This window comes from Pseudomonas sp. ITEM 17296 (genome assembly GCF_028895205.1).
GTDB lineage: Bacteria > Pseudomonadota > Gammaproteobacteria > Pseudomonadales > Pseudomonadaceae > Aquipseudomonas > Aquipseudomonas kermanshahensis.
Window position 1 is genome coordinate 225,867 of the sequence record NZ_WJRS01000004.1, and the last position, 55,503, is coordinate 281,369.

At 63.5% G+C, this 55,503-nt stretch carries 52 protein-coding genes and 1 pseudogene (2 of these 53 running past the window's edge); 24 read left to right on the top strand and 29 right to left on the bottom strand.

Going from position 1 to position 55,503, the window contains the following annotated elements; translation table 11 throughout:
• The 4 genes from GIB19_RS07055 to GIB19_RS07070 all read left to right on the top strand — a co-directional run.
• On the top strand, window positions 1–92 hold the 3' portion of the coding sequence (locus GIB19_RS07055) for a rubredoxin (RefSeq protein ID WP_027592137.1). It extends 76 nt beyond the left edge of the window; the window shows 92 of its 168 coding nt (coding positions 77–168); its start codon lies off the left edge, out of view; its stop codon occupies window positions 90–92.
• 34 nt (window positions 93–126) lie between these two features.
• The gene (locus tag GIB19_RS07060; RefSeq protein WP_186679399.1) at window positions 127–1,275 is read left to right on the top strand and encodes an NAD(P)/FAD-dependent oxidoreductase; all 1,149 of its coding nucleotides are present in this window, start codon (window positions 127–129) and stop codon (window positions 1,273–1,275) included.
• Between the two features lie 188 nt (window positions 1,276–1,463).
• The gene (locus tag GIB19_RS07065) at window positions 1,464–1,763 is read left to right on the top strand and encodes an HU family DNA-binding protein (protein WP_027592139.1); all 300 of its coding nucleotides are present in this window, start codon (window positions 1,464–1,466) and stop codon (window positions 1,761–1,763) included.
• 147 nt (window positions 1,764–1,910) lie between these two features.
• Entirely contained in the window at window positions 1,911–2,285 is a 375-nt protein-coding gene (locus tag GIB19_RS07070) for a helicase (RefSeq protein ID WP_027592140.1), read from the top strand.
• 131 nt (window positions 2,286–2,416) lie between these two features.
• On the opposite strand, the gene GIB19_RS07075 is transcribed toward GIB19_RS07070, so the two are convergent.
• From GIB19_RS07075 to exbB, 6 genes are all read right to left on the bottom strand, one after another.
• A complete protein-coding gene (locus GIB19_RS07075) occupies window positions 2,417–3,820 on the bottom strand; it encodes an aminoacyl-tRNA deacylase and HDOD domain-containing protein (protein WP_274884827.1) in 1,404 nt (467 codons plus the stop codon).
• 78 nt (window positions 3,821–3,898) lie between these two features.
• Complete coding sequence (gene recG, locus GIB19_RS07080; protein WP_027592142.1) at window positions 3,899–5,977, bottom strand: ATP-dependent DNA helicase RecG; 2,079 nt, start codon at window positions 5,975–5,977, stop codon at window positions 3,899–3,901.
• Between the two features lie 3 nt (window positions 5,978–5,980).
• The gene (locus GIB19_RS07085) at window positions 5,981–6,907 is read right to left on the bottom strand and encodes a hydrogen peroxide-inducible genes activator (protein WP_027592143.1); all 927 of its coding nucleotides are present in this window, start codon (window positions 6,905–6,907) and stop codon (window positions 5,981–5,983) included.
• Window positions 6,908–7,001: 94 nt separating this feature from the next.
• Complete coding sequence (locus GIB19_RS07090) at window positions 7,002–7,733, bottom strand: energy transducer TonB (RefSeq protein ID WP_027592144.1); 732 nt, start codon at window positions 7,731–7,733, stop codon at window positions 7,002–7,004.
• The gene (gene exbD, locus GIB19_RS07095; protein WP_027592145.1) at window positions 7,730–8,158 is read right to left on the bottom strand and encodes a TonB system transport protein ExbD; all 429 of its coding nucleotides are present in this window, start codon (window positions 8,156–8,158) and stop codon (window positions 7,730–7,732) included. Before exbD ends, GIB19_RS07090 begins: the two co-directional genes overlap by 4 nt.
• A 3-nt stretch (window positions 8,159–8,161) precedes the next feature.
• Entirely contained in the window at window positions 8,162–9,133 is a 972-nt protein-coding gene (gene exbB, locus GIB19_RS07100; protein WP_099430805.1) for a tonB-system energizer ExbB, read from the bottom strand.
• Between the two features lie 192 nt (window positions 9,134–9,325).
• Between exbB and GIB19_RS07105 the strand changes: the two genes are divergently transcribed.
• Window positions 9,326–10,183: an SDR family oxidoreductase gene (locus GIB19_RS07105; protein ID WP_099430804.1), complete on the top strand. Its 858-nt coding sequence runs from the start codon at window positions 9,326–9,328 to the stop codon at window positions 10,181–10,183.
• Window positions 10,184–10,313: 130 nt separating this feature from the next.
• Here GIB19_RS07105 and GIB19_RS07110 read toward each other — a convergent pair whose 3' ends face one another.
• The 5 genes from GIB19_RS07110 to GIB19_RS07130 form a co-directional block, all read right to left on the bottom strand.
• A complete protein-coding gene (locus GIB19_RS07110) occupies window positions 10,314–11,039 on the bottom strand; it encodes a hypothetical protein (RefSeq protein ID WP_099430803.1) in 726 nt (241 codons plus the stop codon).
• Between the two features lie 55 nt (window positions 11,040–11,094).
• A complete protein-coding gene (locus tag GIB19_RS07115) occupies window positions 11,095–11,475 on the bottom strand; it encodes a RidA family protein (RefSeq protein WP_027592149.1) in 381 nt (126 codons plus the stop codon).
• A gap of 23 nt (window positions 11,476–11,498) precedes the next feature.
• A complete protein-coding gene (gene spoT / locus GIB19_RS07120; RefSeq protein ID WP_027592150.1) occupies window positions 11,499–13,607 on the bottom strand; it encodes a bifunctional GTP diphosphokinase/guanosine-3',5'-bis pyrophosphate 3'-pyrophosphohydrolase in 2,109 nt (702 codons plus the stop codon).
• A 59-nt stretch (window positions 13,608–13,666) separates the two neighbouring features.
• Window positions 13,667–13,930 (bottom strand): DNA-directed RNA polymerase subunit omega, encoded by a 264-nt coding sequence (gene rpoZ, locus GIB19_RS07125; protein WP_012312123.1) that lies wholly within the window; start codon window positions 13,928–13,930, stop codon window positions 13,667–13,669.
• Between the two features lie 179 nt (window positions 13,931–14,109).
• Window positions 14,110–14,982: a LysR family transcriptional regulator gene (locus tag GIB19_RS07130; protein ID WP_027592151.1), complete on the bottom strand. Its 873-nt coding sequence runs from the start codon at window positions 14,980–14,982 to the stop codon at window positions 14,110–14,112.
• 244 nt (window positions 14,983–15,226) lie between these two features.
• Between GIB19_RS07130 and GIB19_RS07135 the strand changes: the two genes are divergently transcribed.
• The 3 genes from GIB19_RS07135 to GIB19_RS07145 all read left to right on the top strand — a co-directional run bounded on the left by GIB19_RS07135 (window position 15,227) and on the right by GIB19_RS07145 (window position 19,003).
• Window positions 15,227–16,570 carry a glutamine synthetase family protein gene (locus GIB19_RS07135; RefSeq protein WP_371097094.1) on the top strand — a complete coding sequence of 448 codons (1,344 nt, stop codon included), beginning with the start codon at window positions 15,227–15,229 and terminating at the stop codon, window positions 16,568–16,570.
• Between the two features lie 4 nt (window positions 16,571–16,574).
• On the top strand, window positions 16,575–17,348 hold the full coding sequence (locus tag GIB19_RS07140) for a gamma-glutamyl-gamma-aminobutyrate hydrolase family protein (RefSeq protein WP_099430802.1): 774 nt from the start codon (window positions 16,575–16,577) through the stop codon (window positions 17,346–17,348).
• Between the two features lie 113 nt (window positions 17,349–17,461).
• Window positions 17,462–19,003, top strand: coding sequence for an APC family permease (locus GIB19_RS07145; protein WP_027592154.1), 1,542 nt, complete (start codon window positions 17,462–17,464; stop codon window positions 19,001–19,003).
• Window positions 19,004–19,116: 113 nt separating this feature from the next.
• On the opposite strand, the gene gmk is transcribed toward GIB19_RS07145, so the two are convergent.
• A complete protein-coding gene (gene gmk, locus GIB19_RS07150; RefSeq protein WP_027592155.1) occupies window positions 19,117–19,737 on the bottom strand; it encodes a guanylate kinase in 621 nt (206 codons plus the stop codon).
• Between the two features lie 13 nt (window positions 19,738–19,750).
• Window positions 19,751–20,614 carry a YicC/YloC family endoribonuclease gene (locus GIB19_RS07155; protein ID WP_085272162.1) on the bottom strand — a complete coding sequence of 288 codons (864 nt, stop codon included), beginning with the start codon at window positions 20,612–20,614 and terminating at the stop codon, window positions 19,751–19,753.
• A 225-nt stretch (window positions 20,615–20,839) separates the two neighbouring features.
• Here GIB19_RS07155 and rph point away from each other — a divergent pair, with 225 nt between their 5' ends.
• Window positions 20,840–21,562 carry a ribonuclease PH gene (rph, locus tag GIB19_RS07160; RefSeq protein ID WP_274884828.1) on the top strand — a complete coding sequence of 241 codons (723 nt, stop codon included), beginning with the start codon at window positions 20,840–20,842 and terminating at the stop codon, window positions 21,560–21,562.
• A 139-nt stretch (window positions 21,563–21,701) separates the two neighbouring features.
• Here rph and GIB19_RS07165 read toward each other — a convergent pair whose 3' ends face one another.
• Window positions 21,702–22,481, bottom strand: coding sequence for an exodeoxyribonuclease III (locus GIB19_RS07165; protein WP_003253401.1), 780 nt, complete (start codon window positions 22,479–22,481; stop codon window positions 21,702–21,704).
• 80 nt (window positions 22,482–22,561) lie between these two features.
• Between GIB19_RS07165 and pyrE the strand changes: the two genes are divergently transcribed.
• Window positions 22,562–23,203 carry an orotate phosphoribosyltransferase gene (gene pyrE, locus GIB19_RS07170; protein WP_008091580.1) on the top strand — a complete coding sequence of 214 codons (642 nt, stop codon included), beginning with the start codon at window positions 22,562–22,564 and terminating at the stop codon, window positions 23,201–23,203.
• Window positions 23,204–23,382: 179 nt separating this feature from the next.
• Here the strand turns inward: pyrE and argB are convergent, their stop codons facing one another.
• From argB to coaBC, 4 genes and pseudogenes are all read right to left on the bottom strand, one after another.
• Window positions 23,383–24,288 (bottom strand): acetylglutamate kinase, encoded by a 906-nt coding sequence (gene argB, locus GIB19_RS07175; protein WP_027592158.1) that lies wholly within the window; start codon window positions 24,286–24,288, stop codon window positions 23,383–23,385.
• Between the two features lie 30 nt (window positions 24,289–24,318).
• Window positions 24,319–25,692: pseudogene (locus GIB19_RS07180) on the bottom strand (phosphomannomutase/phosphoglucomutase); the annotation flags it as partial.
• 135 nt (window positions 25,693–25,827) lie between these two features.
• Complete coding sequence (dut, locus tag GIB19_RS07185) at window positions 25,828–26,283, bottom strand: dUTP diphosphatase (protein ID WP_027592160.1); 456 nt, start codon at window positions 26,281–26,283, stop codon at window positions 25,828–25,830.
• A gap of 5 nt (window positions 26,284–26,288) precedes the next feature.
• Complete coding sequence (coaBC, locus tag GIB19_RS07190; protein ID WP_027592161.1) at window positions 26,289–27,500, bottom strand: bifunctional phosphopantothenoylcysteine decarboxylase/phosphopantothenate--cysteine ligase CoaBC; 1,212 nt, start codon at window positions 27,498–27,500, stop codon at window positions 26,289–26,291.
• A gap of 127 nt (window positions 27,501–27,627) precedes the next feature.
• Here coaBC and radC point away from each other — a divergent pair, with 127 nt between their 5' ends.
• A complete protein-coding gene (gene radC / locus GIB19_RS07195; RefSeq protein WP_274884829.1) occupies window positions 27,628–28,308 on the top strand; it encodes a RadC family protein in 681 nt (226 codons plus the stop codon).
• 119 nt (window positions 28,309–28,427) lie between these two features.
• Here radC and GIB19_RS07200 read toward each other — a convergent pair whose 3' ends face one another.
• Complete coding sequence (locus tag GIB19_RS07200; RefSeq protein WP_085272164.1) at window positions 28,428–30,017, bottom strand: ABC transporter substrate-binding protein; 1,590 nt, start codon at window positions 30,015–30,017, stop codon at window positions 28,428–28,430.
• Between the two features lie 360 nt (window positions 30,018–30,377).
• Here GIB19_RS07200 and rpmB point away from each other — a divergent pair, with 360 nt between their 5' ends.
• The gene (gene rpmB, locus GIB19_RS07205; protein WP_003253504.1) at window positions 30,378–30,614 is read left to right on the top strand and encodes a 50S ribosomal protein L28; all 237 of its coding nucleotides are present in this window, start codon (window positions 30,378–30,380) and stop codon (window positions 30,612–30,614) included.
• A gap of 11 nt (window positions 30,615–30,625) precedes the next feature.
• Entirely contained in the window at window positions 30,626–30,781 is a 156-nt protein-coding gene (rpmG, locus tag GIB19_RS07210; protein WP_003253507.1) for a 50S ribosomal protein L33, read from the top strand.
• 67 nt (window positions 30,782–30,848) lie between these two features.
• Here rpmG and GIB19_RS07215 read toward each other — a convergent pair whose 3' ends face one another.
• Window positions 30,849–31,208, bottom strand: a complete 360-nt coding sequence (locus tag GIB19_RS07215; protein WP_027592164.1) for a cupin domain-containing protein — start codon at window positions 31,206–31,208, stop codon at window positions 30,849–30,851.
• 196 nt (window positions 31,209–31,404) lie between these two features.
• Here GIB19_RS07215 and GIB19_RS07220 point away from each other — a divergent pair, with 196 nt between their 5' ends.
• Entirely contained in the window at window positions 31,405–32,898 is a 1,494-nt protein-coding gene (locus tag GIB19_RS07220) for an aldehyde dehydrogenase (RefSeq protein WP_027592165.1), read from the top strand.
• Between the two features lie 139 nt (window positions 32,899–33,037).
• Window positions 33,038–34,177: an MFS transporter gene (locus GIB19_RS07225; protein WP_027592166.1), complete on the top strand. Its 1,140-nt coding sequence runs from the start codon at window positions 33,038–33,040 to the stop codon at window positions 34,175–34,177.
• A 121-nt stretch (window positions 34,178–34,298) separates the two neighbouring features.
• Here the strand turns inward: GIB19_RS07225 and GIB19_RS07230 are convergent, their stop codons facing one another.
• The gene (locus GIB19_RS07230) at window positions 34,299–35,852 is read right to left on the bottom strand and encodes a phospholipase D family protein (protein WP_265970271.1); all 1,554 of its coding nucleotides are present in this window, start codon (window positions 35,850–35,852) and stop codon (window positions 34,299–34,301) included.
• 60 nt (window positions 35,853–35,912) lie between these two features.
• Entirely contained in the window at window positions 35,913–37,343 is a 1,431-nt protein-coding gene (locus GIB19_RS07235) for an aminotransferase-like domain-containing protein (RefSeq protein ID WP_177323868.1), read from the bottom strand.
• A gap of 178 nt (window positions 37,344–37,521) precedes the next feature.
• Here GIB19_RS07235 and GIB19_RS07240 point away from each other — a divergent pair, with 178 nt between their 5' ends.
• Entirely contained in the window at window positions 37,522–37,752 is a 231-nt protein-coding gene (locus GIB19_RS07240; RefSeq protein ID WP_238210130.1) for a DUF1127 domain-containing protein, read from the top strand.
• Window positions 37,753–37,780: 28 nt separating this feature from the next.
• On the opposite strand, the gene GIB19_RS07245 is transcribed toward GIB19_RS07240, so the two are convergent.
• A complete protein-coding gene (locus GIB19_RS07245; protein ID WP_274884830.1) occupies window positions 37,781–39,073 on the bottom strand; it encodes an NAD(P)/FAD-dependent oxidoreductase in 1,293 nt (430 codons plus the stop codon).
• Window positions 39,074–39,268: 195 nt separating this feature from the next.
• On the opposite strand from GIB19_RS07245, the gene GIB19_RS07250 reads away from it, so the two are divergent.
• Window positions 39,269–39,622 (top strand): YkgJ family cysteine cluster protein, encoded by a 354-nt coding sequence (locus GIB19_RS07250; protein ID WP_027592171.1) that lies wholly within the window; start codon window positions 39,269–39,271, stop codon window positions 39,620–39,622.
• Window positions 39,623–39,624: 2 nt separating this feature from the next.
• Here the strand turns inward: GIB19_RS07250 and dadR are convergent, their stop codons facing one another.
• The gene (gene dadR / locus GIB19_RS07255) at window positions 39,625–40,113 is read right to left on the bottom strand and encodes a transcriptional regulator DadR (protein ID WP_003258963.1); all 489 of its coding nucleotides are present in this window, start codon (window positions 40,111–40,113) and stop codon (window positions 39,625–39,627) included.
• A gap of 155 nt (window positions 40,114–40,268) precedes the next feature.
• On the opposite strand from dadR, the gene dadA reads away from it, so the two are divergent.
• From dadA to GIB19_RS07280, 5 genes are all read left to right on the top strand, one after another.
• Complete coding sequence (gene dadA, locus GIB19_RS07260; RefSeq protein WP_027592172.1) at window positions 40,269–41,570, top strand: D-amino acid dehydrogenase; 1,302 nt, start codon at window positions 40,269–40,271, stop codon at window positions 41,568–41,570.
• Between the two features lie 149 nt (window positions 41,571–41,719).
• Window positions 41,720–42,793 (top strand): alanine racemase, encoded by a 1,074-nt coding sequence (gene alr, locus GIB19_RS07265; RefSeq protein WP_274884831.1) that lies wholly within the window; start codon window positions 41,720–41,722, stop codon window positions 42,791–42,793.
• Window positions 42,794–42,916: 123 nt separating this feature from the next.
• Window positions 42,917–43,465, top strand: a complete 549-nt coding sequence (locus GIB19_RS07270; RefSeq protein WP_027592174.1) for a cupin domain-containing protein — start codon at window positions 42,917–42,919, stop codon at window positions 43,463–43,465.
• Window positions 43,466–43,619: 154 nt separating this feature from the next.
• Complete coding sequence (locus GIB19_RS07275; protein WP_033693936.1) at window positions 43,620–44,024, top strand: c-type cytochrome; 405 nt, start codon at window positions 43,620–43,622, stop codon at window positions 44,022–44,024.
• A gap of 198 nt (window positions 44,025–44,222) precedes the next feature.
• Window positions 44,223–46,082 (top strand): acetyl-CoA hydrolase/transferase C-terminal domain-containing protein, encoded by a 1,860-nt coding sequence (locus tag GIB19_RS07280; RefSeq protein WP_274884832.1) that lies wholly within the window; start codon window positions 44,223–44,225, stop codon window positions 46,080–46,082.
• A gap of 117 nt (window positions 46,083–46,199) precedes the next feature.
• Here GIB19_RS07280 and GIB19_RS07285 read toward each other — a convergent pair whose 3' ends face one another.
• Both GIB19_RS07285 and rep read right to left on the bottom strand, forming a co-directional pair.
• Window positions 46,200–46,772: a xanthine phosphoribosyltransferase gene (locus GIB19_RS07285; protein WP_003253535.1), complete on the bottom strand. Its 573-nt coding sequence runs from the start codon at window positions 46,770–46,772 to the stop codon at window positions 46,200–46,202.
• 65 nt (window positions 46,773–46,837) lie between these two features.
• The gene (rep, locus tag GIB19_RS07290) at window positions 46,838–48,847 is read right to left on the bottom strand and encodes a DNA helicase Rep (protein ID WP_099430788.1); all 2,010 of its coding nucleotides are present in this window, start codon (window positions 48,845–48,847) and stop codon (window positions 46,838–46,840) included.
• 286 nt (window positions 48,848–49,133) lie between these two features.
• Here rep and GIB19_RS07295 point away from each other — a divergent pair, with 286 nt between their 5' ends.
• Complete coding sequence (locus GIB19_RS07295; RefSeq protein ID WP_274884833.1) at window positions 49,134–50,798, top strand: putative bifunctional diguanylate cyclase/phosphodiesterase; 1,665 nt, start codon at window positions 49,134–49,136, stop codon at window positions 50,796–50,798.
• A 35-nt stretch (window positions 50,799–50,833) separates the two neighbouring features.
• Here GIB19_RS07295 and GIB19_RS07300 read toward each other — a convergent pair whose 3' ends face one another.
• The gene (locus GIB19_RS07300) at window positions 50,834–52,222 is read right to left on the bottom strand and encodes a NorM family multidrug efflux MATE transporter (RefSeq protein ID WP_274884834.1); all 1,389 of its coding nucleotides are present in this window, start codon (window positions 52,220–52,222) and stop codon (window positions 50,834–50,836) included.
• Window positions 52,223–52,376: 154 nt separating this feature from the next.
• Between GIB19_RS07300 and GIB19_RS07305 the strand changes: the two genes are divergently transcribed.
• Window positions 52,377–53,330 carry a LysR substrate-binding domain-containing protein gene (locus tag GIB19_RS07305; RefSeq protein WP_027592180.1) on the top strand — a complete coding sequence of 318 codons (954 nt, stop codon included), beginning with the start codon at window positions 52,377–52,379 and terminating at the stop codon, window positions 53,328–53,330.
• 3 nt (window positions 53,331–53,333) lie between these two features.
• Here the strand turns inward: GIB19_RS07305 and hglS are convergent, their stop codons facing one another.
• Both hglS and GIB19_RS07315 read right to left on the bottom strand, forming a co-directional pair.
• Complete coding sequence (hglS, locus tag GIB19_RS07310; protein WP_274884835.1) at window positions 53,334–54,728, bottom strand: 2-oxoadipate dioxygenase/decarboxylase HglS; 1,395 nt, start codon at window positions 54,726–54,728, stop codon at window positions 53,334–53,336.
• Window positions 54,729–54,935: 207 nt separating this feature from the next.
• On the bottom strand, window positions 54,936–55,503 hold the 3' portion of the coding sequence (locus tag GIB19_RS07315; protein ID WP_027592182.1) for a LysR family transcriptional regulator. It continues 317 nt past the right edge of the window; only the last 568 of its 885 coding nucleotides appear in the window; the start codon falls outside the window, past its right edge — the gene reads right to left on this strand; the stop codon is at window positions 54,936–54,938.

Below are 55,503 nucleotides of genomic sequence, written 5' to 3' on the forward strand. Positions count from 1 at the left end.
CCGGCACCCGCTGGGAAGACGTGCCTGCAGACTGGCTGTGCCCCGACTGCGGCGTCGGCAAGAGCGACTTCGAAATGATCGCCATCGGCTGATCATCCCCTGTTCCCACCCTGAGGTAAGCACGACATGACGTCCCCCGTAGTCATCATCGGTACTGGCCTGGCCGGCTACAACCTGGCCCGTGAATTTCGCAAGCTCGATGGCGAGACGCCGCTGCTGTTGATTACCGCCGACGATGGTCGTTCCTACTCCAAGCCCATGCTCTCCACGGGTTTTGCCAAGCTCAAGGATGCCGATGGGTTGTGCATGGCCGAGCCAGGTGCGATGGCCGAGCAGCTCAAGGCCGAAATCCGCACCCACACCCGTATCAGCGGCATCGACCCCGGCCACAAGCGCCTGTGGATCGGCGAAGAGGCCGTGGCCTATCGCGACCTGGTGCTGGCCTGGGGCGCCCAGACCGTGCAGGTGCCGATCGAGGGCGACGCTGGCGGGCAGGTATTCCCGATCAACGACCTGGAGGACTACGCACGCTTTCGCGCCGCCGCTGCCGGCAAGCAGCGCGTGTTGATTCTGGGCGCCGGCCTGATTGGCTGCGAATTCGCCAATGACATGAGCCTGGGCGGGTTCCAGGTCGAGGTGGTGGCCCCGTGCGAGCAGGTGATGCCGACCCTGTTGCACCCAGCCGCCGCCGCTGCCGTGCAGGCCGGGCTAGAAGGCCTTGGCGTGCGCTTCCACCTGGGCCCGGTGCTGACGCGCCTGCAGCAGGTTGCGCAGGGCCTTGAGGCGCACCTGTCCGACGGTAGCGTGATCGCCTGCGACCTGGTGGTTTCAGCCATCGGCTTGCGCCCGCGTACTGATCTGGCCGCCGCTGCTGGCCTGCAGACTAATCGCGGCGTGGTGGTGGACCGGCAGTTGCGCACGTCCCACGCCAATATCTTCGCCCTGGGCGACTGCGCCGAGGTGGACGGCATCAACCTGCTCTATGTGATGCCGCTGATGAGCTGTGCCCGCGCCTTGGCGCAAACCCTGGTCGGCAACCCCACGGCCGTCAGTTACGGGGCGATGCCGATCACCGTGAAGACCCCCGCATGCCCGCTGGTGGTCTCGCCGCCCCCGCAAGGGCACGACGGCAACTGGCAGGTGGAAGGGCAGGGCAGCGACCTCAAGGTGCTCTGCCACGATGCCGACGGCAAGCTGCTGGGCTATGCCCTGACCGGTGCGGCCGTGATGGAAAAGCTGGCCCTGAATCGTCAGCTACCCCCGGTAATGGCGTAAATAGCGGGCGTTCTGTCGGGTTTATCCTGTTGTTGCTCACACAATGGCCGCCCAGATACTGGCGCGGCCTCGGTGGGCGTGCCATTCTCACTCCCGTCTGCCGCAGATTAGAGCCTGCGGTGCCTTGAGCGCTGCTCCCAGAGGCAGCACGGCATAACAACAAAAAATCCCGTCAAAGAGGCTTCACTATGCGCAAACCAGAACTCGCCGCTGTCATCGCCGAAAAGGCCGATCTGACCAAGGAAAAGGCCAACGTGGTGCTGAATGCGATCCTCGACAGCATTACCGGTGCGCTGGACAAGGACACCGTGACCCTGGTCGGTTTCGGCACCTTTGAAAAACGTCACCGTGGTGCGCGTACCGGCAAGAACCCCCAGACCGGCGAGCCGGTGAAGATCAAGGCCAGCAACACCGTAGCCTTCAAGCCAGGCAAGAACCTGCGTGACAGCGTCAACGTACCGGCCAAGCCAGCCAAGAAAGGCAAGTGATCGAATCCTGACATCCCCAGTGTCGGTTCAGCGGGCGCCCAAGGGCGCCCGTTGTGCTTTCTGTAGGGATATGTTGCGAACTTGCATAAATAGTTCTGGAAGAGGATAAACTGCGCGACTCAGTCATTTTTTATTCGAGGCGCGTTGATGAAGTTCCGCTTTCTTCTCTGGGCCATGGGGCTGTTGATGGCCAGGGCCAGCCGTAACAACCCGGCGTTCAAGCAGCAGCTCAAGGACAAGGATCTGGTATTCCAGATGCAGACCCTGGACGGCAAAATCGCCCGGCACTTCATCGTCAGCGACGAGCGCATCAGCAGCAAAGGTGGCGTGCACCCGCAGCCGGCGTTCGCCATTGCGTTCAAAGATGCCGCTTACGGGTTCGCCACGCTGCAGGCAAGCAACAAGCAGTTGGCCTTCATGCAGGGGATTCAGGACAAGCACATCCAGATCAAGGGCAATCCGGCGTTGGTGATGTGGTTCCAGGGCTTGATGAAGTACCTCAAGCCGAAGAAAAAGCGCTAAGCCTGGCCCTGTAGGAGCAGCCTTGTGCTGCGAAGAGGCCGGTGACTGCAGCGAAGATTCACTGTGTTGTCACCGGCCTCTTCGCAGCGCAAGGCTGCTCCTACAACGGGTGCGCATTACGCCCCACGCTATTAGTGCGGGGCGTGAAACTGCGATGCCAGTTCCCGCAGCAGGGTTTCGGCCTCCAGCACCTTGTTCACCACATCCTCGGCCTTCTCCCGAGTCACCCCCAACCGCTCCAGCAGTTCATCGGGTACCTCTTCCTGAGGCCCCGAGCCAATACCGCGCGAACGCAGCAGGCGCGTCGCCAGGCACACCAGGTTGGGGAACGCCGCATAGTCGCCGTCATAAGACGGGTCGTGCTGGAAGCGCAGCGCCGTCGAGAGCTCTTCTGGCATGTCCCACAGCTTCATCAACCACGCGCCGATCTGTTCGCGGTTGATGCCCAGCAGGTGCTGTTCCACATAGGTGTGGCACAGGTGCGGGTTGACCTCCAGGTGCCGGCAGATCAGCGAGAAGTGCGGCGGGAACACGTGCGCCAGCAGCAGATAGCCAAAGTTGTGCAGCAGCCCGGCCAGGTACGTCAGGCCGGCTTCCGGGCGCTCTGCCCGGGGCATGGCGCGGGTCAGGCCTTCGATGATGGCTGCGGTGTAGATCGACTGCTGCCAATACGGAGTGGCCTGCTGCGGGTGGTCCTTGGGCAGGCTCAGGGTCTTGCCCAGGGCCAGCCCCAAGGCCAGGTTGATGACCAGGTCGAAGCCCAGCACGCGCACGATGGCGTCTTCCACTGAACGGATCTTGCCTGGTGAGGCGTAGTAGGGCGATGCGGCCCAGCTGACCACCTGCGCAGCCAGCGCAGGGTCGGTCTCGACCACGCCGGTGATGTCATCGATGCTGGCGTTGGGGTCTACCCGCAGCTTGATGATCTTCTGCGCCGTGTCGGCCAACGGCGGGATTTCGATGGTTTCTTCCAGGCGCTTCTGGATACGTCGCGCGGTAAAGGCCTGGACCGCTTGGGTGATTTCGTGGGAGTCGTCATCAGGCCGGTCGAGGTTCGGGCTGATGGCCTTCACCTCCTGGCCAAAGCTGCTGGCGCTGGCCTTGGCGAGCATGCGCTTGAAGTCCGCGCGGTCGATTTCCAGCAACAGGCCAGTTTCGCCGGACTGAATCAGCACCGTCTCGCAGTCGAGCAGGCTTTTTTCGTACTGGCACGGCGAGCTGGTCAACGCCGGAATGCCCGGCAGGCGCTTGAGGTGGTGCTTGTCGAGCATCTGCTTGAGCCGGGGGACCGATACGGCGGTCAGCTTGCGGCCGGTCAGCTCGGTCAGGCGATTGAGGTCAAGCAGCTGGCTCTGCGGGAACAACACCATCAGGGCGCCGACTTCGTCGTCGAGGAGCACCGCCTGCACCCGCGAGGCGGCAGGCAATTGCGCATGCTCGACCACTTCGCGGTAGGTGACGCCAACCTTATCGAGCAGCAGCCGGATAACAGAGGGCGCGTGTGGGGTTGCGGTGTCCAGGGCAACTTCAGTCATGGTCCGTATCCACTAATTCTTTTAAACGCGAAGTATAACCAGTCCCGCCGCAAATCTGGATCCATTGTGGGATTGGCGTCACACTTGGCCGTATTGCTGGCCGTGCCGCAGCCAGCGGTCAAGCAACGGGCTGACATGGTCCGGCCACCGCGCGATCAGCGCTTGGGCGGCATCACGTACGGCCGGCAGCAGGTCGGCATCACGCATCAGGTCAGCAACCTTGAACTGTAGCAGGCCGGTCTGGCGTGTTCCCAGCATCTCGCCGGGGCCGCGCAGTTCCAGGTCTTTTTCGGCGATGATGAAGCCATCGTTGGTTTCACGCATGATCCCCAGGCGTTCGCGGCCGATCTGCGACAGTGGTGGGTGATACAGCAACACGCAGTGGCTCACCGCGCTGCCCCGGCCAACCCGGCCACGCAGCTGGTGCAGTTGGGCCAGGCCCAGGCGTTCGGGGTTCTCGATGATCATCAGGCTGGCATTGGGCACGTCCACGCCCACCTCGATGACTGTGGTCGCCACCAGCAGTTGCAGCTCACCGGCCTTGAACTGGGCCATGATCTCGGCCTTTTCCGCAGGCTTCATGCGCCCGTGGATAAGGCCGACGCGTAGCTCGCCCAAGGCGCTGCCAAGCTCTTCATAGGTGCTCTCGGCCGCCTGGCAGGTCAGCTCTTCGGATTCTTCGATCAGGGTGCACACCCAATAGGCCTGACGCCCCTCGGCACAGGCGGCGCGTACCCGCTCGACCACCTCGAAGCGGCGGCTGTCGGCCACCAGCACGGTGTTCACCGGCGTACGCCCGGGTGGCAGCTCGTCGAGGACCGAGGTGTCGAGGTCGGCGTAGGCGCTCATCGCCAAGGTCCGAGGGATCGGCGTCGCAGTCATGATCAGCTGGTGCGGGCACAGCTCGCCGGCCACGCCTTTTTTGCGCAGGGCCAGGCGTTGCTGCACACCGAACCGGTGCTGTTCATCGATGATCGCCAGGGCCAGGTGCTTGAATTTGACCTCTTCCTGGAACAGCGCATGGGTGCCCACCACCATCGGTGCACCGTTGGCGATTTGCTCCAGCGAGCTGGCCCGAGCCTTGCCCTTGAGCTTGCCGGCCAGCCATGCCACCTCGATGCCCAGCGGTTCGAGCCAGCGCTTGAAGGTAATGAAGTGCTGTTCGGCGAGGATCTCGGTGGGGGCCATCAACGCCACCTGGTAACCAGCCTCCAGCGCTTGCAGTGCCGCCAGTGCGGCGACCACCGTTTTACCGGCCCCGACATCGCCCTGTACCAGGCGCATCATCGGCTCGGCTTGGGCCAGGTCGTAGGCAATTTCGTTGGCCACCCGTTGCTGGGCGCCGGTCGGCTTGAAGCCCAGGTTGGCCAGGTACTGCGCCGGCAACCGGCTGGCCTTGGGCAGTACCGGGGCACGCAGGCTGCGCAGGCTCTCGCGCAGGCGTTGCTGCGACAGCTGGTGGGTCAGCAGCTCTTCGAAGGCCAGGCGGTGTTGAGCCCAATGCTGGCCTTCGGCAAGTTCGTCGAGGTCGGCATCGGCCGGCGGGTTGTGCAGGTAGCGGATGGCATCGTCCAGCGGCGCCAATTGGTAGTCCCGCGCCAGCTCATCGGGCAGCCAGTCTGGCAGGCTGCGCGGGCCAAGCATGCCAAGGCTCTGCTGGCAGAGCAGGCGCAGGCGTTGCTGGGTGAGCCCTTCGGTGGACGGGTAGATCGGCGTCAGGGTCTGTTCCACGGGGGGCGGTGGCTCGTCGCCGTTGAGCGCCCGGTACTCCGGGTGGTAGATCTCCAGGCCAGAGGCGCCGGGGCGGGCTTCGCCATAGCAACGCAGGTGCGTGCCGCGTTTCAGGCCTTCTTTTTGCGCATTGCTGAAGTGATAGAAGCGCAGGCTCAATACGCCGCTGCCGTCACCCAGGCGCACCACGAGGCTGCGGCGCTTGCCCATGGTGACGTCCGCACCGCTTACTACACCTTCGATCACGGCATCCTGCCCCGGGCGCAGCTCGCCAATGGGCACCACACGGGTGCGGTCCTGGTAGCGCAAGGGCAGGTGGAAGAGTATGTCCTGCAGGTTCTCCAGGCCCACCTTGGCGAGTTTTTCCGCCATGGCATCGCCCACCCCTTTGAGCACCGTGACCGGGACCTTCGACAGCTCACTCATGACTCAGGCCGGCTGTTCCACAGGGGGTTTGGCGACCGAGCAGAGGCGGATCGAGTCAGCGAGGATCTCGATGGCCTTGGGCCGCGGGAAGCTGGCACGCCAGGCGATGGCCACGGTGCGGAACGGTGCTGGCGCAGTCAGCGGGCGCACTTCGATGATGCCTGGCGCGTAGTGGTGGCTGTGCACTGCCGACAGCGGCAGGATCGAGACGCCAAGGCCCGAGGCAACCATGTGCCGAATGGTTTCCAGGGAGCTGGATTCCACCGTGGTGTGCCGGGAGCCTTCGCCGCCTTTGTTCAATGTCGGGCAGGCTTCCAGGACCTGGTCGCGGAAGCAGTGGCCTTCACCGAGCAGCAGCAGGCTCTTGTCGTTGAGCATGGCGGTGTCGATGGTCTTTTTGGCCGTCCATGGGTGGTCGGCAGGCATCAAGGCGCAGAATGGCTCATCGTACAGCGGCAGGGTCAGCACGTCGGCTTCGTTGAACGGCAGGGCGATGATCACTGCGTCGAGTTCGCCGTTGCGCAGTTTTTCGCGCAGTACGTGGGTGAAGTTCTCTTCGATGTACAGCGGCATCTGCGGCGCCACACGGTGCAGCTGCGGGATCAGGTGCGGGAACAGATAAGGGCCAACCGTATAGATGGCACCGACCTTGAGCGGGGCAGTCAGCTGGTTCTTGCCGGCCTGGGCCAGCTCGCGGATGCCTTGGGCCTGTTCCAGTACCTTCTGCGCCTGGGCGACGATGCTTTCACCGACCGGGGTCAGGCGCACTGCGCTCTTGCTGCGCTCGAAGATCAGCACGCCAAGCTCGTCCTCGAGCTTCTTCACACCGACCGACAGGGTCGGTTGGCTCACGTGGCAACGTTCGGCCGCGTGGCCGAAATGTTGTTCCTGGGCGAGTGTGACGATGTAGCGTAATTCTGTGAGGGTCATAACGTGCGTCCATGAAGTTGCGAGCCCAGCATAGCGGCTGCAATCGATAGACGCACGTTATCAGACTTGCCGATTTGTGACAGAAACAAAAGTCTCAGCGGCGGTCCAGCGAGTAGACGAACGGCGCCACGACTTCGATCGTGCCGTTGTTCAACAACTCGGGTGGCGGCTTGGGTACCGTGCCGGCACGACGGATCATTTCCAGGGTCGCCCGGTCCAGCGCCGCGCTGCCCGAACCACCGGCCATGGCGTACGACACCACCTTGCCTTCGGCATCGACCACGAAGCGCAGGCGGTTGATGCCCTGCAGGCCGCGACGACGCGCGTCTTCCGGGTAACGCTTGTACTTGGCCAAGTGGCGCAGCAGGTCACTCTGCCAGGTAGGCAGGGCGTTGCTGTTGGACGCAATGCTCGGTGCCGGTGCCGCGGACTTCTGCGGCGGCGTGTTGCTTGGCGGTGCGTCTACCACGCTTTCGGTCGGCGGCGCTTCCTTCGGCGGCTCAGGCTTTTTCTCGGGCTTGGGCGGCTGGGGCTTGGCCTTCGGCTTGGGCGGCTTGGCGATGGCGATTTTGGGTTTAGGGGCTTCCACCAGCTTGGGCAACGGCAGTTCTTCAACCGGTGCCGGCGGCTGTGGGACGGCTTTTGGAGGAGGTGGTGGCGCAGGCTCCGGCAACGGTGCCAGCTCGACCATCATGGCTGCCGGCGGCAGCTCGATGGCCTGAGGCACCGACCAATTGAGCGTGAGCAGCACAGCGACGGCATGGACACCCAGCACAAGTGCCAGGCTGCCGCTGTAACGCGCCAGGTTGTGCCGCGTCTTCGTCATTTCTTGGCTGCCGTCTCGAGACCTACCAGACCGACTTTCAAATAGCCGGCCGCGCGCATGTTGTTCATCACTTCCATCAGGTCACCGTAATCCACGCCCTTGTCGGCCTGGAAGAAGATGGTGGTTTCCTTGTCGCCCTTGGTCTTGGCATCGAGCATCGGGCCAAGCTGGTCGGGCGCAGATACCTGATCGTCGCCGACATACAGCTTCTGGTCGGCCTTGACGCTGACGAACACCGGTTTCTCGGGCCTCGGCGCTGGCTTGGCGGTCGAGGCCGGCAGGTCGACTTTGATGTCGACCGTGGCCAGGGGCGCCGCCACCATGAAGATGATCAGCAGTACCAGCATCACGTCGATAAACGGCGTAACGTTGATTTCGTGGTTTTCGGCGAGGTCGTCGCCACCTTCGTTGAGATGCAGGCCCATGGCTTACCCCACTTTCACCATGTGCGGGGCGGCGCGCTCGCTGCCTTGGTGGTCCAGGTCACGGCTGACCAGCAGCAGCACCTGGGCAGAAGCGTCAGACACCTGAGCCTTGTAGCCGGCAATGGAGCGGGCGAAGACGTTGTAGATGACCACTGCCGGGATTGCTGCAACCAGGCCCAAGGCGGTTGCCAGCAGGGCTTCGGCGATGCCTGGGGCAACCACTGCCAGGTTGGTGGTTTGGGTCTTGGCGATGCCGATGAAGCTGTTCATGATGCCCCACACGGTGCCGAACAGGCCGACGAAAGGTGCGGTCGAACCAATGGTGGCGAGCACGCCGGTGCCGCTGCTCATGTTGCGGCCGCTGGCGGCTACCAGGCGCTCGAGGCGGAAGGCGACGCGCTCCTTGATGCCCTCTTTTTCACGTGCATTGGTCGACAGGCGCATCTCTTCGAGCGCATCGTGGACCAAGGTGTGAGCCAAGGTGCCTTCCTTGTTCGAGACGTCGCTGGCTTCCTTGAGGCTGGCGGATTTCTTCAGCTGGGCGATCTCGCCGCGCAGACGACGCTTGGCGCCCATCAGCTCGAAGCCCTTGGCAATCCAGATGGTCCACGTGATGATCGAGGCGATGGCCAGGCCGATCATGACGATCTTCACCACGATGTCGGCGTTTTTGTACATGCCCCATGGGGACAGGTCGTGCGCCATGCCCAGGGACGTATCTTCGACCAGTGCTTCGACGCTTGGGTCTACAGCGGCTGGCGCATCGGCCGGGGCGTTGGCGACAGGTGCCGAGCCGTCTGCAGCTGGGGCAGCAGCGGTGTTAGCTGGGGCAGTAGCGGCAGCCGGGGTGCTGGCGTTGGCTGTTGGCTCATCGGCCATGGCCACTGGGGCCAGCACCAGGCTGAACATCAGCGCGGCAATGGCACGCCAGGCGCGCGACGGGGTTGGCGAAGCGGAGGGTTGAGTACGTGTCATGCTGGCCGGACCTGATGAAGAAAAAGAGTGAACGTTCTCCAAGGCCTCGAGATAGGCCGAGAACAGATAGGGGCGCCATTATTGCAAGTAATTCTTGTTAACAAAAGTAATCTTGTTGCTTTTTTCACCTAAGGTCTAGCCACTCATCGTGTAGCGTGGCGGGTTTGATCAACTGGTCTAGGGAGTTTTGAGATGTCAGACCTTTCAGCAATGGTCGTAGGTTGTGGTGATGTGGGCGGCCGTCTGGCCCAGCAATTGCTGGCCCGCGGCTGGCAGGTGAGTGGCCTGCGCCGCGCGGTCGAGCACCTGCCAGCGGGTGTTGTGCCGGTGGCTGCCGACTTGGCCGAACCCACCATCCCGCCAGCGTGGCCACAGCGAGCGCCGGACTACCTGGTGTACTGCGTGGCGGCCAGCCAGCACGACGAGGCGGGGTATCAGTCGGCCTATGTCGACGGGTTGCGCCATGTGCTGGCCTGGCTTGCCGAACGTGGTCAGCACCCGCGTCGCTTGCTGTTTGTGTCCAGCAGCAGCGTGTTTGCGCAAAAAGACGGCGAGTGGGTCGACGAGACGGCTGCCACCGAGCCGGAAGGGTATTCTGGCCGGATCATGCTCGACGCCGAGCGCTTGGCGCTGGCCAGTGGTATCCCGGCAAGCGTGGTGCGCTTGACCGGCATCTACGGGCCGGGCCGTGAATGGCTACTGAGCCAGGTGCGTCAGGGCTACCGTGTGGCTGAAGAGCCGCCGCTGTATGGCAACCGTATTCATGCCGAAGACGCCGCAAGCTTGCTGGCTTACCTGCTGCAGGCCGATGCCGACGGCGTGGCGCTGGATGACTGCTATATAGGTGTCGATGACGACCCGGCGCCGCTGGCCGATGTGGTGGGCTGGTTGCGTGGGTACCTGGGCGTTACCGAGTGGTCGGATGAGCAGCGGGTGCGCCGTACGGGCAGCAAGCGCTGCAGCAATGCCCGTGTGCGGGCGTTGGGCTGGGTGCCAGAGTACCCCAGTTACAAAGAAGGGTATGCGGCGATTCTGCAGGGTAAGGGGTGAGTCTACCGGCCTCTTCGCGGGTAAACCCGCTCCCACAGGGTGAGCGCTGATTCTGTTGTCAGCGGGGTACCTGTGGGAGCGGGTTTACCCGCGAAAGGGCCAGCGTGACGGGTAGAGATCCTGGCAGGCCTCAGTCCTTCTCCAGCACCCATTGTCGAGCACCGGCCGCCAATACCGGCATTTCATCCGGCTTCGCGCGGTTAACGGCCTGGAAAATCTCCAGCGTGTCGCCATCACGCTTGATGATAAACGGCGCGCCGCGCTGTTTGCGCTCCAGCCACAGGCTGTCGTTGCTACCGCCCATGGTCGCGCAATCGCCGGCCAGGCACAGGGCAAAACGGTCCGGGCCAGGCAGGCCACTGACGTTGCCGGTGTCGCTGAAGCGAACGGCGGTGCCTTTGCCCTGGCCGTCGATGATTTTCCATTCACCGCCCAGGTAGGCCTGGTACAGCGCCTTCTCGAAGCTGCCACCCAGCGGTGCATTGCCGGGTTGCTTGACGCGCACGAAGGTTTGTTCGGTACCGGACTGCGCGGTGGTTTTCAGCTCGTCGCCATCCAGCGCCAGCTGCTCGGTCTGGCCGTCCTGGAAGCTGGCCAGCCATTGCTTCTCGTTGGCGCTCAACTGGCCGTCGGCCGCCTCGAAGCCATTGCTGAAGCTGGCCTGTTGGTGAGCCACGTCGAGTTTCCACTCGAACACAGGGCCGTGTTCATTCAGTGCCTGACGCAGGCTGCCACTTTTGACGGCGGCTTTGATGGCGTCCTGGTTGATCCAGGTGCCGTTGAAGTCTTCGGGTTTATGGCTGGCGCAACCGCTCAGAAGCAGGGCTGCCAGCGCGAGGGGCAGTGCTTGACGCATGGTGGGTAACCTTGGGGAGAGAAGGTGACGGGCAGGGCGCCCGTCACCAGGGGCATCACTCGATGACCAGGATCGCGTCCATCTCGACCTGGGAGCCTTTTGGCAGCGCGGCAACGCCAATGGCGGCGCGGGCTGGGTAAGGCTGCTCGAAGTAACGGCCCATCACTTCGTTGACCTTGGCGAAGTGGCTCAGGTCGGTGAGGAAGATGTTCAGCTTGACGATGTCCTTGAACGAGCCACCCGCGGCTTCAGCCACAGCCTTGAGGTTCTCGAAGACCTGCACGGTCTGGGCCTCGAAGCCTTCGACCAGTTCCATGGTCTTGGGGTCCAGTGGGATCTGGCCCGACATGTACACGGTGTTGCCGGCCTTGATTGCCTGGGAGTAGGTACCGATGGCGGCAGGGGCCTTGTCGCTGTTGATGACGGACTTGCTCATGATGACTCCTTGCGGTTGGCGGACTACGTACGCATGCGGGTGATGCGGACCACACCGGTCAAGGTACGCAGCTTCTTGATCACTCGTGCCAGGTGCACGCGGTCGTGCACGCTGACCACCAGTTGGACCACGCTGATACGGCCGTCGCGTTCGTCCATGCTGATCTTCTCGATGTTGCCGTCGGCGGCATTCACGCTGCTGGCCAGCAGCGCAATCAGGCCGCGCTGGTGCTCCAGCTCGACACGCAGCTCGACATTGAATTCGCCAGCGATGTCCTTGGCCCAGGAGAGCTGCACGCACTTCTCTGGGTTGTGGCGAATTTCACTGATGTTGCGGCAGTTCTCCAGGTGCACGACCATGCCTTTGCCCGCCGACAGGTGGCCGACGATCGGGTCACCGGGGATCGGCGTGCAGCATTTGGCGTAGCTGAGCACCAGGCCTTCGGTACCGCGAATGGCCAGCGGGCCTTCCGGCGTCGGCAGCTGTTCGCCTTCGGCCGACAGCAGGCGCCGCGCCACCACATAGGCCATGCGGTTGCCCAGGCCGATGTCTTCGAGCAGGTCCTCGATAAGCTCCAGGCGGTACTCGGCGAGAATCGCCTGAATGCGCTCCTGCGGGATCTTTTCGAGGCTGCTGTCGAAGCCGGTCAGCACCTTGTTCAGCAGGCGTTCGCCGAGGCTGATGGACTCGGAGCGGCGCTGTTGCTTGAGGGCGTGGCGAATGTGCGTGCGTGCCTTGCCGGTGACCACGAAGTTGAGCCAGGCCGGGTTCGGCCGGGCGCCCGGCGCGCTGACGATCTCTACCGTCGAACCGCTTTGCAGGGGCTCAGACAGGGGCGCCAGGCGGCGGTTGATGCGGCAGGCGATGCAACTGTTGCCCACGTCGGTGTGCACCGCATAGGCGAAGTCGACGGCCGTGGAGCCTTTCGGCAGCTCCATGATCCGGCCCTTGGGCGTAAAGACATAGACCTCGTCCGGGAACAGGTCGATCTTCACGCTCTCGATGAATTCCAGCGAGTTGCCCGCGCGCTGCTGCAGTTCGAGGATGCCCTTGACCCACTGGCGCGCCCGCGCGTGGCTGCCTTTTGGCTGCTCGTCGTCGTTGGACTTGTACAGCCAGTGGGCGGCGATGCCGTTGTTGGCCATCTCTTCCATCTCGCGGGTGCGGATCTGGATTTCGATGGGCACGCCGTGCATGCCGAACAGCGTAGTGTGCAACGACTGGTAGCCGTTGGCCTTGGGGATCGCGATGTAGTCCTTGAAGCGACCGGGCAGCGGCTTGTACAGGTTGTGCACGGCGCCGAGCACGCGGTAGCAGGTGTCGACCTTGTCGACGATGATGCGGAAGGCATACACGTCCATGATCTCGTTGAAGGCGCGGCGCTTGCCGCGCATCTTCTTGTAGATGCCATAGAGGTGTTTCTGCCGGCCGCTGACCTCGCCCTGGATGCCGTCGGCAGCCAGGCAGTTGGCCAGCGATTGTTCGATTTTAGCGACGATCTCTTTGCGGTTGCCGCGGGCACTCTTGACCGCCCGGTGAATCAGCGACGAACGCATTGGGTGCATGGCCTTGAAGCCAAGGTCTTCGAATTCGACGCGCACGGTGTGCATGCCCAGCCGGTTGGCGATGGGGGCGTAGATTTCGAGGGTTTCCTTGGCAATGCGCCGGCGTTTTTCACCGGACAGCACTTCCAGCGTGCGCATGTTGTGCAGGCGGTCGGCCAGCTTGACCAGGATCACGCGGATATCGCGCGCCATGGCCATGGCCATTTTCTGGAAGTTCTCGGCCTGCGCCTCGGCCTTGGTCTCGAAGTTCATCTGGGTCAGCTTGCTAACCCCATCGACCAGTTCGGCAACCGTCTCGCCAAATTGCTGGCAGAGGGCTTCCTTGGCGATGCCGGTGTCTTCGATCACATCGTGCAGCATGGCGGCCATCAGGCTCTGATGGTCCATGTGCATGTCGGCGAGGATGCTGGCCACGGCCAGCGGGTGGGTCACGTAGGGCTCGCCGCTGCGGCGGCGCTGCCCGTCGTGGGCCTGCTCGGCGTAGAAATAGGCGCGCCGAACCAGGTTGACCTGTTCGGGGCCCAGGTAGGTCGACAGCCGTTCGGCTAAGGCTTCTATACCCGGCATGGGTTCACCTCTTGCAGAGGAAGAGGGCCTTGTGCCGCGCGACGTCGACCTGGCATCAATCAGACAGCCTCGTTGGACTCGTCCTCGAACGCGGCGAAGACCGGATCCTCGGTGACGATCTCTTCAGCAGCGATGAACTCGTTGGTGACGATGCCTTCGGCGATTTCACGCAGGGCAACAACGGTCGGCTTGTCGTTTTCCCACGCGACGCGTGGCTCTTTGCCGCCGGTCGCCAGCTGACGGGCGCGCTTGGTCGAGAGCATGACCAGCTCAAAGCGGTTATCCACGTGTTCCAGGCAGTCTTCAACAGTTACGCGGGCCATGGTCTTCCTCAGTAGCAATTGCGGTGGGCGTGCAGCCCAATATGGGCAGGCGGACTCGATAGTATAAAAATTCACCAGCCAATAGGGAAGCGCTGTTTTGCCACGCGCGGATCAGGCCAGCCCCTGTGGGGGCGGGTTTAGCCGCGAAAGGGCCGCAACAGACACCCTCCTCTTGTATCTCACAACATCGCGTCGCGCAACCGCGGGGTCAATTCCTCGAACAATGTCTGCACCGAGCGTAACGCCCGGCAATCGGGCCGGGTCAGCAGCCACAGTTGGGTGTCGCAACCGGGCAGCGGGCCACTCAGCGCATCGACGCCAGGCAAGGCATGCACCATGTAGTCGGGCAGCGCCGCCACGCCCAGCCCGGTGCTGACCAGTTGCGCAATGGTCGACATGCCGCTGCACTGGTAGCGCGGGCTCAACCCAGGGTATTGCTGGTTGCGCCAGACCACGGTCGGGTGGTCCTGCATCGAGTCGTCCGGGGCAATCCACGGCACGCTGCTGGCCGACTCGGTCAGCCGTTCGCGCCACTGCGGCTGGCCGCAGATCACGTAGGAGGTCGAACCCAGGCAGCGGCCTACCAGGTGTTCGGGCGGCGTATTGGTCAGGCGCAGGGCGATGTCGGCATCGCGCCGGCTGAGGTTGGCGAAGGTGTTGGAGGTGCCCATTTCCAGCGACAACGCGGGGTAATTGGGCATGAAGTCGGCCAATGCCGGCAGCAGCAGGCTGTGCATTACCGCCTCGGTGCACGTCAGCCGCACCGTGCCGCTGACCACCTGTTCGCCGCTGGTCATGGCGATGCGCGCGGCCTCCAGGGCCTGTTCGGCGCGCTCGGCCTGCTCGGCCAGGGCCTGGGCGGTGTCGGTGGGCAGGTAGCCTTTACGGCTTTTGACGAACAGCGCGGTGCCCAGTGCCGACTCGAGGCGACGGATCGAGCGGAACACCGTCGAGACGTCCACCTTGAGCAGTTCGGCAGCCTTGGCCAACGAGCGGCCGCGTTCCAGGGCCAGGACCAGGGAGAGGTCGGCGTGGGTAATCTGATATTGCATTGATGCACGCTCTGCTTGCCGAAATGCCAATGTCTGTTGCGTTGAGGCCATTTTATAGTGGAACCGCCCCTGGGAATCAATGCGCCCGGTCGGGCAACCAATCCCCACGATGGGAAAGTGAAAAAAACAACAGCTGCAACCATCGTCGCCCGTGAGGCGCCAGCCGTATCCCCACATCGCCGCAGCAAATCAAAGGATGTACACCATGACGTCGGTCACCCCGTGCGCCAGTTCTTCCAGCGAGATGAAAGACTTCCTCCAGGCCCATCCGGATACGCAGTATGTCGATCTGCTGATCTCCGACATGAATGGCGTGGTACGCGGCAAGCGCATCGAGCGGGCCAGCCTGCACAAGGTGTACGAAAAAGGCATCAACCTGCCGGCGTCACTGTTTGCCCTCGACATCAACGGTTCGACCGTTGAAAGCACCGGCCTGGGCCTGGACATCGGCGATGCCGACCGCATCTGCTACCCGATCCCCGGCACGCTGTGCAACGAGCCGTGGCAGAAACGCCCGACCGCTCAGCTGCTGATGACCATGCACGAGATCGAAGGCCAGCCTTTCTTCGCCGACCCGCGCGAAGTGCTGCGCCAGGTGGTGAGCAAGTTCGACGACCTGGGCCTGGATATCTGCGCCGCGTTCGAGCTTGAGTTCTACCTGATCGACCAGGACAACCTCAACGGCCGCCCGCAACCGCCGCGCTCGCCTATTTCGGGCAAGCGCCCGCAGTCCACCCAGGTGTACCTGATCGACGACCTCGACGAATACGCCGACTGCCTGCAAGACATGCTCGAAGCGGCCAAGGAGCAAGGCCTGCCGGCCGATGCCATCGTCAAGGAAAGCGCCCCGGCGCAGTTCGAGGTCAACCTGCACCACGTTGCCGACCCGCTGAAGGCCTGCGACTACGCGATCCTGCTCAAGCGCCTGATCAAGAACGTGGCCTACGACCATGAGATGGACACCACCTTCATGGCCAAGCCCTACCCGGGCCAGGCGGGCAACGGGCTGCACGTGCACATCTCGCTGCTGGACAAGAAAACCGGCAAGAACATCTTCGCCAGCAGTGACCCGCTGGAAAGCGACGCGCTGCGCCACGCCATCGGTGGCGTGCTGGAGACCATGCCGGCGTCGATGGCCTTCCTCTGCCCGAACATCAACTCGTACCGCCGCTTCGGCGCGCAGTTCTATGTGCCCAACGCGCCGAGCTGGGGCCTGGACAACCGCACCGTCGCTGTTCGCGTGCCGACCGACAGCAGCGAGAACGTGCGCATCGAGCACCGTGTGGCCGGCGCTGACGCCAACCCTTACCTGATGCTCGCGGCCATTCTCGCCGGTATTCACCACGGCCTGACCAGCAAGGTCGAGCCGGGTGAGCCGATTGAAGGCAACTCGTACGAACAACTGGAACAGAGCCTGCCGAACAACCTGCGCGATGCCCTGCGCGCGCTGGATGACAGCGAAGTGCTCAATCAATACATCAGCCCGGATTACATCGATATCTTCGTCGCCTGCAAGGAAAGCGAGCTGGCCGAGTTTGAAGTGTCGATCTCCGACCTCGAGTACAACTGGTACCTGCACACGGTGTAAGCCCATGAGCGCAAATGCGGTCCCCTTGATCGGTATCAGCGCCTGCCGCCAGCAGGTGGGGAAGAACTCGTCGCACACGGTGGGCGACAAGTATGTCGAGGCGGCCGGCTTTGCCGGGCTGCCGCTGATTTTGCCGGCGCGCGACGGGGGCAGTGATACCCCCGCGCTGCTGGCCCAACTCGACGGCATTCTTTTTACCGGCTCGCCTTCAAATATCGAACCGCATCATTACAATGGCGCCCCCAGCACGGAGGGTACCCGGCATGATCGCGCGCGCGATCGCTTGACCCTGCCGCTGCTGCAGGCGGCGATTGCCGCCGGTGTGCCGGTGTTTTGCATTTGCCGTGGGTTCCAGGAATTGAATGTGGCCCTTGGCGGCACCTTGCACCAGCGTGTGCAGGAGCTGCCTGGCTACCTTGACCACCGCGAACCTGAGGACGCACCCCTGGAGGTGCAATACGGCCCTCGTCACCCCGTTGGCATCGCGCCTGGCGGGTTGTTCGAGCGCCTGGGCCTGGCTGCGCAATTCGAGGTCAACTCGTTGCACAGCCAGGGCATCGACCGCCTGGCCCCTGGGCTGCGCGTCGAGGCGCGGGCCCCGGATGGCCTGATCGAAGCGGTGTCGATGCCAGATGCGCCGGGCTTCGTGCTTGGCGTGCAGTGGCACCCCGAATGGCGTTTTGCCGAAAACCCGGTCTCTCGGCGCCTTTTCCAGGCGTTTCGCGAGGCCTGTATTGCCCATGCTGCACGGGAGGGTACGCGCCAGAAGGCATTCTGACGTCACCCGAAGGTCTCGGATGACGCACCCCCTGTTGCAAGCTTTCAATGAGTGAAAGCGGGCCTTGTACACAAGGCCCGCGAAAACAATTCCAAAATTTACGGCACATACTCATGAGCGATTACACAGAAGCCGGCCGCCCACCCGATGTGGCGGCCGACGCGGGCAACACCCAGCGCAGCAAGGGCTTGGCCAAAGGCCGCCTGGGCTTGTTGGCCAGCGTGGTGCTGGGCATTTCCACCATCGCCCCGGTCTATACCCTGACCGGCGCGCTTGGCCCAACCGTGCGAGAGGTCGGTGCCCACCTGCCTGCGGTATTCATCGTCGGCTTCCTGCCGATGCTGCTGGTCGCCCTTGGCTATCGCGAGTTGAACTCGGCAGAGCCGGACAGCGGCACCTCGTTCACCTGGTCGGCGCGCGCCTTTGGCCCGATGATCGGCTGGATCGGAGGCTGGGGGTTGGTGGTCGCCACCACCATCGTGCTGTCGAACCTGGCAGGCGTGGCGGTCGATTTCTTCTACCTGTTCTTGGGGCAGATCACCGGCAACCATGGCCTGGCGGCCTTGGCGGACAACCTGCTGATCAACATCAGCACCTGTTGCGTGTTCATCGCCCTGGCGGTGTGGATCTGCTGTCGCGGCATAGCCACCACCATGACGGTGCAGTACGGCCTGGTGGCCCTGCAGTTGCTGGTGCTGATCGGCTTTGCCTTCGCCGCCTTCGGTGGCACCACTGCGCCGCCACCGCTGGAATTCGATTTCGCCTGGTTCAACCCGTTCGGTGTCGAGTCGTTCTCGGCCTTCGCCGCGGGGCTTTCACTGTCGATCTTCATCTTCTGGGGCTGGGACACCTGCCTGACCGTCAGCGAAGAGTCGGTGGGCAGCGAAGAGGTGCCGGGCAAGGCCGCTACTTGGACCGTGATGTTGATCCTCGGCCTGTACCTGTTCACCGCCATCGCCACCCTGCAGTTTGCCGGTATCAGCGAAACGGGCCTGGGCCTGAACAACCCGCGCATCCAGGAGAACGTCTTTGCCCACCTGGCGGGCCCGGTCATGGGGCCGCTGGCGATCCTGATGTCCATCGCCGTGCTGGCCAGCACCGCAGCGTCGCTGCAGTCGACCTTCGTGGCACCGGCGCGCACCCTGCTGGCCATGGGTTACTACGGTGCGGTACCGCCTAAGTTCGCCAGCGTTTGCCCGCGTTCGCAAACCCCGCGCTACGCCACCATCTGCGCTGGCCTGGCCGCCGGCCTGTTCTACGTGACCATGCGTACCCTGAGCGAGAACGTGCTGGCCGACACCATCACCGCGCTGGGCATGATGATCTGCTTCTACTATTCGCTGACTGCGTTTGCCTGCGTCTGGTACTTCCGCGACAGCCTGTTCGACAGCGTGCGCCACTTCGTCATGCGCGGCCTGTGCCCGCTGGTCGGTGGGGTCATCTTGTCGGTGATCTTCGCGCGTACCGCGATCGACAGCGCTTCGCCAGACTTCGGCAGCGGCTCGCATGTGGGTGGGCTGGGGCTGGTGTTCGTGATTGCCGCGATCATTTCGGTGCTCGGCATCGGGCTGATGCTGCTGTCGCGGATGCGGGCGCCGGCGTACTTCCTGGGGGCGACCTTGCGTCAGCAGGCGACCCTGCCGCTGGCGGAATAATGCAGAGGGGCGCTTTGCGCCCCATTCGCAGCACAAGGCTGCTCCTACATCCTTGCCTTTGTAGGAGCAGCCTTGTGCTGCGAATGGGCTGCAAAGCAGCCCCGCTCCGTCTCTCAGGAAAGCAGTTCTTTCAGCAGCCCACCGTGGCGCTGCTGTTGCTTCTTCAACTGCAGGCGGTTCGAGCGGAACACCGCCTTCAACTCCTCCAGCGCGACGCCGAAGTCATCATTGATGATCAGGTAGTCGTACTCGTCGTAGTGCACCATCTCGCTGACCGCTTCTTTCATGCGCCCGGCGATGATCTCCTCACTGTCCTGCCCACGCCCATCCAGGCGCTGACGCAGCGCTTCCTGGCTGGGTGGCAGGATGAACACCGAGAGTGCCTCGGGCATCAGCTTGCGCACCTGCTGGGCACCTTGCCAGTCGATTTCCAGGATCAGGTCGAAGCCCTGGTCGAGGGTCTGCTGCAGCGCGCTGCGCGAGGTGCCGTAGAAGTTGCCGAACACTTCGGCATGCTCGAGGAAGTCGCCTTGCTCGATCAGTGCCTTGAATTCTTCGTGCACGACGAAGTGGTAGTTCACCCCGTGCTGCTCACCCGGGCGCATGGCGCGGGTGGTGTGCGAGACCGAGACGCGGATTTGCTTGTCGTCCTGGGTCAGGGCCGTTACCAGGCTGGTCTTGCCGGCACCCGAAGGGGCCGAAACGATGTAGAGGGTGCCGCTGCTGTGATTCATGGTCGGGGTGGCCTTACTCGATGTTCTGTACTTGTTCACGCATCTGTTCGATCAATACCTTCAGGTTGACCGCCGCTTGCGTGCTACGCGGGTCGAATGCCTTGGAGCCGAGGGTATTGGCTTCGCGGTTGAGTTCCTGCATCAGGAAGTCCAGGCGCCGGCCGGCCGCGCCGCCCGACTTGAGCACGCGGCGCACTTCGGTGACGTGGGTGGCGAGGCGGTCGAGCTCTTCGGCGACGTCGCTCTTTTGCGCCAGCAGCACCATCTCCTGCTCCAGGCGTTGTGGGTCGAGCTCAGCCTGCATGTCGCCGAAGCGGTCGAGAATTTTCTGCCGCTGGGCCGCCAGCATTTGCGGCACCAGGGCGCGCAGGGTGGTGACCTCGGTGGTCATGTTGTCCAGGCGTTCGTTGATCAGCCGGGCCAGCTCCTGGCCTTCACGCAGGCGCCCGGCCTTGAGCTCGGCCAGCGCGTCGTCGAACAGCGCCACGGCCTCGGCGTTCAGCGCCTGCGGGTCGCTGGCGTCGGCGACCAGCACGCCCGGCCACGACAGCACTTCCAGGGGGTTCAGCGGGGCCGGCTGCTTGATCAGGCCAGCCACCTCTTCGGCGGCGGCGACCAGCTGTGCGGCGCGCTCACGGTCCACTTTCAGTGGCTTGCCGGTGCTGTCTTCATTGAGACGCAAGGTGCATTCCACCTTGCCGCGCGACAGCCCCTGGCGCAGGCCTTCGCGTACCGCGCCTTCGAGGTCGCGCAGGGCCTCGGGCAGGCGCAGGTGCGGCTCCAGGTAGCGGTGGTTGACCGAGCGCAGCTCCCAGACCAGGGTGCCTTGGCTGCCGGCGCGCTCGACACGAGCAAAAGCGGTCATGCTGTGCACCATGGGGAGTACCTCGCGTAGATGAATGAACAGGGAAGCCTCTCGGCTGCAAGGCGCAGGATTGTAGCGCAGTGGGGCCTCGGCGCCCAATCCAGCCATGTTACAGAGGGCGAAATGCGCAGTGGGAAAAGGCGACAGGCTGTCAGGGGCGCGACAATAGGCGTGTCCTCCCGCAGCTGCGAGCTCTATAATGCTCGGCAGATTCAAGTCCCAGTACAGGTATCCCAGATGAAACGTCCAAGTGGTCGCGCCGCCGATCAGCTCCGCTCGATCCGCATCACCCGCAACTACACCAAGCACGCCGAAGGGTCGGTACTGGTCGAGTTCGGTGACACCAAGGTCATCTGCACGGTCAGCGTGGAGAATGGTGTGCCCCGCTTCCTCAAAGGCCAGGGCCAAGGCTGGCTGACAGCCGAATACGGCATGCTGCCGCGCTCCACCGGCGAGCGTAACCAGCGCGAAGCCAGCCGTGGCAAGCAGGGCGGCCGCACCCTGGAAATCCAGCGCCTGATCGGCCGCTCCCTGCGCGCCGCGCTGGACATGAGCAAGCTCGGTGACATCACCCTGTACATCGACTGCGATGTAATTCAGGCCGACGGTGGCACCCGCACTGCGTCGATCACCGGTGCCATGGTCGCCCTGTGCGATGCGCTGGCCGTGATCAAGAAGCGTGGCGGCCTCAAGGCTGGCAACCCGCTCAAGCACATGATCGCCGCGGTTTCCGTGGGCATGTACCAAGGCGAGGCCGTGCTGGACCTGGACTACCTGGAAGACTCCGCCGCCGAGACCGACCTGAACGTGGTCATGACCAGCGCCGGTGGTTTCATCGAGGTACAGGGCACCGCCGAGGGCGCGCCGTTCCAGCCTGAAGACCTGAACGCCATGCTCGCCGTGGCGCAGAAGGGCATGAACGAGATCCTCGAACTGCAGCAGGCCGCCCTGGCCGACTGATTCATAGCAATTGGGGCCGCTTAGCGGCCCATCGCCGGCAAGCCAGCTCCCACCGCGACTGCGCAAACTTCACGTCATGCGCTATGCCCGTGGGAGCCGGCTTGCCGGCGATGGGGCGCGAAGCGGCCCCAATGGTTTTCTAGATGGTCAACGTCCAGTCATAGTCCACAATCAGCGGCGCATGCTGCGAGAAGCGCGGCTGACGCGGCAGGCGGGCGTTACGCACGAAGCGGCGCAGGCCTGGGGTGAGGATCTGGTAGTCGAACCGGTAGCCCAGGTTGAGCATCTCGGCCTGTTCGTTGTCCGGCCACCAGCTGTACTGGTCGCCTTCACGGCTGACTTCACGCAGGGCATCCACGTAGCCCATCTCGCCCGTGATCGCGTCCATCCAGGCACGCTCCGGTGCCAGGAAGCCAGGCGATTGCTGGCTGTCGCGCCAGTTTTTGATGTCGAGCTTCTGCTGCGCCACGTAGAACGAGCCGCAATAGATGTACTCGCGACGCTTGCGCCGCTGTTTGTCCAGGTACTTGGCGAAGTCGTCCATCAACTTGAATTTCTGGTTCAAGTCTTCGTCGCCGTTCATGCCCGAAGGCAGCAGCAGGCTGGCAATACTGACTTTGTCGAAATCTGCTTGCAGGTAACGCCCGTAACGGTCGGCTGTCTCGAAGCCCAGGCCGGTGATGACTGCCTTGGGCTGCATGCGCGAGTAAAGGGCTACGCCACCTTGGGCGGGCACCTCCGCGTCGCAGGCATAAAGGAAATAGCCATCGAGCTGGAAAGCTGGGTCGTCGAGTTCAAAGGCCGAGGCGCGGGTATCCTGAAGGCAGATGACGTCGGCATTCTGGGCTTGCAGCCAGCTGAGCAAACCACGCTCGGCCGCAGCCTGAATGCCATTTACGTTCACACTGATGATCCGCATAAATGGCCCCAAAAATCTCGTGCGTGTATGATACCCGAGCTCAACTCATTTAGCTAAATCCGTGGTGTCCGGGACTTTCCATGCAGCCGTATCAGCGCGACTTCATTCGTTTTGCCATCGACCGCGGCGTTCTGCGCTTCGGCGAATTCACCCTGAAATCGGGGCGTACCAGCCCGTACTTCTTCAATGCCGGCCTGTTCAACACAGGTTCTGCACTGGCGCAGTTGGGCCGTTGCTACGCGGCGGCCATCGTCGACAGCAAGATCCCGTTCGACGTGCTGTTTGGCCCAGCCTACAAGGGTATCCCCCTGGCGGCGACCACCGCCGTGGCCCTGGCCGATCAGCATCAGCTCGACGTGCCATGGTGCTTCAACCGTAAAGAAGCCAAGGATCACGGCGAAGGCGGCAGCCTGGTTGGCGCGCCTTTGGCGGGTGACGTATTGATCATCGACGACGTGATCACGGCCGGCACGGCCATCCGTGAAGTCATGCAGATCATCAATGCCCAGCAGGCCAAGGCCGCTGGCGTGCTGATCGCGCTTAACCGCGAAGAGCGCGGCAATGGCGAGCTGTCGGCGATCCAGGAAGTGGAGCGTGACTTCGGTATTCCGGTGGTCAGCATCGTTTCGCTGACCCAGGTGCTGGAGTTCCTGGCCGATGATCCGCAGCTCAAGCAGCATCTGCCTGCTGTTGAGGCGTATCGGGCGCAGTACGGGATCTGATTCCGGCTCGGTAATAAAAAAGGCGACCTTTGGATGAAGGTCGCCTTTTTTGTGTCGCCTGTCCTGGCCTCTTCGCGGGTAAACCCGCTCCCACAGGATCTGCGCCAACTTCAAGTCTGGCGATGTACCTGTGGGAGCGGGTTCACCCGCGAAGAGGCCAGTGCAGGCTAACAAGTCACTCAGCGCGGCTTGCGGTTGGTGATCAGGGTACCCACGCCGCTGTCGGTGAAGATCTCCAGCAGTACCGCGTTCGGCACGCGGCCGTCGATGATGTGCGAGCTGTTCACGCCGCCCTGCACCGCATCCAGTGCGCACTTGATCTTCGGCAGCATGCCGCCGTAGATGGTGCCGTCGGCGATCAGCTCGTTGACTTGCTCAGTGGTCAGGCCGGTCAGCACCTGGCCCTGCTTGTCCATCAGGCCGGCGATGTTGGTCAGCAGCATCAGCTTCTCGGCTTTCAGTGCCTCGGCTACCTTGCCCGCCACCAGGTCGGCGTTGATGTTGTACGACTCACCGTTGGCGCCCACGCCGATCGGCGCGATCACCGGGATGAAGTCACCCTTGACCAGCATGTTCAGCAGGTCGGTGTTCACGCTCACGACTTCGCCCACGTGGCCGATGTCGATGATTTCCGGGGTGGTCATCTCTGGCGTTTGGCGGCTGACGGTTAGCTTCTTGGCGCGGATCAGCTCCGCGTCCTTGCCGGTCAGGCCGATGGCGCTGCCGCCGTGGCGGTTGATCAGGTTGACGATGTCCTTGTTGACCTGGCCGCCCAAGACCATCTCGACCACGTCCATGGTGGCCGAGTCGGTCACGCGCATGCCGTCGATGAAGTGGCTTTCGATCGACAGGCGCTTGAGCAGGTCACCGATCTGTGGGCCACCACCGTGGACCACCACCGGGTTGATGCCCACAGCCTTCATCAGCACGATGTCACGGGCGAAGCCGGTTTTGAGCTCCTCGCTCTCCATCGCGTTGCCGCCGTACTTGATCACCAGTGTCTTGCCGACAAAGCGGCGGATGTAAGGCAGTGCTTCGGACAAAACTTCGGCTACATGGGAAGCGGCATCGCGATCGAGGGTCATGCAGGGCTCCTGTAAGGAACAGATAGTCGGTCAGAACGGCAGTTGCAGCTCAGGGGCAACCCGCAGCAACTGGGCGCGGAAAACATCCTTGATACGTTGCAATTCGGCGTCGTTGTCGGCCTCGAAGCGCAGCACCAGCACCGGCGTGGTGTTGGAGGCGCGTACCAGGCCCCAGCCGTGGGCGTAGTCGACCCGCACACCGTCGATGGTGGTCAGGTTGGCCGCGCCCCAGTCGGCGTCGCGTTGCAGTGCATCAATGATGCTGAATTTACCCTCGTCGGTCACATCAATATTGATTTCCGGCGTGGAAATATCGTTCGGGAACGCTGCGAACAGGCTTTCGGCGTCTTGCCCGGCCTTGCTGAGGATCTCCAGCAGGCGTGCGGCACTGTAGATGCCATCGTCGAAACCGTACCAGCGTTCCTTGATGAAGATGTGCCCGCTCATCTCGCCGGCCAGCAACGAACCGGTCTGTTTCATCTTCTTCTTGATCAGCGAGTGGCCGGTCTTCCACATCAGCGCGCGGCCGCCATGCTGTTCGATCAGCGGGGTCAGGCGACGGGTGCATTTGACGTCGAAGATGATCTCGGCGCCCGGGTTGCGCGACAGCACGTCCTGGGCAAACAGCATCAGCAGGCGGTCGGGGTAGACGATGGTGCCGGTGTTGGTCACCACGCCTACGCGGTCGCCGTCACCGTCGAACGCCAGGCCGATGTCGGCCCCGGTTTCCTTGACCTTGGCGATCAGGTCCGCAAGGTTTTCCGGCTTGCCTGGGTCTGGGTGGTGGTTAGGGAAGTGACCGTCCACTTCGCAGAACAGCGGGATAACGTCGCAGCCCAGGGCTTCGATCAGCTGCGGGGCGATGACGCCGGCAGCGCCGTTGCCGCAGTCCACCACCACCTTGAGCTTTTTCGCCAGCTTCACGTCGCCGACGATTTGCTGGTAATAGCGCTCGAGGATTTCGACCTTTTCCACGCAGCCTTCGCCACGGCTCAGGTCGTTGGTTTTCAGGCGGGTCTGCAGGGCCTGGATCTGTTCGTTGGCCAGGGTGTCGCCTGCGATGACAATCTTGAAGCCGTTGTAGTCCGACGGGTTGTGGCTGCCGGTGAGCATCACGCCCGATGTGCCGGCCAGCACGTTGGCGGCGTAGTACAGCGCCGGGGTCGGCACCAGGCCGACATCGCTGACCTGGCAGCCAGCGTCGGACAGGCCTTTGATCAGCTGTTCCACCAGCATTGGGCCGGACAAGCGGCCATCGCGGCCAACAGAAATCTTGGGCTCGCCTTGGGCGAGGGTCTGCGCGCCGATGGCGCGGCCGATCCAGTAGGCGGTTTCGGCATGGAGGGTCTTGCCGACCACGCCGCGAATGTCATAAGCGCGGAAAATGCTGTCCGGCAGTGCGGGGACCAGGTGGGCCATTTCGTTCATCTCTGGAAGCTCCATTAGTCAAAGGCTGTCTGGGCAGGCGCAAACTGAACGCTTGGACGGTGGTTTCGCCAGAGAGTTCGCCATCCTTGGCCTGAACGGTCAGCTGTCGGCTCAGTGGCTGCCGGAGTGGCCGAAGCCGCCAGTGCCACGCTGGCTTTCGTCGAAGGCTTCGACGATGTCGAAGTGCGCCTGCACCACCGGCACCAACACCAACTGGGCGATACGCTCGCCAATGGCGATGGTGAACGGGGTGTTGCCGCGGTTCCAGCACGACACCATCAGCTCGCCCTGGTAGTCCGAGTCGATCAGGCCGACCAGGTTGCCCAGCACGATGCCGTGCTTATGGCCCAGGCCCGAGCGTGGCAGGATCATGGCCGCCAGGCCCGGGTCGCCGATGTAGATCGACAGGCCGGTGGGGATCAGCAGGGTCTGGCCGGGCTCGAGGACGGTGTCCTCCTTGAGCAGGGCGCGCAGGTCCAGGCCGGCAGAGCCTGGGGTGGCGTACTGCGGCAGGGGGAATTCGGTGCCCAGGCGTGGGTCGAGGATCTTGGCTTGAAGAGCGTGCATGTAACTTATTGAACCTGGTTGAGCCGTTCGGCGATGAAGGCGACCAGCTGCCGGGCGATCTTGCCCTTGCTGGTCTGCGCAAAGAGGGTCTGGTGCTGCTGGCGGTCGATCACGGTCAAGGCGTTCTCTTCACTGTTGAAGCCGATGCTGGGGTTGGCCACATCATTGGCGACGATCAGGTCGAGGTTCTTGTCCTTGAGCTTGCGTGTGGCGTAATCGAGCAGGTGTTCGGTTTCGGCGGCGAAGCCGACGCTGAACGGGCGGTCGCCACGGCCAGCGATGGTCGCAAGGATATCGGGATTACGCACCATCTGCAGCAGCATGCCGTCGCCGGTCGTAGGATCTTTCTTGAGTTTTTGCGTGGCAACTACCTCTGGGCGGTAGTCCGCGACCGCTGCCGAGGCAATGAACAGGTCGCAGGGCATGGCCGCTTCACAGGCCGCGAGCATGTCCCGCGCGCTGACCACGTCGATGCGGTTGACCCGGTCGGGGGTCGGCAGGTGCACCGGGCCGGTGACGAGGGTCACCCGAGCACCGGCTTCGGCGGCCGCTTCGGCCAGGGCGAAGCCCATCTTCCCGGAGCTATGATTGGTGATGTAGCGGACCGGGTCGATGTTTTCCTGGGTTGGGCCGGCAGTGATCAGCACGTGTTTGCCGGTCAGCGTCTGGCGCTTGAAGCTTTCGGCGGCGCACCAGGCCAGGTCGGTGGCCTCGAGCATACGGCCAAGGCCTACGTCGCCACAGGCTTGGCTGCCGGAAGCTGGGCCGAACACCTGGATGCCGCGGCTTTTGAGCAGGTCGAGGTTGGCCTGGGTGGCCGGGTCACGCCACATCGCCTGGTTCATGGCCGGGGCGACGGCAACGGTGGCGTCGGTGGCCAGGATCAGGGTGGTCAGCAGGTCGTCGGCCATGCCTTGGGCCATGCGCGCCATGAGGTCGGCCGTGGCGGGGGCGATGAGGACCAGGTCGGCCCACTTGGCCAGCTCGATATGGCCCATGGCCGCTTCGGCGGCGGGGTCGAGCAGGTCCATGTGCACCGGGTGGCCGGACAGCGCCTGCAGGGTCAGCGGGGTGATGAACTCTGCACCGCCACGGGTCATGACGACGCGCACCTGCGCGCCGTGCTCCAGGAGTCGGCGGATCAGTTCGGCGCTTTTGTAGGCGGCAATGCCGCCACCGACGCCGAGGACGATGCGCTTGTGATACAGCCGCTGCATAGGCTTTTGCCTTTTTCCAGTGAAAGCGGGCGGCGACAAGAACTGCCTGCGGCAGAACGTCGCATGTACGAGGCGAAATAGATTAACACAGGGCCCAAACGTGCCGCAGCAGGACCAAGGAGCGGGGATGAGTATCAGGGAATGGCCGGCTGAAGAACGGCCGAGGGAGAAGTTGTTGTTACGGGGGGCTGCGGTGCTGTCGGACGCCGAGCTGGTAGCGGTGCTGCTGGGCTCGGGCGTTGCCGGGCGTAACGTGCTGGAGCTGGCGCGGGGGTTACTGGTTCGCTTTGGGGGCCTGAGGCCATTTCTGGAGGCTGATCGCCAAGCCATTTTGCGCGAGCCAGGTCTTGGGCCTGTGAAGTACGCCCAGTTGCAGGCACTTCTGGAGATTGGCCGGCGCTACCTGGATGAGACGATCGAGCGCACGCCGGCGCTGGAGGGGCCGGAGGCGGTGCGACGCTACCTCAAGGCCATGCTGCGCCATGAGCCCAGTGAGGTGTTTGGCTGCCTGTTTCTGGATACCAAGCACCGGCCGCTGGCGTTCGAGATCCTGTTCAGGGGGACGATCGACCGGGCCAGTATCTACCCGCGGGAAGTGGTGCGCCGAGCGTTGCTGCACAACGCAGCGGCGTTGATCCTGTGCCATAACCACCCGTCGGGCAACAGCGAGCCCAGCCAGGATGATGTGCACATGACGTTGGCGCTAAAGCGCGCGCTAGGGCTGATCGATGTGCGGGTGCTCGACCACATCATCGTGGGCGATGGCGAGCCGTTGTCGATGGTGGAGGAGGGGTGGATCGTTGCTTAGCGGTGTACTTGTGCCGGCCTCTTCGCGGGGCAAGCCCGCTCCCACAGGTACCGCACAGCTTTCAAAGACTGTGAGGTCCTTGTGGGAGCGGGCTTGCCCGCGAAGAGGCCGGCACAGGCTTACTTGGTCACCGAAACCTTGCTGAAATCCAACCGCCCAAACGGGCTCACCTGGTACCCCTCGACCCCCTGGCGCAGCAGGGTGGCCGCCGTTGGATGCGCCAGCGGCACCCACAGCGCCTGCTGCTGGATCAGCGTCTGCGCCTGCTGGTACAGCCGGCTGCGTACGCTCTGGTCATTGGTGGTGCGCCCGGCGTTGATCAGCTGGTCGAGGCGGCTGTCGCAGAACCGTGCAAAGTTGGTCCCCGACTTCACCGCCGCACAGGAAAACTGCGGGCTGAGGAAGTTGTCCGGGTCGCCGTTATCACCCGCCCAGCCCATGAACAGCAAGTCATGCTCGCCGGCCTTGGCGCGGCGGATCAGCTCGCCCCACTCGATCACGCGGATTTCGGCCTTGATGCCGATCTTGCCCAGGTCGGCCTGCAGCATCTGCGCGCCAAGGCTGGGGTTGGGGTTGAGCAGGCTGCCCGAAGGGCGGGTCCAGATCGTGGTGCTGAAGCCGTCAGGCAGGCCAGCCTTGGTCAGCAAGGCCTTGGCCTTTTTCAGGTCCAAGGGGTAGCCGGGCAGGTCCTTGGCGTAGCTCCAGGTGTTGGGCGGGTAGGGGCCGTTGGCGGCCGTCGCGGTGCCTTCGAACACCGCCTTGAGGTAAGCCTGTTTGTCGAAGGCCAGGTTGATGGCCTGGCGCACCTCTGGCTTGTCCAGGGGCGGGTGTTCGCTGTTGATGGCGACGAAGGCGGTCATGAAGGCCGGCGTGCTGGCTACCGTTAGGTTGCCATCCTTGCCGGCTTCAGCGATGTCCAGCGGCTTGGGCGAGAGGGCCACCTGGCACTCGTTGCGCTTGAGTTTTTGCAGGCGCACGTTGGCATCGGTGGTGATGGCGAAGATCAGCGGGTCGACCGCAGGCTTGCCGGCGAAGTAGTCGGGGTTGGCGCGGTAGCGCACCACGGCGTCCTTCTGGAAACGCTGGAAGACGAACGGCCCGGTGCCGATCGGCTGGCTGTTGAGCTTGTCCGGCGTGCCCGCCTTGAGCAGTTTGTCGGCATACTCGGCGGAATAGATCGAGGCAAAGCCCATGCTCAAGGTGGCCAGGAACGTGGCATCCGGGTGGGTCAGGGTGAAGCGCACAGTGTGCGGCTCGGGGGCATCGATCGACTTGATCAGGCTGCCCAGTTGCAGCGATTGCGCATGCGGGTAACCGCCCGGCGCAGTCTTGTGCCAGGCGTGGGCCGGGTAGAGCATGCGCTGGAAGCTGAACAGCACGTCGTCGGCGTTCAGCTCGCGGGTCGGTTTGAAGTAGGCGGTGGTGTGGAACTTCACGTCATCGCGCAGCTTGAAGTCGTAGATCAGGCCGTCTGCCGACACCGTCCAGCTCGCCGCCAGGCTGGGGACAACCTTGCCTTGGCCGGCGTCGAACTCCACCAACCGGTTCATCAGCACGTCGGCCGAGGCATTGGTGGTGGTCAGCGAGTTGTACTGGACCACGTCGAAGCCTTCGGGGCTGGCTTCGCTGCAGACACTCAGCGGGGCTGCCTGGGCGATGCCGGCGGCAAACAGGGAGGTAAACAATAAGGAAAAGGCGGCGGCACGCATCGTGACTCCTTGGCTGTCAGTGGCCCATCTGCCAGTGCAGTCTGGAAACGTCCTACCCTAGTGTGCGCATCAGCAAATGACCACCCTCTTTTTCTGTCGGCTGGCGACGAGTGGTCGACAGTGCGCCGCGCTAGTCGCTATGCTGCTCGCGCACGATTTGCCTCAGCTAGATGCTCATCATCTGTTGTTGCAATGCAGTCTTTCTGGTATAAAGCAGCGCTCTTTTCTAGGGGCTCGGCCTGTCGCATCAGCGGATCCGGTCGATAAGACCTCCAGAATCACGGCGCCTGGCGCCAAAGACTGAGAGATTAAGCGGCCAACCCATGCCGGGTTGGGCATGTGGTTTTAGAGGGCTGAGTCATGTCGAGAGTCTGTCAAGTTACTGGTAAGGGTCCAGTAACCGGGAACAACATTTCCCACGCAAACAACAAAACCCGTCGTCGTTTCCTGCCGAACCTGCAGCACCACCGTTTCTGGGTTGAGTCCGAGAAGCGTTTCGTGCGTCTGCGCGTTTCCGCCAAGGGCATGCGTATCATCGACAAGCGCGGCATCGACGCCGTTCTGGTTGACATCCGTAAAGCTGGCGCCAAGGTTTAAGGGAGAACATCATGCGTGAATTGATCCGTCTGGTTTCGAGTGCCGGTACCGGCCACTTCTACACCACCGACAAGAACAAGCGCACCACTCCGGACAAAATCGAGATCAAGAAATATGATCCGGTTGTTCGCAAGCACGTGGTGTACAAGGAAGCCAAGATCAAGTAATTGATCGGCAACCTTAAAAAAAACCCGCATCCGAAAGGACGCGGGTTTTTTTTGCCTGCCAGGACCCTTACTTCTGCTCGAACATCACGTAGATCTTGCGGCAAGGCTCCAGCACCTCCCAGGTGCCTTTGAAGCCGGCCGGGATGACGAACCGATCACCGGCGCGCAGGGTCTTGGCGCCGCCATCCTGGTCGCGCAGCACCGAAACGCCCTGCACGATCTCGCAATATTCGTGCTCGGTATAGTTCACGGTCCACTGCCCGACTTCACCTTCCCAGACACCCGCCGCAAACTGGCCGCACGGGCTGGAGTAGTGGTTATAGACGGCCTGGTCGGGCTCGCCCTTGAGGATTTTCTCTGCCGCCGGGCGGTAGCGTTCAGCCTCGGTCAGAACCTGGGCGAAGTCGATGATGCTGGCGATGCTCATGGTGCGGCTCCTGTTGTTGTTTAATAAAATGAACATCAGTAGGCTTTTAGGCCATTCGTGTCAAATATATTGATAGTTTACACAGGCTGGTTTAGGGTGTCGTTTGCCCGTGCGCGCGCGTCGCCCGGCCAGAATTCTGACAACGCCAGTGAGTCCTCAGTGCGGCGTTGCACCTAAACAAGAGGAGGAGTTTCGTATGACCACCCTGACTCGTGCGGACTGGGAACAACGTGCCCAGCAACTGAAGATCGAAGGCCGTGCCTTCATCAACGGCGAATACACCGACGCCGCATCCGGTGAGACCTTCGAGTGCCTGAGCCCGGTCGACGGACGCTTCCTGGCCAAGGTCGCCAGCTGCGACCTGGCTGACGCCAACCGTGCCGTCGAGAACGCCCGCGCCACCTTCGATTCCGGCGTCTGGTCGCGCCTGGCTCCGGCCAAGCGCAAGGCCAAGCTGATCCGCTTCGCCGACTTGCTGCGCAAGAACGTCGAAGAGCTGGCACTGCTCGAAACCCTGGACATGGGCAAGCCGATCGGCGACTCCTCGACCATCGACGTCCCAGGCGCGGCACAAGCCCTGCACTGGAATGCCGAAGCCATCGACAAGGTCTACGACGAAGTCGCACCGACGCCGCATGACCAACTCGGCCTGGTAACCCGTGAGCCGGTGGGCGTCGTCGGCGCCATCGTGCCGTGGAACTTCCCGCTGCTGATGGCTTGCTGGAAGCTCGGCCCGGCCCTGGCCACCGGTAACTCGGTGGTGCTCAAACCGTCCGAAAAATCGCCACTGACCGCCATCCGCATCGCCCAGCTGGCCATCGAAGCCGGCATCCCGGCCGGTGTGCTGAACGTGTTGCCAGGCTACGGCCACACTGTCGGCAAGGCCCTGGCCCTGCACATGGACGTCGACACCCTGGTGTTCACCGGTTCCACCAAGATCGCCAAGCAACTGATGATCTACGCCGGCGAATCGAACATGAAGCGCATCTGGCTGGAAGCCGGCGGCAAGAGCCCGAACATCGTCTTCGCCGACGCACCGGACCTGCAAGCCGCTGCCGAAGCCGCTGCCAGCGCCATCGCCTTCAACCAGGGCGAAGTCTGCACCGCGGGTTCGCGCCTGTTGGTCGAGCGCTCGATCAAGGACACGTTCCTGCCCCTGGTGGTCGAGGCCCTCAAAGGCTGGAAACCGGGCAACCCACTGGACCCGCAGACCACCGTTGGCGCGCTGGTCGATACCCAGCAGATGAACACCGTGCTGTCGTACATCGACGCGGGCCACAAGGATGGCGCCAAACTGCTGGCCGGCGGCAAGCGCATCCTCGAAGAGACCGGCGGCACTTATGTCGAGCCGACCATCTTCGACGGCGTGACCAATGCCATGAAGATCGCCCAGGAAGAAATCTTTGGCCCCGTGTTGTCGGTGATCACCTTCGACACGGCCGAAGAAGCCATCGCCATTGCCAACGACACGCCGTACGGCCTGGCGGCTGGCATCTGGACCTCGGATATTTCCAAGGCCCACAAGACCGCCCGTGCCGTGCGCGCTGGCAGCGTCTGGGTCAACCAGTACGACGGCGGCGACATGACCGCGCCGTTCGGCGGCTTCAAGCAGTCGGGCAACGGCCGTGACAAGTCGCTGCATGCGCTGGAGAAATACACCGAGCTGAAAGCGACCTGGATCAAGCTGTAAATCGCTGGGGCCGCGATGCGGCCCATTCGCGGGACAAGCCCGCTCCCACACGTTCACCGCTGATTTCAGAATCGCGGAGTACCTGTGGGAGCGGGCTTGTCCCGCGAATGGGCCCAAGAAAATCCAACAGGGGGAGCACATGCGCTGGGGCACCTACTTCGCCGTACTGGCATCCGTACTCAGTGTCGGCCTTGCGCTCGGCGTGAGCATGCCGCTGGTCTCCCTGCGCCTGGAGGCCTGGGGCTACGGCAGTTTTGCCATCGGCGTAATGGCAGCGATGCCCGCCTTGGGCGTACTGCTGGGGGCCAGCCTGGCCAGCCGCCTGGCCGGTTGGGTCGGCGTGCCTGCCGCCATGCGCCTGTGCCTCTGGGGCGGCGCGCTGTCGATCGGCCTGGTCGCGGTGCTGCCCAGCTACCCGCTGTGGCTGGCCCTGCGCCTGCTGATCGGCATGTCCCTGACCGTGGTGTTCATCCTCGGCGAAAGCTGGATCAACCAATTGGTGGTCGAGCAATGGCGTGGCCGCCTGGTGGCGCTGTATGGCAGCAGCTATGCGTTGAGCCAACTGGCCGGGCCGCTGGTGCTGGGCTTTCTCGGTTCGGACGACGACTTTGGGTTCTGGGCCGCGACCGGCTTGCTGTTGCTGGCACCGCTGGTGCTGTTGGGCCGCGGCGGGGCGCCGACCACTGAAGCCTACAGCGTCACCTTCCGCGACCTGGTCGCCTTCTGCCGCCGCCTGCCGGTGATCGCCTGGGCAATCGCCCTGTTTGCCTCGTTCGAGGCGATGATCCTGACCTTGTTGCCGGTCTACAGCCTGCAGCAAGGGTTCACCACCGAGGTTGCCTTGTTCATGGTGAGCACGGTGGTGGTGGGCGATGCAGTGCTGCAGTTGCCGATCGGCGCGCTGGCTGACCACATGTCGCGGCGCACCCTGTTCACCGGTTGTGCGGTGACCTTGATGTGCTCCAGCCTGGCGATTCCGTTGCTGCTGCACACGCCGGTAATCTGGCCGCTGTGGGTGCTGTTCGGGGCCAGTGCTGGGGGGTTGTTCACCCTGTCGCTGGTGCTGATCGGCGAGCGTTATCGGGATGATGCGCTGGTACGTGCCAATGCCCATGTGGCGCAGCTGTGGGGCATCGGTTGCCTGCTCGGGCCGCTGTTGGCCGGGGCGGGTAGCCAGTGGATCAGCGGGCATGCGTTGCCGTTGTTGATGGCTATTGGGGCCGCAGGGCTGGTGGTGTTGACCCGTCGGCGCGGTGCCTTCGAACCTGCGCCTGCCTGATTTTTTTTGGACGCTTTGTAGCCCTTTCGCAGCACAAGGCTGCTCCTACAGGAATACGCGGTGCTCTGTAGGAGCAGCCTTGTGCTGCGAATGGGGCGCAAAGCGCCCCCCGCAGTCGGAACTACAGCATCTTCTCCAGGCCAACCGCCTTGCTGATCCAGGCATTGAAGCGCCGCCAGAGCCCGCCGGGCTCTGCTTTCAGCGTGTGCAGCTGGCCATTGTCCTCGGTCACCCAGACCAGCTTGTCATTGGCCAGCCTCACCTGATAACTCAGCGCGGGCGCCATGCCCTGCACGGCCAGCTCGCGGGTGTATTCGGCCAGCTCCGGGCTGTCCACCAGCACCCCGACCTCGGTATTCCACAGCACCGAACGCGGGTCGAAATTGAACGAGCCGATGAACGTCTTGCGCCGGTCGAAGACGATCGCCTTGCTGTGCAGGCTCGAATCGGAGCTGCCACGGAAGCTCAGGCGCCCGGCGCTGGGGTCGCCCGGCTGGCGGCGCAGCTCGAACAGTTGCACGCCATGTTCGAGCAGCGCACGGCGGTAGGGCGCATAGCCGCCATGCACCGCTGGCACATCGGTGGCTTCCAGCGAATTGGTCAGCAGCCTGACCGACGCCCCGGCATCGGCACGGCCGGTCAGGTACAGCAACCCCGGCTCGCCCGGCACGAAGTACGCCGATACCAGGATCAGCTCCTTGTGCACGTTGGCCAGGTCCGGCGCCAACTGCTGGCTCAGCAGCAGGTGCGGGTCGGGCTCGTCATCGGCTAGCACCTTGCTCGGCGCATCCCACAGCACTTGGCTATGGGCCCAGATCAGCTCGTTGCGCCAGATATCCAGGCGCGGCTGTGACTGGTACGCCATCAACCGGTCATACAAGGCCTTGCGCCGCGTCCGCGCCTCGGCCAGGGAAACCTCCAGGCGGTGGCGGCTGGCGCGCAGGTCGTCGGCATCCGGCAGGCGCCAGAGAAAATCGCCGATCGGCCGGCTCAGGGCGCTGTTCCAGTACTGGTCGAAACTGTGGCCAAGTTGTTCGGCCACCGGGCCTACACCCAGCAAGTCGATGTCGGTGAAGTTGAGGTTGGGCTCGGCATCGAAGTACTCGTCACCCAGGTTGCGCCCGCCGACGATGGCCATGCTGTTGTCCACCAGGAACAGCTTGTTGTGCATGCGCCGGTGCTGGCGCGACAGGTTGAACAGGCGGCCTACGGCCCGCGTGGCGCCGGTGCTGCGCCCCAGGTGCAGCGGGTTGAAGACGCGGATCTGGATATTTGGGTGGGCATCGAGGGTGCCCATGATGGTGTCCAGGCCATCGCTGGTGGTGTCGTCCAGCAGGATGCGCACGCGCACGCCACGGTCGGCGGCACGCAGCAGTTCATGCACCAGCGCGCGGGTGCTGAGGCCGTCGTGGACGATGTAGTACTGCAGGTCGATGCTGGCCTGGGCGTTGCGGATCAGCTCGGCGCGCGCGCGAAACGCCTCGTTGCTGTTGGGCAACAGGCGAAAGCCCGAGCGCCCCTCATAAGGTGCCGCCTGGCGCAGCACCGAGCGGCCGAAGGCGGAATCGTTGGCCGGCAGCGCCTGGCTGACTTCGCGAGGGGCGCCGACGCTGGCACAGCCTGCAAGGCCGAGCAGTAGCGTCAGCAGAAGCGGCAGAGCTTGCTGCAATCTCAAGGTAAGCGCGTCCTGTACAGCAAAGGCTTAAGGGGTTGGACCGTGGAGGGCGGCGCAAAGTTACGCGCAGGCGTCGTCCTGATCCAGTAGACGAAGGGCGGTTTCACCCACGTTGCGCACGGCGGCCTCGATTGCCGGCGTAGGTTGGGCGGCAAAATTCATGCGCAGGCAGTGACGGAACTTACCCGAGGCCGAGAAAATGCTGCCCACGGCAACCTGCACCCCCTGCTCCAGTAAAGCGCGGTTCAGCCGCAGCGTGTCGAAATGTTCGGGCAGTTCGACCCACAGCATGAAGCCCCCCTGGGGCCGGCTGACCCGGGTGCCCGGTGGGAAGTAACGAGTGACCCAGTCGCTCATCACGTCGCGGCTGCGTTGGTATTGGCTGCGCATGCGGCGCACGTGGGGCTGGTAATGGCCGGCCTTGATGAAGTCGGCAATGGCCAGTTGCGGCTGGCTGGCGGTGCTGCCGGTGCTGATGTACTTCATGTGCAGCACCCGCTCCAGGTAACGCCCCGGCGCGACCCAGCCGATGCGCAGGCCGGGGGCCAAGGTCTTGGAGAACGAGCTGCACAGCAACACGCGGCCGTCGTCGTCGAACGACTTGAGGGTGCGCGGGCGCGGGTAGGTGTAGGCCAGGTCGCCGTACACATCGTCTTCCAGAATGGCCACGTCATAGCGCTGGGCCAGGCTCAGCAACGCCTTCTTGCGCGCCTCGGGCATGATGTAGCCGAGCGGGTTGTTGCAGCTCGGGGTGATCTGGATGAGCTTGATCGGCCACTGCTCCAGGGCCAGCTCCAGCGCTTCGAGGCTGATGCCGGTGACCGGGTCGGTGGGGATCTCCAGTGCCTTCATGCCCAAGCCCTTGAGGGTTTGCATGGCGCCATGGAAGCTGGGCGAGTCGACCGCGACGATATCGCCCGGCTCGCACACCGCGCGAATGCTGCAGGACAGCGCCTCATGGCAGCCGGTGGTCACCACCAGGTCGGCCGGGCCCAGGCGGCAGCCGGAGTCCAGCATCAAGCGTGCGATCTGCTCGCGCAGGGCCAGGTTGCCATGGATGTTGTCGTAATACAGGCCAGGCATGTCCTGGCGCCGGCTCAGTTGGGCGAGGCTGCGCAACAGCGGCTTGAGGGTCGGGCTGTTGACGTCGGGCATGCCGCGGCCCAGTTGCATCACGTCCTGGCGCGGGGTGCTGCGGACCAGCTCCAGCACCTGTTCCCACTGGGAAATGTCCACAGGGCGCTGGGCCGGGCGGCTGACGGCGGGCAGGGCAGGGAGGTGGCGGTGTTCGCTGACAAAGTAGCCCGACTTGGGCCGCGGCGAGACCATGCCGCTGTCTTCGAGCATGCGGTAGGCCTGCTGCACGGTGCTCAGGCTGACGCCGTGTTCCATGCTGAGGGCGCGCACCGAAGGCAGGCGCTGGCCGGGGCGATACAGGCCTTGCTCGATACGGGCGCCGAGCAGCTCGGCGAGGTTGAGGTAGAGCGTCACGGCATACTCCAGCGTCGCCTGCATACAGCGACCAGTACAGTTGCGCTGAAAATACAGCATTCACGCGTCGATTCGCCAATTCTGTATGGGAATAATAAGCCGCTAGTGGATCTGTATTGTCACCATTGCCAACGCGCATGCTTGCTCCACGGTATCAACTGAACGGGAGAACGCAGTGATGGGTGGCATGAGCGATGTGCGCTTGCAACTGATGGCCAAGGACCTGGAAGCCGGGCAGCGGGCCAAGGTCTTCAATGCGCCAGCGGGCCTGAGCCGTTGGGGGCTGATGGTGCATCGCTGGCATACCCGCAGGGCGCTGCTGCAGCTGACAGACGATGAGTTGCGCGATGTCGGGCTGAGCTGGGAGCAGGCCCGTACAGAAGGGCGCAAACCCTTCTGGAAGGCATAAACGGCTCAATTTGTAGGCACGGCAGCATTCAGACCAGCTCTTTCAGCCGGTGCCAGAGCATCCCCAGTGCCAGCAGTGGCGAGCGCAGGTGCTTGCCGCCTGGGAAGGTGATGTGCGGCACCTTGGCGAACAGGTCGAAGCGCCCGCTTTGCTGGCCGCTGATGGCCTCGCCCAGCAGGCGTGCGGCCAGGTGGGTAGCGTTGAGCCCATGGCCAGAGTACGCCTGGGCGTAATAGACATTCGGCTGGCTGGCCAAACGGCCGATCTGCGGCAGGCGGTTGGCGCCGATGCCGATCATGCCGCCCCATTGGAACTCGATGCGCACATCGGCCAGGTGCGGGAAAACCTTGAGCATTTTCGGCCGCATGTAGGCGGCGATGTCTTGCGGGTCGCGGCCGGAATAGTGGCAGGCACCGCCGAACAGCAGCCGGTGGTCCGCAGACAGGCGATAGTAGTCCAGCGCTACACGCTGGTCGCACACGGCCATGTTCTGTGGCAGCAGTGCGCGCGCGCGTTCCTCGCCCAGAGGCTCGGTGGCAATGATGTAGCTGCCGGCGGGCAGCACCTTGCCGCCCAGCTCGCGGTTGAGGTCGTTGTGGTAGGCATTGCAGCACAGCACCAGCGTCTTGGCGCGGACCCGGCCCTGAGCGGTGTGCACCTTGACCTCAGGGCCATACTCGATGCGGGTGACTTCCGACTGCTCATACAGGCGCACGCCCAGGCGGCTGGCTAAGGCCGCCTCGCCAAGGGCCAGGTTGAGCGGGTGCAGGTGGCCCGAGCCCATGTCGATCAGGCCGCCGACATAGCACTCGGCGCCGACCACGCTGTGGATATCGTCTTTGCCGACCAGGCGCAGCTCATGCTCGTAGCCCAAGCTGCGCAGTGCTTCAGCCTCTTCGGCAAAGCCCAGCAGCTCAGCAGGTTTATTGGCCAGGTCACAGTAGCCCCAGGTCAGGTCGCAGGCGATGGCGTGGCGCTCGACCCGCTCGCGAACGATCTCCACGGCTTCCAGGCCCATCAGCTTCATGCTGCGCACGCCTTCTTCGCCGATCACCGGGAGGAACTGATCCAGGCCATGGCCGACCCCGCGGATGAGTTGCCCGCCGTTGCGCCCGCTGGCGCCCCAGCCGAGCTTGCGGGCTTCCAGCAGGATCACCGAGAGGCCACGTTCGGCCAGTTCGATGGCGGTGTTCAGGCCTGAATAGCCGCCGCCGACGATGCACACGTCGGCGTTGTGCTCGCCTTGCAGGAAAGCGTGGTCGGGGTGGGGCGCGCTGCTGGCGGCGTAATAGGAGGCGGCGTGCTGCGCGCTGTGGATCATGGGGCAGGTCCTGGGCAGGAAAACAGAAGGGGGGAGGATAAGCTGGGGTTTTGTGGTGGGGCAACTGGCCCTATCGCCAGCAAGCCGGCTCCCACCGGGGCTGCACTGCCCCTGAGATAAGCGGTGTACTGGTGGGAGCCGGCTTGCCGGCGATTGGCCCTATAATTCGACCTCGACCCTCATTGTGTACCCGCCATGTCCTGCAACCGCCACAAGATCCACTTCCTGCGCGAGCTCATCCCCTCATTCGAGTGCGAGCCCGGTTGCCACGATTGCTGCGGCCCGGTCACCACGTCCACCGAAGAAATGGCCCGCCTGCCGCGCAAGACCGAGGCGGAGCAGGCCGCTGCGCTGGAGCACTTGGACTGCGTGCACCTGGGCCCCAATGGTTGCACGGTGTATGAAGAGCGGCCGATGATCTGCCGCCTGTTCGGCACCACCCCGCGCATGGCCTGCCCGCGCGGTCGCGGCCCGGAACAGATGATCGAGCCCGAGGCCGAGCAGCTCGTTCACCAGTTCATCGCCACCACCCGCCAAGTGCTGGTCTAGCCTCAGTCCGGAATCGGCAGGCAGAGGCTCTCTTTCACTTCCTCCATCACGATGTAGCTCTTCGACTCGCGCACGTGCGGCAGCTTCAGCAGGATGTCGCCCAGCAGCTTGCGGTACGAGGCCATTTCCGAGATGCGCGCTTTCACCAGGTAGTCGAAGTCGCCTGAGACCAGGTGGCACTCCAGCACATGGGGCAGCTTGAGCACGGCGCGGCGGAATTCTTCGAAGGTGTCGCCAGACTTGTAGTCCAGGCTGATTTCGACGAACACCAGCAAGCTGCCCTTCAGGTGCTGCGGGTTGAGCCGGGCGTTGTAGCCCATGATGATGCCCTCGCGCTCCAGGCGGCGGACGCGCTCGGTGCACGGGGTGGTGGAAAGCCCAACTTTCTCGCCCAGTTCGGTGAAGGAAATACGGCCGTCATTCTGCAGGATCCGCAGTATGTTGCGGTCGATCTTGTCCAGTTCACGCTTGCTCTGGTGCTGGGTTCTCATAGGGGATGCCCCTCCGTGAAAGGCAATATTGCCGAGAATTCTCGCCAAATATAGGCTTTTATATAGTGAATTGCACTGGTCTGTAATTTTTATACTGCGCGCATCCATGCCATTTCAACAAAAGACTGCGGTGCGCCGCGTGCGAGGGATCAACAATGCGAGTTCTGGTACTTGGTAGCGGTGTCATCGGAACCGCCAGTGCCTATTATCTGGCCCGGCAAGGTTTTGAAGTGACGGTGGTCGACCGCCAGCCAGCGGCGGCCATGGAAACCAGCTTCGCCAACGCAGGCCAGATCTCGCCCGGCTATGCCTCGCCCTGGGCTGCCCCGGGTGTGCCGCTCAAAGCCATCAAGTGGCTGCTCGAACGCCATGCGCCACTGGCCATCAAGCTCACCGGCGACGTTGACCAGTACCTGTGGATGGCACAGATGCTGCGCAACTGCACCGCCAGCCGCTATGCGGTGAACAAGGAGCGCATGGTGCGCCTGTCCGAGTACAGCCGCGACTGCCTCGACGAGCTGCGCGCCGAAACCGGCATCGCCTACGAAAGCCGCACCTTGGGCACTACCCAGTTGTTCCGCACCCAGGCGCAGGTCGATGCCGCAGCCAAGGACATCGCCGTGCTCGAACAGTCCGGCGTGCCGTATGAATTGCTCGACCGCGATGGCATTGCACGCGTCGAACCGGCCCTGGCCGGGGTTAAAGACATCCTCGCCGGTGCACTGCGCCTGCCCAACGACCAGACCGGCGATTGCCAGCTGTTCACCACCAAGCTCGCCGACATGGCGCAGAAGCTGGGTGTGGAGTTCCGCTTCGGCCAGGACATTCAGCGCCTGGACTTTGCCGGTGACCGCATCAACGGTGTATGGATCGACGGCAAGCTGGAAACCGCCGACCGCTACGTGCTGGCCCTGGGCAGCTACTCGCCGCAGATGCTCAAGCCACTGGGCATCAAGGCGCCGGTCTACCCGCTCAAGGGTTACTCGTTGACCGTGCCGATCACCAACGCCGAGATGGCGCCGACGTCGACCATTCTCGACGAGACCTACAAGGTTGCCATCACCCGTTTCGACAACCGCATCCGCGTTGGCGGCATGGCTGAGATCGCCGGTTTTGACCTGTCGCTCAACCCGCGTCGGCGCGAAACGCTGGAGATGATCGTCAACGACCTTTATCCTCGCGGCGGTGACCTGAGCCAAGCCAGTTTCTGGACCGGCCTGCGCCCGGCCACCCCGGACGGTACGCCGATCGTGGGTGCCACAGCGTTCCGTAACCTGTTCCTCAACACAGGCCACGGCACCTTGGGCTGGACCATGGCGTGCGGCTCCGGTCGCCTGCTGGCGGACCTGATTGCACGTAAAAAGCCGCAGATCAGTGCCGAAGGGCTGGATATTTCCCGGTATGGCAACAGCCGGGAAGTGGCCAAGCACGGGCAGACCGCGCCCGTTCACCAGTGATGTGAGTGCCTGTTCCGGCCTCTTCGCGGCTAAAGCCGCTCCCACAGGGATCGCATGAACGTGCAGTTTGTGCGGTCCCTGTGGGAGCGGGTTTACCCGCGAAGAATCGAACACTGTTTTTAAACTGAACCACCATAAGGCATGCCGCCATGCGTCCCGCCCGCGCCCTGATCGACCTCCAGGCCCTGCGCCACAACTACCGCCTCGCCCGTGAACTGACCGGCGCCAAAGCCCTTGCCGTGATCAAGGCCGATGCCTACGGCCATGGCGCGGTGCGTTGCGCCCTGGCGCTGGAAGCCGAAGCCGACGGCTTTGCCGTGGCCTGCATCGAAGAAGCCCTGGAGCTGCGCGCCGCGGGCATCAAAGCCCCCGTTTTGCTGCTCGAAGGTTTTTTCGAGGCCAGCGAGCTGGCGTTGATCGCCGAGCACGACCTGTGGTGCGTGGTGCATTCGCTGTGGCAACTCGAAGCGATCGAAAAGACCCAGGTGCACAAGCCACTGACGATCTGGCTGAAGCTCGACAGCGGCATGCACCGCGTCGGCCTGCACCCCAAGGATTACCACGAGGGATATCAGCGCCTGCTGGCCAGCGGCAAGGTGGCGCGCATCGTACTGATGAGCCATTTCGCCCGTGCCGACGAACTGGACGCCGACGCCACCGCCGAGCAGATCGCGGTGTTCGAGGCTGCGCGTCAGGGCCTGGCCGCCGAGTGCAGCCTGCGCAACTCGCCCGGCGTGTTGGCGTGGCCACAGGCTGGCGGCGACTGGGTACGCCCAGGCCTCATGCTGTATGGCGCCACCCCCTTCGAAGTCGCCCAGGCCGAGGCGCAACGCCTGCAACCGGTGATGACCTTGCAATCGCGCGTCATCAGCGTGCGCGAACTGCCCGCCGGTGAGCCGGTTGGCTACGGCGCCAAGTTCACCAGCCCGCGGCCGACCCGTGTCGGCGTGGTTGCCATGGGCTACGCCGATGGCTACCCGCGCCAAGCCCCCAATGGCACCCCGGTGATGGTCGCCGGCAAGCGCGCCCAGCTGATCGGCCGGGTCTCGATGGACATGCTCTGCATTGACCTGACCGATGTGCCAGAGGCTAACGTCGGCAGCCCGGTAGAGCTGTGGGGCAAGCAGGTGCTGGCCAGCGAAGTGGCTGCACAGGCCGGCACCATCCCCTACCAGATCTTCTGCAACCTGAAGCGGGTGCCGAAAGACTACTGCGGTGAGTAAGTGCGACGAATGAGGCGCTGAAGCGGACAGCTTGAGGGGTGGTGTGTTGTAAATACTGAACGGCATTGCCATGATATCGTTCACATCCACCCCTATTTCTACCCGTTTCAGGAGGCTCCAGCTTTGGACGTCGGCGAACGACTGCAAGCCATCCGCAAGCTCAAGGGCCTGTCACAACGTGAACTCGCCAAGCGCGCGGGCGTAACCAACAGCACCATCTCGATGATCGAGAAAAACAGCGTCAGCCCTTCGATCAGTTCGCTGCGCAAGGTGTTGAGCGGCATTCCGATGTCGATGGTCGAATTCTTTTCGGTCGAACTGGCTGTCGAGAGCCCGACGCAGATCGTCTACAAGGCCGATGAGCTGATCGATATCTCGGACGGCGCGGTGACCATGAAACTGGTGGGCAAGTCGCACCCCAACCGGGCCATCGCGTTTCTCACCGAGGTCTACCCACCGGGTGCCGACACCGGCGCCGAAATGCTCACCCACGACGGCGAAGAGACCGGCATCCTGCTCGAAGGCCGGCTTGAACTGGTGGTCGGCAACGAAGTGTTCATCCTCGAAGAAGGCGACAGTTACTACTTCGAAAGCACCCGCCCGCACCGCTTTCGCAACCCCTTCGACGCGCCGGCCCGGCTGATCAGCGCGGCGACGCCTTCAAACTTTTGATCCAGCGCAGTGCATTGATTCGGCAATACCCCTTTCCTGTGTAGGGTCGTTTCACGGTCTCTGGGTTCCCGCTATACTTTTCAACGCTCGCCGACCCGTGGCCGCGAGCGTGATTAGCCACCATGAGGGTGTACGCGTGAACCAAATCAAGAAGATGCTGGCCGTACCAGCAGCCGTATTCGCCCTCTGGGCAATGAGCGCAACCGCTGCGACCAACGACGACATCGCCAAGCGCCTAGAGCCGGTTGGCCAGGTGTGCGTCCAAGGCCAGGAGTGCAAGGGCATGGAAGTGGCCGCGGCGGCAGGCGGCGGCGGTGCCAAGACGCCAGACGACATCATCGCCAAGCATTGCAATGCCTGCCATGGCACCGGCTTGCTCGGCGCGCCGAAAATCGGCGATACCGCCGCGTGGAAAGAACGCGCCGACCACCAGGGCGGCCTGGATGGCATCCTGGCCAAGGCCATTACCGGCATCAACGCCATGCCGCCTAAAGGCACTTGCGCGGATTGCTCGGATGATGACCTGAAAGGGGCGATCAAGAAGATGTCGGGGTTGTGAGTAACAGCTGAATTGCACGAGGCCCGCCGTTGATGGCGGGCTTTGTTTTTGTGCTGGCTGTGCCGGCCCTTTCGCGGGTAAACCCGCTCCCACACGGACCTGTAGGAGCGGGTTTACCCGCGAAAGGGCCGGCACAGGCAACAAACAAGGCATGTCCATGTCCAACCCCTGACCCCATGGAAGACTCAGGAGGCCAAGATGCACCTCTGCGCCATCGATCAGGCTGTCGAGCAGGTCTTGTCACGCCTGCCGGCCCATATCCACATGGGCCTGCCACTGGGCCTTGGTAAACCCAACGCCTTCGTCAACGCCCTGTACGCCCGAGTGCGCGACCTGCCCGAACGTCGCCTGACGATCTACACCGCCCTCAGCCTCGGTCGCCCGCCACTGGGTGATGGCCTGCAGCGGCGTTTTCTCGAGCCCTTCGTCGAGCGTGTCTTTGCCGACTACGAAGAACTCACTTACCTCGCTGACCTGCGCAACGACTGCCTGCCACCGAACATCCGCGTCGAGCAGTTCTTCATGCAGCCCGGCAGCCTGCTGCACAGCGAGACTGCCCAGCAGGACTACATCAGCAGCAACTACAGCCACGCCGCTCGCGACATCAATGCCAAGGGCCTGAACCTGATTGCCCAGCTGGTGGCTGCCACGCCAGAAAAGCCGGTGCACCTGAGCCTGGCCTGCAACCCCGACATCACCCTCGACCTGCTGCCGATGATCGCCAAGCGCCGCGCGGCCGGCGAGACCATTCTCATGCTCGGGCAAGTTCATGCCGAGCTGCCCTACATGCCAGGTGATGCGGAGCTGAGCATCGACGCCTTCGACCTGCTGATTGACGAGGTGGAGCAACGTCGGCTGTTCTCTACGCCAAACATGCCGGTCAACACCCAGGACCACTGCATTGGCCTGCACGCCAGCACCCTGGTGCGCGATGGCGGCACCTTGCAGATCGGCATTGGCGCCATGGGCGATGCCGTGGCCGCCGCGTTGCTGGCCAGGCAGGGCGACAACGCCGGCTACCGGGCCTTGATGGATGAACTGGATGTCGGCCCGTGGCAGGCCCTGATCGAGCGCGAAGGGGGGCTGGATGCCTTCGCCCAAGGCCTCTACGGTTGCAGCGAGATGTTCGTCAACGGCCTGCTGGCGCTGGCCGAGGCGGGCGTGGTACGGCGCCCGGCGGACGAGCAGGGCGTGCTGGTGCATGGCGGGTTTTTCCTTGGCCCGCGGGCGTTCTACCAACGCTTGCGCGAAATGCCGCTGGAGCAGCGCGCACGCTTTGCCATGACGCGGATCAGCTACATCAACGAGCTGTATGGCCAAGAGGAACTGAAACGCCGCCAACGTCGGGATGCCCGCTTCATCAACACCGTGTTCACCATGACCTTGCTCGGCGCGGGGGTCGCCGACCAGCTGGAGGATGGCCGTGTGCTCAGCGGCGTGGGCGGGCAGTACAACTTCGTCGCCCAAGGCCACGCGCTGGAGGGTGGGCGCTCGATTTTGCTGCTGCGCAGTTGGCGCGAGGCGGGCGGGCAGGTGACGTCCAACCTGCTCTGGCAGTACGGCCACTGCACCATTCCCCGGCATTTGCGTGACATCGTGGTAACCGAGTACGGCATCGCCGATTTGCGTGGGCAGACTGACAGTGAGGTGATTGCGCGGCTGCTGGCGGTCAGTGACTCACGCTTCCAGGGCGAGCTGATGGCGCAGGCCAAGAAGGCCGGCAAGCTGGCCAAGGATTTCGAGCTGGAAGCCCGCTTCACTGACAATACGCCGGAGCGGCTCGAGGCCATCCGGGCACGGCATGCAGGGTTGTTTCCGGAGTATCCGTTGGGGACTGATTTCACGGCTGAGGAGCGGGACTTGCTGCGGGCGCTGAACTGGTTGAAGAGTAAGTTCAGGCTGAGCGAGGCGTTGGAGCTGGGCAAGGCCGCGCTGGATGCGCCGGGGCCGGAGGGGTATGGGGGGCAGCTGGTGCGAATGGGGTTGGATGACCCCCAGGGGCTGAAGGACGAGATTTATCAGCGGTTGCTGCTGGCGGGGTTGGCGGCGACTGGGTGATAGCGGGGGCTGCTGCGCAGCCCATCGCGGCGCAAGGCCGCTCCCACAGGGGGCTGCATTAACCCATGTGGGAGCGGCCTTGCGCCGCGATGGGCCGCAAAGCGGCCCCAATGGCCATCACTCGATGAAGCTGACCACACCGCCTTCCAGCGACTTCACCCGGGCCAGCGATTCAACGCGGTAGCCCTGGCTGTCCAGCTCGGCACGGCCGCCCTGGAACGACTTCTCGATGACGATACCCAGGCCGGCCACGGTGGCGCCGGCCTGCTTGATGATCGAGATCAGTGCCTGCGATGCCTTGCCGTTGGCCAGGAAGTCGTCGATCACCAGCACGCGGTCGCTGCTGTTGAGGTGGCGCGGCGAGATGGCCACGGTGTTCTCGGTCTGCTTGGTGAAGGAGTACACCGAGGCAGTCAGCAGGTTCTCGGTCAGGGTCAGCGACTGGTGCTTGCGCGCAAAGATCACCGGCACGCCCAGCTTCAGGCCAGTCATCACCGCCGGGGCGATGCCCGAGGCTTCGATGGTGACGATCTTGGTCACGCCGGCGTCGGCGAACAGGCGGGCGAACTCGTCACCGATCAACTGCATCAGCGCAGGGTCGATCTGGTGGTTGAGAAACGCGTCGACTTTAAGAACCTGATCGGAAAGCACGATGCCTTCTTCGCGAATCTTCTGATGCAGTGCTTCCACTGTGGTTTTCCTCGATGTAGCAAAGGTGGCCGCAACAGCGGCAACGGTTAAAGAGTAAGGGTTGATCAGCGTTTGAGCATTGCCCGAATATCGGCCAGTGCGTTGTTGCCACGCGCGGCTTTCACTTCGACGGGCGCATCGTCCAGGCCTTCCCAGGCCAAATCGTCCGGCGGCAGTTCGTCGAGGAACCGGCTCGGGGTGCAGTCGATGATCTCGCCGTACTGCTTGCGCTTGGCCGCAAAGGTGAAGGCCAGGGTCTGGCGCGCGCGGGTAATGCCCACGTAGGCCAGGCGGCGTTCTTCTTCGATGGTGTCGGCTTCGATGCTGGAGCGGTGCGGAAGGATCTCTTCTTCCATGCCCATGATGAACACGTAAGGGAATTCCAGGCCCTTGGAGGCATGCAGGGTCATCATCTGCACACCTTCGGCGTTTTCTTCCTCTTCCTGCTGGCGCTCGAGCATGTCGCGCAGCACCAGCTTGCCGATGGCGTCCTCGATGGTCATGTCACCCTCTTCGTCCTTCTCAAGGGTGTTTTTCAGCGCTTCGACCAGGAACCAGACGTTGCTGATGCGGAACTCCGCCGCTTTGTCGCTGGCGGTTTGCTGGCGGATCCAGTTCTCGTAGTCGATGTCGCGGATCATCTCGTGCAGCGCGGCGATCGGGTCATCCAGCGCCACCTTGTGGCGTACCCCGTCCAGCCAGTGCTTGAAGCGTTGCAGGCGCTCGGTGTAACGGGCGTCCAGGTGCTCGCCCAGGCCCAGCTCTTCGCTGGCGGCGTACATCGAGATGCCGCGTTCGGTCGAGTAGTTGCCGAGCTTTTCCAGGGTCGTGGAGCCGATTTCCCGGCGCGGCACGTTGATCACGCGCAGGTAGGCGTTGTCGTCGTCCGGGTTCACCAGCAAGCGCAGGTAGGCCATGAGGTCCTTGACCTCCTGGCGGCCGAAGAAGCTGTTGCCACCCGAAAGGCGGTACGGCACCTGGTGGTGCTGCAGCTTCAGTTCGATCAGCTTGGCCTGGTAGTTGCCGCGGTAAAGGATGGCGAAGTCGCTGTACGGGCGGTTGGTGCGCAGGTGCAGGGTGAGGATTTCCATGGCCACGCGTTCGGCCTCGGCTTCCTCGTTCTTGCAGCGGATCACGCGGATCTCGTCGCCCACGCCCATCTCGCTCCACAGCTGCTTCTCGAACGCGTGTGGGTTGTTGGCGATCAGCACGTTGGCGCAGCGCAGGATGCGGCTGGTGGAGCGGTAGTTCTGCTCGAGCATGACGATCTTCAGGGAGGGGTAGTCCTCCTTGAGCAGCATCAGGTTCTCGGGCCGCGCGCCACGCCAGGCGTAGATCGACTGGTCATCGTCGCCGACCACGGTGAACTGGTTGCGCATGCCGATCAGCATTTTCACCAGCAGGTACTGGCTGGCGTTGGTGTCCTGGTATTCGTCCACCAGCAGGTAGCGCACGCGGTTCTGCCAGCGCTCCAGCACTTCGGGGTGTTCCTGGAACAGCTTGACCGGCTGCAGGATCAGGTCGTCGAAGTCCACCGCGTTGAACGCCTTGAGCGTGCGCTGGTAGTGGGTGTAGACGATGGCGGCGGTCTGCTCGCGCGGGTTGCGGGCCTTTTCCAGGGCCTCGGGCGGGAGGATCAGGTCGTTCTTCCAGGCACCGATCATGTTCTTGATCTCGTCGATGCCGTCGTCGCCGGAATACTCTTTCTGCATGATGTCCGACAGCAACGCCTTGATGTCGGACTCGTCGAAGATCGAAAAGCCTGGCTTATAGCCCAGCTTGTCGTGCTCCTTGCGGATGATGTTCAAACCCAGGTTGTGGAAGGTGCACACCGTCAGGCCGCGGCCTTCCCCCGGGCGCAGCAAGGTGGCGACCCGCTCCTTCATCTCGCGTGCGGCCTTGTTGGTGAAGGTCATCGCCACGATGTACTGGGCACGGATGCCGCAGTTCTGGATGAGGTGGGCAATCTTGCGCGTGATGACGCTGGTCTTGCCGGAACCTGCACCGGCGAGCACCAAAAGAGGGCCGCCGACGTAGTCTCGGGCTTCCTGTTGCCGGGGATTGAGTCGGGACATGCTAGAAACCGGGGGTCGCCAGAAAATAGCCGCGCATTCTAACAGGCATGGGCCGGTAATGGCGCGACCGTCTGACGTCTGAGTCAGACTTTTATCAGCGCATAAGTATTAGTCAGGCTCATGCTATTCACCGAAAAAATCGTATTTGCCGGTTGGCCTGGTTTCGCGCACGATGCACGACGAAATGTGTCGTTGCCTACATATATAAAAGCGTAAATCATTTTCATTCATGCAGTGGCATACTTGGCCTCTGCCGTTGCACCCGCCCATGCCCTAAGGAGCCCGCTTGTCCACGCCTGTCGAACCGTTGCGTTTGCTGCTGTTGGCTGATGAGCCGGAATGGGCCGTGCTGTTGCGCGAGTGCGTGCAGGCACTGAGCGGCAGCGCGGTGTTGTTGACCGCACCTGACTGGGAGTCGGTCGACAGCCTGTTCAGCCACGACCGCCAAGCCGTGATCCTGGCCACCCCGGCCTTGCAGCCAGCCCCCGGCCGCTGCGAGCTGCCCACGGTCGTGCTGCTCGATCACGAGCCTGAAGTGGCGCCCACCGGGGTCAGCGACTGGCTGGTGCGTGACCACCTCACTGCCGATGCCTTGCGCCGCTCGTTGCGCCACGTTCGCGAGCGCGGCGTGCTGGTTGCCACTTTGCAACGCCTGGCCGAGCAGGACCCGCTGACCGGTATTGCCAACCGCCAGGGTTTCCAGGCCTTGCTGACCACGCGCCTGGCAGAGGGGGATGGCCGTGGCCTGGCCCTCGGCCACCTCGACCTGGACAACTTCCGCCACGTCAACGACGCGCTTGGCCATCAAAGCGGCGATCGGCTGATCCTGCAGGTGGTGGCACGGCTCAAGCTGCAACTGGAGGCCGGCGACCAGCTGGCCCGGCTGGGCAGTGACGAATTCGCCCTGCTGATCGATACCCGCCGCGACCCGAACCGCGCCGAGTGGATAGCCGAACGCATCATCGAAGCCTTGGCCGAGCCCTACTGGATCGACGGCGAAAGCCTGCTGCTCGGCTGCAGCCTGGGCCTGGCTCACGCACGGGCCCAGGGCGGCGCCGACCCGCTGATGTGGCATGCGCACATCGCCATGCGCCAGGCCAAGGGTAGCCAGGGCTGTACTTTTCATGTCTTCAACGAACGCATCAACCGCAACGCCCGCAGCCTCGCCGACCTGGAGAGCGAGCTGCGCCGGGCCCTGCGCCGTGACGAGCTGGAGCTGCATTACCAGCCACGGCTGAACCTGGCCGATGGGCGCATCGTTGGCCTTGAGGCGTTGGTGCGCTGGCGCCATGCCGAGCGCGGCTTGTTGCCGCCCAGCGAGTTCGTGCCGCTGGCCGAGCAGAGCGGGCTGATCGTGCCGCTTGGCTACTGGGTGATATCGCGCGCGCTGCGTGACATGCAGGCGCTGTGCGAGCATGGCCTGCCGCCGCTGCACATGGCGGTGAACCTGAGCTTCAGGCAGTTTCAGGACAGCCAGCTGCTGGCCACCCTAAGCCGGTTGATCATCGAGCACGGCGTCGATGCGCGCTGGCTGGAGTTCGAGCTGACCGAGACGGCGGTCATGCGCCGCAACGAACAGGTGCGCCAGACCATGGATGCCCTTGGGCGCTTGGGCGTGCGTTTTTCCCTGGATGACTTCGGCACCGGCTTCTCATCGTTCGTGCACTTGAACAGCCTGCCGATCACCTTGCTCAAGGTTGACCGCAGCTTTGTCGCCGAGATGGAAATGCGCGAGGAGAACCGCAAGCTGGTGCACGCCATGATCAACCTGGCGCATAACCTCAACCTCGAAGTGGTTGCCGAGGGTGTCGAAAGCGAAGCGCAGATGGCGTTGTTGCGTGAGTTCGGCTGTGACCAGGTGCAGGGGTTTTTGGTCAGCAAGCCGCTGCCGGTGGCGGAGTTGATGGCGTTTTTGCAGGACTGTGGAACGCCGCATCTGGTTAGCCTGTAAAGCCGCAGGAGAGGGCTGCAAAGCAGCCCCGGCAATCACACAGGCAGTGCAGACCTGTCAGGCAAACCCGCCTTTCTCAACAGCCGTTTCATCCGCCATTCAAAGCCAAGGGTCAGCGCCACTGCTGCACAGGCCAGCCCCAACGCCAGCCCCCACCAGATCCCGACCGCGCCGCCTCCCAGGTTGAAGGCGAACAGCCAAGCGCTGGGGGCGCCCACCAGCCAATAGCAGCACAGGCCTATCAGGAAGGTGGTCTTGGCATCCTTCAGCCCACGGATCGAGCCCATGGCGATGGTCTGCATGCCGTCGAACAGCTCGAACCAGGCCGCGACCATCACCAGCTGCACGGCCAGTTGGTAGATGGCCGCGAACGCGGGGTCGTTGCGGTCGATGAACAACCCCACCAGGGCATCCGGCAACAGCCAGAACAGCGCGGCGAAGGCGAACATGATCATCCCGCCAAAACCGATCCCCACCCGGCCTGCGCTGCGGGCCGCGAGCAGGTTGCCGCCGCCGTAGTACAAGCCCACGCGCATGGTCACGGCATAAGACAGCCCGGTGGGCACCATGAACGCCGTGGAAACGATCTGCAGCGCGATCTGATGCGCCGCCAGCTCCGTGCTGCCGAGCACGCCCATGCACAGCGCGGCAAAGGCGAACAGGCCGACCTCCACCATGTACGTGCCGCCAATCGGCAGGCCCAGCCGCCACAGCTCGCGCAGGGCCGGCAGGGAAGGGCGTGACAGGCCCTGGCGCAGCGGGTAGGCGGCATAGGCCGAATGCCAGCGGATGTACAGGGCCAAGGCAATCGCCATGCCCAGCGACACCACGGCAGTGACCAGGCCGATGCCCATCAGGCCCAGCTTGGGCAGGCCGAACATGCCTTCGATCAGCGCAACGTTGAGCAGGTAGTTGAGCACCGTGCCTATCACGCTGATGACCATCACCGGCGTCGAGCGGCCAAGCGCGCTGGTGAAGCCGCGCAGGGCCATGAAGGTCAGGTAGCTGGGCAGGGCCAGCGGCAGCAGGGTGAGGAATTCGGCGGCCGAGGCGACGTTCTCCGGCTGTTGGCCAAACATCAGCAACACCGGCTCCAGGTTCCACAGCGCCAGCGCCGCGACCAGCGCCAGGCCCCAGGCCAGCCACAGGCCGCTTTGTGCCAGGCGTGTGACGCCCTCGATGTCGTTGGCACCCTTGCGGATGGCCACCAGCGTGCCGACCGCGGCGATCACGCCCAGGCAAAAAATCGACACGAACGAGTAGCTCGCAGCGCCCAAGCCGCCGCCCGCCAAGGCTTGCGGGCTGATGCGGGCCATCATCAGGGTGTCGGTCAGCACCATCAGCATGTGCGCCAACTGCGAGGCGATCAGCGGCCCAGCCAGGCGCAGCAAAGCCTTGAGTTCGGTGGTAGGCGCTACATGCATGCGTGTGGTCCTTTTCCTGATCCCGTGAGCGAAGGGCAATTCTGAGGCTTTGGTCAGCTTTGCACAAAAGGATAAAAACGATCATTGGCATGAGTTTGACTCATGTGTTTATGCTGTCAGCGATCCGTTCCCCAGCCCGCATGGCAGGTGCCTAATGTCTCGTCAGCTCCCACCGTTGTATGCCTTGCGCGCATTCGAAGCCGCTGCGCGACTGAGCTCCTTCACCCGTGCCGGCGAAGAACTTTCGATTACCCAGAGTGCGGTCAGCCGCCATATCCGCACCCTTGAACAACACTTCGCTTGCCGCCTGTTCGTGCGCAGCGGCCGCAGCTTGCAATTGACCGAAGCGGCCAGGGTGTTGCTGCCCGGCGTGCGCGAAGGCTTCGCCGCGCTGGAGCGGGCTTGCGACACCTTGCGCGGCGAAGATGACATCTTGCGCATGAAAGCGCCCTCCACCCTGACCATGCGCTGGTTGTTGGCCCGCCTAAGCCGTTTTCGTCACCTGCAGCCCGGTAACGAAGTGCAACTGACCAGCGCCTGGATGGACGTCGACCATGTCGATTTCAACCAGGAGCCTTTCGATTGCGCCGTGTTGCTCAGCGATGGCGTGTTCCCGGCGCATTGGGAAGTGCGCCGGTTGTTTCCCGAACTGCTGATCCCGGTGGGTGCGCCCGACCTGCTCGATGATGGGCCGTGGGACGAGCGTCGGCTGGCCTGCATCGAACTGCTGCACCCGACCGTGGACAAGCGTGACTGGCGCGAATGGTTGGAGCGCATGGGGCTTAGCGACAAGGTGTCGCTCAAGGGCGGCCAGGTGTTCGATACCCTGGAGTTGGGCATGATCGCAGCGGCGCGTGGCTATGGCATATCGATGGGGGATTTACTGATGGTGGCCGAGGATGTGGCGCAGGGGCGTTTGAGCTTGCCCTGGCCAACGGCGGTGCCCAGCGGCATGGATTACTACCTGGTGTGGCCGCGCACCCGGCCGGGTGGCGAGCGGTTGCGGCGCTTGAGCGAATTCTTGCACGCGGAGGTGGCGGCGATGGACCTGCCGGATGTGCAGGTCCTGCCGACGCTTGGGCCGCAGCGCGACCCAATGCGACCCTAAGGCTTACATCGACCCCAGGTTCAGCGCCTGTGCACACGCCTGCAACGAGCGGCGCTCGCTCTGCGCATACAACGCCAGCTCATCCTGCACCTTCAGCCCCAATGCAGCTTCGAACGCCTCACGGTTAGCGTTGCTGCCGTATTCTGCCTGCGCATCATCGCCCAGGTTGGACTGGAAGATCCCCGCTGCACTCACCGGCAGGAAGTCTTCGTACACCAGCGCCTCGAAGTGCACATGCCCCGCATCGATCAGCCCTTGCAGGGTGGTCGGGCGGTCGCTGTAATCGCGAGCGGCCAGGCCTTTTTCGGTGGCGAAGTAACGGAAGTAGGCCAGGCCCTGTTCACGCATCTGCGCCAGGTCGTCGGGGAACTCGGCGAAGGTCTGGCTCAACAGCGTCCTGTAACGCTCGGCATTGGCTTCGGCTGGCACACCGCCCAAGGCGGCGCGGGTAGCATCAAGCAGTTTGTCGTACAGCTGGCGACCCTTCGGCGTCAGTGCGGCACCGCGTTGTTCGATCTCGCCGAAACGCGCGGTGTGGCTGCCCTCGCTGCCTTGCTGGCCGCTGAAGGCGACTTTTTCCTGCAGCGCCTTGAAGCTGGTCTGGCGCAGCAGGATTGGGTGGCGGCGGGTGGGCGGACCTTCGACTACGGCCTTTGGCGGAATGCCCTTGGCCGGCATGCCGACCTGGATCGCGTCGATGTCCAGGGTGCGCGGGGTCAGGTGGTTGATGTGCGGGCCCTTGAAGGCCACCACATCGGCAATCAGACGGTGCTGGTCGTGCAGTTGCTGGTACTGCTCGGCGGTTACCGTGGCGTCATGGTGCCAGCGGAAGGTGTGCAGCGCTTCCTGCACGAACGCCTCGGCGTCGGCTGCGCTGAGGCCGCCGTCACGCTCGCACTGGGCAATCAGCTCGAGTACGCGCGGGGTGAAAATCTTGCGTTTGGCCAGGATGCCCTGTGCCAGTTCGCGCAGTTGCGGGTTGTCGATCAATTCCAGGCGCAGCAGCGAGGTGAACACCCGGAACGGGCTGACATGCAGGGACTGCTCGTGCACGGCGCGAAAGGCGGTGGAGTGCACGGGTACGCCTGCAGAGCTGAGGTCGTAGTAGCCGACGGGCTCCATGCCCATCACCGCGAACAGTTTGGCGATGGTGGCCAGTTCTTCGGCGGTGCCGACGCGGATGGCGCCGTGTCGTTCCTGGTCCAGGCGCTCGATTTCGCCGGTCCAGCGTAGCGCTTCGGCCACCTTTGGTTGCTGGGTCATCACCTGCTGGTTGATTTCGCTCACCAGCTCCAGCAGCGTGCCATACAGCGGCACTTCCTGTTTGTACATGAGCGACATGGCGGCAGAGAACTGCGCGCGGATGCTGTCTGGGCTGACGAAATCGTGGGCGGGCATCGCTAGCTTCCTGGTTGGGTTCGGACGCTTACATGAAAGCTGGGAATGCACATGGCTCACAAGCGAAAAAAAGTGCGAGTGTCATTCCTTTTTTGATCGACCTTAGGGCCCCTTCGCGGGTGAACCCGCTCCCACAGGGGTGGTGCAATGTTTGAACGCTGTGCAGTACCTGTGGGAGCGGGTTTACCCGCGAAGAGGCCCTAGAGCCTACAACTGCTCGCGAATCCACTCCACCAACGCCCGCACCTTCGGCACCTCGGCCGCATGCTCGGCATACGCCAGGTAATGCGCCCCGGTACTCTTCATCGCATGATTCCAGGCAATGACCAGGCTCCCTTCATTCAGCTCCTTGGCCACCAGGTACCGCGGCACCAGCGCCACCCCACAGCCCGCCTGCGCCGCGCTCAAGGCCATATAAAACGTATCGAACCGCGGCCCATGGTAGGCGCTGACACTCTGCAGCCCCAGCTCCAGAAACCACTCATGCCACGCCTCTGGCCGCGACGTACTCTGCAGCAGCACCAGCTCGGCCAACTCACCGGCATCGGCCAGCGCCCGCCCGGCCAACAGCTCCGGCGCGCACACCGGCACCACCTCTTCGCGGAACAGCTCCACGCAGGTCGCCCCCGGCCAGGTGCCTTGCCCATAGAAGAACACCACATCCGCCGAGCCTTGCAGCAAAGCGAATGGCTCCATCTCGTTACGGATGTCCAGGTGGATATTGGTGTGGCGCTTGCCAAAGCCTTTGAGGTGGGGGATCAGCCAGCGCACGCCA

Excerpts from the sequence above, each read along its gene's own strand:
- GIB19_RS07060 (WP_186679399.1), top strand. The coding sequence starts at position 127 with ATGACGTCCCCCGTAGTCATCATCGGTACTGGCCTGGCCGGCTACAAC.
- GIB19_RS07065 (WP_027592139.1), top strand. The coding sequence starts at position 1,464 with ATGCGCAAACCAGAACTCGCCGCTGTCATCGCCGAAAAGGCCGATCTG.
- GIB19_RS07070 (WP_027592140.1), top strand. The coding sequence starts at position 1,911 with ATGAAGTTCCGCTTTCTTCTCTGGGCCATGGGGCTGTTGATGGCCAGG.
- GIB19_RS07075 (WP_274884827.1), bottom strand. The coding sequence starts at position 3,820 with ATGACTGAAGTTGCCCTGGACACCGCAACCCCACACGCGCCCTCTGTT.
- recG (WP_027592142.1), bottom strand. The coding sequence starts at position 5,977 with ATGAGTGAGCTGTCGAAGGTCCCGGTCACGGTGCTCAAAGGGGTGGGC.
- GIB19_RS07085 (WP_027592143.1), bottom strand. The coding sequence starts at position 6,907 with ATGACCCTCACAGAATTACGCTACATCGTCACACTCGCCCAGGAACAA.
- GIB19_RS07090 (WP_027592144.1), bottom strand. The coding sequence starts at position 7,733 with ATGACGAAGACGCGGCACAACCTGGCGCGTTACAGCGGCAGCCTGGCA.
- exbD (WP_027592145.1), bottom strand. The coding sequence starts at position 8,158 with ATGGGCCTGCATCTCAACGAAGGTGGCGACGACCTCGCCGAAAACCAC.
- exbB (WP_099430805.1), bottom strand. The coding sequence starts at position 9,133 with ATGACACGTACTCAACCCTCCGCTTCGCCAACCCCGTCGCGCGCCTGG.
- GIB19_RS07105 (WP_099430804.1), top strand. The coding sequence starts at position 9,326 with ATGTCAGACCTTTCAGCAATGGTCGTAGGTTGTGGTGATGTGGGCGGC.
- GIB19_RS07110 (WP_099430803.1), bottom strand. The coding sequence starts at position 11,039 with ATGCGTCAAGCACTGCCCCTCGCGCTGGCAGCCCTGCTTCTGAGCGGT.
- GIB19_RS07115 (WP_027592149.1), bottom strand. The coding sequence starts at position 11,475 with ATGAGCAAGTCCGTCATCAACAGCGACAAGGCCCCTGCCGCCATCGGT.
- spoT (WP_027592150.1), bottom strand. The coding sequence starts at position 13,607 with ATGCCGGGTATAGAAGCCTTAGCCGAACGGCTGTCGACCTACCTGGGC.
- rpoZ (WP_012312123.1), bottom strand. The coding sequence starts at position 13,930 with ATGGCCCGCGTAACTGTTGAAGACTGCCTGGAACACGTGGATAACCGC.
- GIB19_RS07130 (WP_027592151.1), bottom strand. The coding sequence starts at position 14,982 with ATGCAATATCAGATTACCCACGCCGACCTCTCCCTGGTCCTGGCCCTG.
- GIB19_RS07135 (WP_371097094.1), top strand. The coding sequence starts at position 15,227 with ATGAAAGACTTCCTCCAGGCCCATCCGGATACGCAGTATGTCGATCTG.
- GIB19_RS07140 (WP_099430802.1), top strand. The coding sequence starts at position 16,575 with ATGAGCGCAAATGCGGTCCCCTTGATCGGTATCAGCGCCTGCCGCCAG.
- GIB19_RS07145 (WP_027592154.1), top strand. The coding sequence starts at position 17,462 with ATGAGCGATTACACAGAAGCCGGCCGCCCACCCGATGTGGCGGCCGAC.
- gmk (WP_027592155.1), bottom strand. The coding sequence starts at position 19,737 with ATGAATCACAGCAGCGGCACCCTCTACATCGTTTCGGCCCCTTCGGGT.
- GIB19_RS07155 (WP_085272162.1), bottom strand. The coding sequence starts at position 20,614 with ATGGTGCACAGCATGACCGCTTTTGCTCGTGTCGAGCGCGCCGGCAGC.
- rph (WP_274884828.1), top strand. The coding sequence starts at position 20,840 with ATGAAACGTCCAAGTGGTCGCGCCGCCGATCAGCTCCGCTCGATCCGC.
- GIB19_RS07165 (WP_003253401.1), bottom strand. The coding sequence starts at position 22,481 with ATGCGGATCATCAGTGTGAACGTAAATGGCATTCAGGCTGCGGCCGAG.
- pyrE (WP_008091580.1), top strand. The coding sequence starts at position 22,562 with ATGCAGCCGTATCAGCGCGACTTCATTCGTTTTGCCATCGACCGCGGC.
- argB (WP_027592158.1), bottom strand. The coding sequence starts at position 24,288 with ATGACCCTCGATCGCGATGCCGCTTCCCATGTAGCCGAAGTTTTGTCC.
- dut (WP_027592160.1), bottom strand. The coding sequence starts at position 26,283 with ATGCACGCTCTTCAAGCCAAGATCCTCGACCCACGCCTGGGCACCGAA.
- coaBC (WP_027592161.1), bottom strand. The coding sequence starts at position 27,500 with ATGCAGCGGCTGTATCACAAGCGCATCGTCCTCGGCGTCGGTGGCGGC.
- radC (WP_274884829.1), top strand. The coding sequence starts at position 27,628 with ATGAGTATCAGGGAATGGCCGGCTGAAGAACGGCCGAGGGAGAAGTTG.
- GIB19_RS07200 (WP_085272164.1), bottom strand. The coding sequence starts at position 30,017 with ATGCGTGCCGCCGCCTTTTCCTTATTGTTTACCTCCCTGTTTGCCGCC.
- rpmB (WP_003253504.1), top strand. The coding sequence starts at position 30,378 with ATGTCGAGAGTCTGTCAAGTTACTGGTAAGGGTCCAGTAACCGGGAAC.
- rpmG (WP_003253507.1), top strand. The coding sequence starts at position 30,626 with ATGCGTGAATTGATCCGTCTGGTTTCGAGTGCCGGTACCGGCCACTTC.
- GIB19_RS07215 (WP_027592164.1), bottom strand. The coding sequence starts at position 31,208 with ATGAGCATCGCCAGCATCATCGACTTCGCCCAGGTTCTGACCGAGGCT.
- GIB19_RS07220 (WP_027592165.1), top strand. The coding sequence starts at position 31,405 with ATGACCACCCTGACTCGTGCGGACTGGGAACAACGTGCCCAGCAACTG.
- GIB19_RS07225 (WP_027592166.1), top strand. The coding sequence starts at position 33,038 with ATGCGCTGGGGCACCTACTTCGCCGTACTGGCATCCGTACTCAGTGTC.
- GIB19_RS07240 (WP_238210130.1), top strand. The coding sequence starts at position 37,522 with ATGGGTGGCATGAGCGATGTGCGCTTGCAACTGATGGCCAAGGACCTG.
- GIB19_RS07245 (WP_274884830.1), bottom strand. The coding sequence starts at position 39,073 with ATGATCCACAGCGCGCAGCACGCCGCCTCCTATTACGCCGCCAGCAGC.
- GIB19_RS07250 (WP_027592171.1), top strand. The coding sequence starts at position 39,269 with ATGTCCTGCAACCGCCACAAGATCCACTTCCTGCGCGAGCTCATCCCC.
- dadR (WP_003258963.1), bottom strand. The coding sequence starts at position 40,113 with ATGAGAACCCAGCACCAGAGCAAGCGTGAACTGGACAAGATCGACCGC.
- dadA (WP_027592172.1), top strand. The coding sequence starts at position 40,269 with ATGCGAGTTCTGGTACTTGGTAGCGGTGTCATCGGAACCGCCAGTGCC.
- alr (WP_274884831.1), top strand. The coding sequence starts at position 41,720 with ATGCGTCCCGCCCGCGCCCTGATCGACCTCCAGGCCCTGCGCCACAAC.
- GIB19_RS07275 (WP_033693936.1), top strand. The coding sequence starts at position 43,620 with ATGCTGGCCGTACCAGCAGCCGTATTCGCCCTCTGGGCAATGAGCGCA.
- GIB19_RS07280 (WP_274884832.1), top strand. The coding sequence starts at position 44,223 with ATGCACCTCTGCGCCATCGATCAGGCTGTCGAGCAGGTCTTGTCACGC.
- rep (WP_099430788.1), bottom strand. The coding sequence starts at position 48,847 with ATGTCCCGACTCAATCCCCGGCAACAGGAAGCCCGAGACTACGTCGGC.
- GIB19_RS07300 (WP_274884834.1), bottom strand. The coding sequence starts at position 52,222 with ATGCATGTAGCGCCTACCACCGAACTCAAGGCTTTGCTGCGCCTGGCT.
- GIB19_RS07305 (WP_027592180.1), top strand. The coding sequence starts at position 52,377 with ATGTCTCGTCAGCTCCCACCGTTGTATGCCTTGCGCGCATTCGAAGCC.
- hglS (WP_274884835.1), bottom strand. The coding sequence starts at position 54,728 with ATGCCCGCCCACGATTTCGTCAGCCCAGACAGCATCCGCGCGCAGTTC.